Here is a 44,561-nt window from a genome sequence, read left to right as displayed (position 1 = left end):
AGCCGGTGCCCGACACCGCGGTGTCCTTTTCGCGGGCAAGCCCGCTCCCACAGGAGCTGGGCTGGTTTAAGACTTTGAACAAGACAGTGGCAGGTACAGCGCTGACTCTGGGCTCAACGCTGTACCTGTAGGAGCGGGCTTGCCCGCGAACACCGGCAAAGCCGGTGCCATATCCACTGATGTATCTGTGGGAGCGGGCTCGTCCCGCGATCACCGGCATAGCCGGTGCCATATCCACTGATGTATCTGTGGGAGCGGGCTCGTCCCGCGAACACCGGCAAAGCCGGTGCCATATCCACTGATGTATCTGTGGGAGCGGGCTCGTCCCGCGATCACCGGCATAGCCGGTGCCATCCCCCAGCCACCCAGGAGCGTTCACCCCAGCCAAACGCAGGCTTACACAAAAGCAGATTCTCGAAACACGCCCGATTGGGCCATCGTACCCTTGGCAACGCTTCCCTGCTGACCCCTTCCAACAACAATAAAAGGTGACACCGATGTTGAAGCTGACCCAGGCGCTGTTGTGCGCCGCCGCCGTGTCCATGGCCGGGCTCGCCCAGGCTGCCGATCCTGTGATCATCAAGTTCGCCCACGTGGTGGCCGACAGCACGCCCAAGGGCCAGGGCGCGCTGATGTTCCAGAAACTGGTCGAGGCCGACCCGCAGCTCAAGGGCAAGGTCAAGGTCGAGGTCTACCCCAACTCCTCGCTGTTCGGCGACGGCAAGGAGATGGAAGCCCTTCTGCTGGGTGACGTGCAGATGCTCGCGCCTTCGCTGGCCAAGTTCGAGCACTACAACAAGCAGGTGCAACTGTTCGACCTGCCGTTCCTGTTCAACGACCTCGCTGCCGTCGACCGCTTCCAGCAAGGCCCGCAGGGCAAGGCGCTGCTGACCTCGATGGAAGACAAGGGCATACGTGGCCTGGCCTACTGGCACAACGGCCTCAAGCAACTGTCGGCGAACAAGAAGGTGATCCTGCCCAAGGATGCCCGCGGCCTGAAGTTCCGCGTGCAGGCCTCCAGTGTGCTCGAAGAGCAGTTCAAGGCCATTCGCGCCAACCCGCGCAAGATGAGCTTCGCCGAGGTCTACCAAGGCCTGCAGACCGGCACCGTCAACGGCACCGAGAACACCTGGTCGAACTACGAAAGCCAGAAGGTCAACGAAGTCCAGCCGTTCTTCACCGAGACCAACCACGGCCTGATCGACTACATGGTGATCACCAACGCCAAGTTCTGGAACAGCCTGCCTGAAGATGTGCGCAGCGAGCTGCAGACGATCATGGACAAGGTCACCGTCGAGGTGAACAAGCAGGCCGAGGAGCTCAACCAGGCCTCGCGCCAGAAGATCATCGACGCCAAGACCAGCGAGATCGACCCGCTGACGCCCGAGCAGCGCGCCCAGTGGCGTGAAGCCATGCGCCCGGTGTGGGACAAGTTCTCCGACCAGATCGGCGCCGACCTGATCAAGGCTGCCGACGACGCCAACAAGCCGTCCTGATCGCTTCCATCGCCCATGGCCACCTGCAGCGCAGGTGGCCCGGCTTCCTTCTGTCCGGAGAATGCCCATGCACAGGATCAGACGCGTCTGGGAGCACTTCGAGGAGGGCATGATCGCCTTCCTCCTGGCGGCCATGACCTTGATCACCTTCATCTACGTGGCGCTGAACAACCTCTACACCCTGTTCTACACCCTCAGCGACCACTGGAGCTTCGCCAGCGAGCTGCTGCTCGACATCGGCGACCACTTGATGGGCTACGCCCAGGAAATGACCTGGAGCATCGCCCTGACCAAGGCGCTGTTCGGCTGGCTGATCTTCTTCGGCATCGCCTACGGCGTGCGTACCGCCGGCCACCTCGGCGTCGACGTGCTGGTGCGGCGCACACGCAAGCCGGTGCAACGCATCCTGGCGATGATCGCCTGCGCCTGCTGCCTGGCCTATGCCGGGTTGTTCCTGGTCGCCAGCATCAAGTGGGTGAATGCTGTGTTCGTCGCCGGCATCGGCGCCGAAGACCTCGACCGCTACGGCATCAAGATCGGTCACATCGCGCTGATCGTGCCGTTCGGCTTCGCCCTGATCATCGTGCGCTACCTGGAAATCCTCTACCGCATCTTCACCCACCGCCAGACCGGTCTAGGCCTGGCGGATGAAGCCGCAGAGGCGAGCAAACTGGCCAACCCGGGCGAGGAGTCACACTGATGACCGTTATCTGCCTGTTCCTGCTGCTGTTCGTGTTCATGTTCCTCGGCGTGCCGATCGCCATTTCCCTTGGCCTGTCGGGCGCGGTGTCGATCCTGCTGTTCAGCCAGGACTCGCTCAGCTCGCTGGCGATCAAGCTGTTCGAGACCTCCGACAGCTACACCTTCCTGGCGATCCCGTTCTTCCTGCTCTCGGGCGCGTTCATGACCACCGGCGGCGTTGCCCAGCGCCTGATCGATTTCGCCAACGCCTGCGTCGGCCACATTCGCGGCGGCCTGGCCATTGCCGCAGTGCTGGCGTGCATGCTGTTCGCCGCGCTGTCCGGCTCCTCGCCCGCGACCGTCGCCGCCGTCGGCTCCATCGCCGTGGCCGGCATGGTGCGCTCGGGCTATCCGAAGGAGTTCGGCGCCGGGATCATCTGCAACGCCGGCACCCTTGGCATCCTCATTCCGCCGTCTATCGTCATGGTGGTGTACTCGGCCGCCACCGAAACCTCGGTGGGCAAGCTGTTCATGGCCGGTGTGATACCCGGGATCCTGCTCGGCCTCGCCTTGATGGTGACCATCTACATCGTCGCCCGCGTCAAGAAACTCCCCGCCCAGCCGCGTGCCAGCTTCGCCGAATGGCTGCGCACCGCCCGCCGCGCGTTCTGGGGGCTGTTGCTGCTGGTGATCATCCTCGGTGGTATCTACAGCGGCATGTTCACCCCGACCGAAGCGGCCGCGGTGGCGGCGGTGTACTCGGCGTTCATCGCGCTGTTCGTCTACAAGGACATGCGCCTGCGCGACTGCCCCAAGGTGCTGCTCGAGTCCGGGCGCCTGACCATCATGCTGCTGTTCATCATCGCCAACGCCATGCTCTTCGCCCACGTGCTGACCACCGAGCAGATTCCCCAGCAGATCACCCAGTGGGTGCTCTCCGAAGGCCTGACGCCGATCGGCTTCCTGATCATGGTCAACGTGGTGCTGCTGGTGGCGGGGAGCTTCATGGAGCCTTCGGCGATCATCCTGATCCTGGCGCCGATCTTCTTCCCGATCGCGATGAAGCTGGGCATCGACCCGATCCACCTGGGGATCGTGATGGTGGTGAACATGGAGATCGGCCTGGTGCATCCGCCGGTGGGGCTGAACCTGTTCGTGACCAGTGCGGTGACTGGATTGACGCTGGGGCAGACGATTCGTGCGGCGCTGCCGTGGTTGTCGATTCTGTTGCTGTTCCTGGTGCTGGTGACCTATGTGCCGTTTATTTCGCTGGCGTTGCCGGAGTGGTTGGGGATGCCGTAGGGGCGGTTGGCATTTCGGACCAGAAGGCGCTGACGATGATCGTCAGCGCCTTCTGGTCGCAGCACTCAGGAGCCTTTGATCTTGGCGAATCCATGGGTGACGGAGGTCAAACGCATACTCACGTCGGATGCTTCCACGGAGCCTTCGTAGACCGCTCGATGGATACCGGCGCCGGAATACTTCACAAAGGTGTCGCCATCAGCACGGGCAGCGTGCAGCTCCTTGCCGTCTTTGTCATAGATACGCACGCAGCTGTAGCTCCGGGAAGGAGAGTAGCAATCCAGCTCTAGTTCGTTTGTGGGGTTGGCGAAGGTCAGTTCAATGGAAGCATGAGCCCCGAAACGTACGGCTGTTCCGCGGACAGAGATGATGTTCCCGTTGATGCCTGCGTGCACGCTGAATTCGACGCTGTCGTCGTTGGAACTCAGCTTGAGCGTGTATCCCTGCCTTTGCACTTCACCTTTGAGTCCACTATCGGGTTTCAGATCCTTAAAATAATCAGTTAAGTTGGATATTTGGGAGTCCTTATGAGGCTCATTCATCTTGGTCATCGTCTGCTCCTGAAGGGCGAACCCCTGAGTTTCGGTTGGGATAACGACGAACGCATGAGGGCTGGCTGTATTCCAGGCTAAACAAGAAGGAGACCTACCCGCCCATACAGGCTCGGGGTTCATGTTGGGTGAGGAATAACAGGGTCGGCAACTGGCAGACTTGTCAGTTGCCGGTTGCCTGTAGGGCTTCTATGTTCAGCGATTTTGTCTGCATTTGGCTTGAGTCGGCTGCGAGTACTCACAAAGCCAGCACCCTGTGCCGGCAGGGCAGGAGCATTCAGTCATACAGCCACGGCTTGAGCTCGGCCAGGTTGCTGATGACCACCTGTTGTACCAATTCACTCCGTGGCTGTCATCCTGCTGCTGTTGCTGGTGCTGATGACCTACGTGCCTTTCTTTTTGCCGGCGCGCCCTGCGCCGGGTCGGATAATCGACCGATATCGGTGCGGAATGCTGCGCAGCAGAATCTTGGGTTCCTACTGACACTCAGGCACTGAACGCATGCAGCAACTGACTGATCACACTTACGATTTCATCGTCTGTGGCGCCGGCACCTCGGGGTGCGTGGTCGCCGCCCGCCTTGCCGACCAGCCCGGCGCCCGGGTCCTGCTGATCGAAGCCGGCAGTGCCTACACCGGCCCGCAGGTCACCGACCCCGCGCAATGGCCGGCGAACCTCGGTTCCGAGCGCGACTGGGGTTTCGAGGCGCAACCCAACCCCGCCTTGAACGGCCGCCGCATGGCGTTGAACATGGGCAAGGGCCTCGGTGGCGGCTCCAGCATCAACGTGATGGTGTGGGCGCGCGGGCACCGCACCGACTGGGACCACTTCGCCGAGGAAAGCGGCGATCCTGGCTGGGGCTACGAATCGGTGCTCGGCTACTACCGCCGCATCGAAAACTGGCAAGGCCACCCCGATCCCCTGCGCCGCGGCTCGACCGGACCCGTGCACGTCGCCCAACCTCGCGCGCCCCAGGCCCTCGCCTTGGCCACCCTGGAGGCCGCCAGCCAACTGGGCATCCCCCATTTCGACAGCCCCAACGGCGAGATGATGGAAGGCCCCGGCGGCGTCGCCATCGCTGACCTGCGCATCAAGGAAGGCAAGCGTGACTCGGTGTACGACGCTTATATCGTGCCGCGGCTGCACAACCCGAACCTGCACATCCTCACGCAGGCGCTGGTGGCTCGCGTGTTGTTCGATGGCCGTAAGGCGAGAGGTGTCGAGGTCGTGGTCGAAGGCCAACTGCAGCGTTTCTACGTGACGGGTGAAGTGATCCTGTCGATGGGCGCGGTGAACACCCCCAAGGTGTTGATGCAGTCCGGCATCGGCCCGGAAGCCGAGTTACGTGCGCACGGCATCCCATTGCTCAACGTATTGCCAGGCGTGGGGCAGAACCACCAGGACCACGTCGCCTTCGGCTGCACTTGGGCGTACTCGCAGCCGCAGCCAGTCGGCGGCGGAGGCTGCGAGGCGACCCTGTACTGGAAGAGCGACTCCCGCCTGGACGCGCCGGACTTGCTGCACTGCCAACTGGAATTCGCCGTACCTTCCCCCCCCGAGGTCGGCATTGCCCCGCCGGCGCAGGGGTGGACGATGTTCGCCGGCTTGGCCAGGCCCGTCAGCCGCGGGCAGTTGCGGCTGTCGGGCGCTGGTGTGCTGGACAGGATGCTGATCGAGCCGAACACCTTGAGTGCGCCTGAGGACATGGCCGCCGCGTTGGCTTCGGTCGAGTTGTGCAGGGAGTTGGGGAACCATCGGGCGTTTGCCGGGTTGGTGAGCGGGGAGGTGGTGCCTGGGCCGCAGGATAGGCAGGGGATGGAGCGGTTCTTGCGCAACTCGGCGGTGAGTTTTTGGCATCAGTGCGGGACGGCGAAGATGGGCCAGGATGAGATGGCAGTGGTGGATCGCGCGTTGAGGGTTTATGGGGTGAGCGGGTTGCGAGTGGTGGATGCTTCGGTGATGCCGCGGATCACGGTGGGGAATACGATGGCGGCTTGTGTGGTGATTGGGGAGCGCGGGGCGGACCTTTTGGTGGGCAGTCGAGCGGTGTTGTAAGGGGGCTGCTGATACGCAGCTTTCGAGGGGACGGGGGGCGTGCGCTGTTGGCATTCTGTGTCGGCACGCGCGGACATTCAGTCTTCCAGCCACGTCTTGAACGCGGCCAGGTTGCTGATGGCCAACTGCCGTGGCAATTCAACCCGTGGCTGCCGGGACTGGATCTGTGAAGTTCACCGATCGTTGCGTAGCGACGGTGAATGAGCCGTCAGTTCCGCCAGAGACTGTGGCGCTACCGCATTCGTCAGAGCATGAGCCGCCGAGGGAACTGTCGGGATAATGCACCGATGGAGCGTGTACTTCGCAGTTTGAAATCAGAGTGGATACCGAGCACGGGCTACCTGACCGGGCAACAAGTTCAACGAGACATTGGCCAATACCTGATGAGCCACTACAACTGGATCCGACCTCATCAGTTCAACGATGGACTGGCTCCGGCGAAAGCTGAAGAAAAACTCAAAACCGTGTCCGGGATGAGTTGACCACTACATGGAGACCTCACAGATGAATAGACTGCTGCCATAAGGTCGCAAGGTTCACCAATGAGTTCTTCAACCATCAGATTTTTGGCGTCAATCTATTTTTGTCTGAGACTACCGAAAGGTGGCTCTACCCCACACAAAGCCGGGCTTTTTAGCAGCCCTAAGCCGCCCATTTCCGGCTGATGAGCAATGTTTTCATAGTTTCCTCCCTGCGTATTCACCTTGTACAAATAAGAGGAATGCGCAAGCATAGCTACAGCAGACCCCAATCAAAGGTTCACATGTGGTAAAATTTTTTTTTAGACTTGAGGCGGTAAGTTAAAATCTTACTTACAATATGATCTTGATCTCGACGGGCCCAGCTAATTCGCTGTAGACCCGCTTCTCGCATAAGTTTTCTTATTAGCAAGGATGCCTCAAGTACAGCACCATTAGGGAAGCAAAAGTCAATAACCCAGGGGCGATCACCTTCATTCCACTCAGAAGGATGAAGTAAGAAATTGGGATCTGTTAATAGGCGTTGTTCAGTGTCAGGAGCAAGGCATGCCCATAGGATATAACCTTTCGGGTTCGAGGAACTATCGAATAAAATAAACAACTGCTGATGTTCTATTGCTGGGGAAATCCAGAATCCAAGAGTACGGATCTGGAAGCTCGCTGACCGGCTGCAGTTAGACATAATCATGCATACGTAGCCCACCGCCTCGGCTCGGCTCTGGACGTAGATATTCTTACATCTAGGAAAAAGTTTATAACTATATTCCATGTAGCTCCCTCCTTGCATCGCCATAAAACTCCAGTGCCTCGCTAATCACGTCGCACCTTTGAGAGTTCTCTAATAGCTCTTTTGTCGAGAGCTCCGAAACGGAGCCCCCATCAAATATAAATTTACTCTTTGTAGGATTAAACCAAATGTTAAAGCGCGAGGAAAACCAGAACGGTATCAATAAGGAGTCTTCATTATTAAGGTTTAATTTTGCCGCAAGTACAGCATGCTTCGTCAATTGCTCGCAAGGCATTGGCAAAACATTAAGAGTATCAACGTTTAAATTTTTTATCAGGCTCTCAAGATCAATCAATACGCTAGATATTCGATTAAGCCTTATCACATTTATCTTAACAGAAAGCATGAAGCTCTCAAAGTCAATACCAAAGCCCTCAGCAACGCGAAAAGCAGCGCCCATTAACTCGCTGTAACTCAAAGTTAATTTTTCGATGAGCTCTACGTCTTTGCCGGTCGATGAGAGCTCCGAAAAACCTTCTTGCAAAGCATAAGCTCTGTATAGCGCACCGAAAACCATTGAGGAACAAAATTCATAACCTGACCATGTATTCCCATATTCGATGCGCACAAGTGAAAATTTCTCGAATTTTAGTATTTCTTGAAGCTTGGTAGAAAATAATTCAAGCTCTGGAGACCCTAATAACTGCAAAAGTAAAGAGAAGGGTATGCCCGTCCTTGCAACTTGGTATAGATTAAGGAATCTATTATAATCATAAAAAAATTTTTTAATTACGACATCATGCATTTGCCTAGCGTCCTCGCTGGCGATTACTCCATACCTCCCTAAGTAAAAGCAGATATCTAGCAGAGCTCGCAAGGCAGGGATGTATTCGTTTTCAAAGTTATCTATGCTTAGCTTGTCATCTTTTATTTCATTGGTAAAAAAACGGGTGCCGCTCAAATCCAGCCAAGAACCATCAAGAGAAATATTAGATGCGCTAACATTGTAATGCGCTATAAACTTCGCACGCGCCGCAGCAAATTGCCTAGCATAACGTTCGACCAGTTCGGATAGACCAAGATTCAGTAAACTTAATATGCTCTGCTCGCCATCTGGATCCGTAGGGATAGGAAGGAACTCATGGACTCTATGAATGGCTTTTTTTACACGCATGGCATCCTCACCAATTGGAGAGAATTTTTTTTGCTTGTAGTATAATGATCTAATAAAGTGCGCAGGGCGAACAGCAGGCAAGCGAACTAATAATCCTCTTTTTATTTCTTTCTGGTCGGCATTAAATCTCAATCCAGTATCCATAATCGCAACAGTGCGAATAGCTCCAAAGGGTAGTGCAGCGTTTATAATTTCTGCCCATATTGTTTCATGGATTGCAGTTTCTAAAGCGAGATTTCCATCCGAATGGCCAGAATCTAAGTCGCATCCAACTAAATGATTGGCGCCCAACCCTTTTAACTGCCATTCCCCATCAAATCCGCAACGCCCCCCGCCACCGTTACTCAATATTCCGTCGCCACCATACCTTTCCGCAAAAAAACACTTAACCTCATCACTCTCTTTATCTTCATCATGGCTTACTATGAAAGCATAGTTATTTACAATATGAGTCCACTCCCTCCCATTTGCCACCTCACGATTTAAGTAAACAACCGCACAACTCTCAATTTTTTTCGTTAAAAATCTTTCTAGCACCTCTGGGAGATCAGAAAGCTGTTTAGTCTTAACCTGGGATTTGGGATCTTTGTTAAGCATTACTGAGGTCAACCCAACTATAACCATTCAATTGAACTATAATGCTAAAAAATAACAAGTCCACCCTACAGATGTAGGGGTTACTTGATCATGCGTCTATGTAATAATATTCATGCTTCGCGGTGTTACAACATGCCACATAAAAATAATGCTCTCTTTATAATTTAATTCATCGCGCTGGGTTACATAGCTTTTACGAGGAAGAAAAGATGCGTGAACTAACACAGAAAGAAGCCGAAGAAATTTTCGGAGCTGCCGGAGTCCCCGGCGCAATTGCTGGTGGTATTTATGGTGGCGCCGGCTACATAGGAGGCGTCACAGGAGGCGGGAACTTTAAGACGACTGAGTTCATTGCGTCAGTAGGCAGTGGTGCACTTCTTGGTGCTATGGGGCCGGCTGCTAGTTTGTTACGCACGGGCGCTAACACAGTTGGATCATTTGGTACAGGAGTGATCCTGGGCAACACTGGGCGATTAGGCGGCGGCTCATAAGCTCGCTGCCAGCGGAGGTCGCTATAGGAATGTAGCGATCTCAAATTTAAAGACTCGCTGGCGAATACATCCCATTACAGGCATGTATTGGTGATAAGTGCCAGCCTCAAAAGGTACGGTAATGTAATGATAATTATCTTCTCATTGCTCATAGCATTGGTATTCATGGTAGTAATAGAATGCTCAATAAGAATTTTTGGAAGAAAATTTGAGGAACTTATTAAAGGGAAGTGGTTTCTGCCAATTGCAGTGGCGCCAATTACTCTAGCAAGCCTGTTCTTGGCGAAAAAATTGATTGAGACCTTAGGGCTAAACTGATTTTTTAATATTTATTTTTCGCTACGCGTTCCATTCCCCTTGATCATCTCAGGCAATGGCATACTGGTCGACCAATACATGCCCCATGCGGCTAGTTACATTAAGCTTCTGAAAACGGAGAGCAAATGATCTCTGGTAGTATGGACGCTGGTGCCGAGGAGGCGAGCACCTCACCCGGAGTCTGCTGTTGACACAACGACTCGTTGAGGTAAATAACTTCACAGCCCTCGATAAATACTACGTCAAAAGGAACGAATACTTCGTGCAGCTCATTGAGTTGAACCGCTTTATTTTCTAAGGCGTTCATTTTGGAAAGCGTAGATTCGACAGTGATGGGCAGGTGGTGCCGGGCTGGCCAGTTAGAATGTCGCGCTGGAGCGGCAGCCACTGTTTATACCCTGCAGCCATGCCGAATTGACACCCTACAGGTGTAGGGTAGCCTGAGCTTCAATGGCGTGGATAATCAAGCGTTGTGTGCATCCAGTTTCGATGTTTCGATAAGAATTGCTAGTTCAATACGACTGCTGACATTCAATTTCCTGAACACCGAAGATAAATGGTCTCTAACGGTGTGCTGGCTGATACCCAACTTTCGTGCGATTTCTTTGTTGGTCAATCCTTTTGATAAATAATGAATTACGTCATGTTCTCGTTCCGTGATGTTCAACGCATTTCCCCTGGTTTGCAGTTGCCGACTGGTAGTTGGCAGAAATCGAGTGGCCGTATGTGCTGCCCTGCTCATTGCCATGGTGAAACGAGGGGGCTGTGTCAAAAATTTAGCGCTAAGGCCATTTATTTTTTTACCGTTGATTTTAAGTTATTGATTTTAATTATAATTATTGATTTTTACGGGGTTGTGGCGCCCGACCAAACAAAGGATGACTAGGTGACAGGTAAGACCCCCTTGTTTCGACACGAAGCGCTGGCCGCGCGACAGCGCAACTGGCTGGGTGACATCGTATTGGTCAGGCCCGTTTCCTTCACCGTGATGGCACTCGTGGCCTTAGCGCTCGCGGCGGTGGTCGTGAGTTTTTTCTTCTACGGCAGCTATACCCGGCGCAGCACAGTCCCTGGCCAACTGGTGCCGTCATCCGGACAGTTGAAAATTCACGCACCGCAGTACGGTGTCGTTCTGGAGCGTTTCGTCGAAGAGGGGCAATTGGTAGAACGAGGTGCTCGGTTGTTGCTGATTTCCAGTGAGCGTTCGATTGACTCAGGGCCTGTCCAGGAAGAGGTCAGTGACCAGCTCCAGCGCCAGCGTCATTCCCTGGAGGACGAACTGCGCAAGCAGAAGCAACTGCAAGTCGAAGCGCGGCTGAGTCTCGATAGCAAGCTGCAAAGCTTGTCTGTGGAGCTGGACACGCTGGCCCAGCAAATCGCCAGTCAGCAGCGGCTTGTCCAACTGGCCAGTAATGCTGCGGAGCGTTACCAGGGGCTCATGGACAAGGGGTACATCTCCATGGACCAGTTGCAGCAGCGGCAGGCAGAGCTTCTTGGTCAGCGCCGGAGCCTTCAGGGGTTGATGCGCGAGTCCACAGCGCTCAAGCAGCAGTTGGTCGAGCGCCAGCACGAGCGGGCCGGGCTGGGCGCGTTGCATGGCAATCAATTGGCCAGCATTGGCCGCTCATTGTCGTCGGTGCAGCAGGCGCTGATCGAGAGCGAAGCTAAGCGCTCACTGGTCATCACGGCGCCGCAGCAAGGCGTGGCCACCTCAATTCTGGCCGAGCCAGGGCAGGTAGTGGACAGTTCGCGATCACTGATGAGCCTGGTGCCGGCGGATGCCAATCTGCAAGCAGAATTGTATGTCCCCAGCAAGGCCATCGGCTTTATCCGGGCGGGCGATGCCGTGTCGCTGCGCTACCAGGCTTATCCCTACCAGAAGTTCGGCCAGCACTATGGTCGGGTGATTTCAGTATCCAGAGCGACGCTTTCGGCTGCCGAGCTTGCCTACGTGGTAGGGACCGTGCCGGGCTTGGGAGGGGGAGGCGAACAGATCTATCGCATCCGCGTGAAGATACAGGAACAGGCGGTGCTGGCTTACGGTGAGTCCCGGCCCTTGCAGGCGGGGATGCTTCTCGAGGCGGATATCCTGCAGGAAACCCGGCATTTGTACGAGTGGGTGCTCGAACCGCTTTACAGCCTCACCGGCAAGCTTTAGGAATGCATGCATGAACTACATCGATGCCATTACGCCGACACTGGGGCGCCGTCTACCGCTGATCCTGCAGACCGAGGCCACCGAGTGCGGGCTTGCCTGCCTGGCCATGATCGCTGGACTGCACGGCCACCATACGACCCTGATGGAACTCCGCCGACAGTTCAGCGTCTCGCTCAAAGGCATCACTCTCAGGCAACTGATGCAGACTGCGCAGAGCCTTGATCTCGGTACCCGAGCGGTAAGGCTAGAGCTAACCGATCTTAACAAGCTCAAGTTGCCCTGTGTGCTGCACTGGAACTTCAACCACTTCGTGGTGCTCAAGGCGGTCAACGGGCAGCGCCTGACGTTACATGATCCCGCGCAGGGGGTGCGGCAACTAAGCCTGGCCCAGGCCAGCGATAGTTTTACCGGCGTCGCATTGGAGGTCTGGCCCGAGCAGGACTTCGAACAGCAGGCTGCCAAGCCTCAGCTCGGCTTGACGAAAATGCTGGGGCGCGTCAGCGGACTGTATCGTGGGCTCCTCCAGGTATTGCTGCTGGCGCTGGCGCTGGAAGTTTTCTCGCTAGTCAGCCCGTTCCTGTTGCAGTGGACTCTCGACAACGTGCTGGTTACCCAGGATCGCGACCTGCTGATCACGCTGATGATCGGCTTCGGCCTGTTGCTGCTGATGCAGCAATTGGTCAGCGCAATGCGGGCCTGGGTGATGATGCATATGAGTACCTTGCTGAGCGTGCAATGGCGGGCAAACGTCTTCGGCCACTTACTGCGCCTACCAATCCAGTACTTCGAGAAACGTCATCTGGGTGATGTGGTGTCGCGCTTCGGGGCTGTCGATGAAATTCAGGATACGCTGACCGCCGCCTTCTTTGCGGCGATTCTCGATGGCCTGATGACCATTGCGACCCTGGCACTCATGTTCCTCTACAGCCCAATGCTGGCGATGATCGCGGTACTGGCCATGATGGCCTATATCGGGGTGCGTTGTGTGTGGTACGGCCCTCTGCGCCGTGCCAGCGAAGAGCAGATCGTGCACGCGGCCCGCCAGCAGAGCCATTTTCTTGAAACCCTGCGCGGCATTCGCACGCTCAAGCTATTTCAGCGGCAAAGCGAAAGGCGTTCCACTTGGCTGGGGCTGCTGGTCGCGCAGATCAATGCGGGCTTGCGCACACAGAAACTGCAGTTGCTTTATACCCAGCTCAATGCGTTGATCTTCGGCTTGGAAAACCTTTGCACTATTGGCTTTGGCGCTGCGCTGGTGATGGATAACCACTTCACGATAGGCGTATTGATGGCGTTCGTGGCTTACAAGAGCCAGTTTGTCAGCCGTGTGGCGAGCCTGGTTGACCACTTGTTCGAACTGCATATGCTGCGGCTGCAGGGCGAGCGTCTGGCTGACATCGTCCTGCAGCCGCCCGAGGAGCAACGCGATGCTTCCCATTCGATGAACTGGCCAGCCGGACGGATGAGTATCGACATCCAGAACCTCTGCTACCGTTACTCCGAGCATGAGCCGCTGGTACTGAATGGCATCGACCTACGCATTACCCCCGGCGAGTTCGTGGCCATCACCGGGGCTTCCGGGTGTGGCAAGAGTACCCTGGTGAACGTGCTGCTAGGGATACTACCGCCCACCAGCGGGCAGATCCTCATGGCGGGGCATGATCTGCTCCAGCTGGATCTGGAGTCCTGGCGCAGGCGGATCGGCACGGTGATGCAGGAAGACTGCCTGTTTGCCGGCTCGCTTATGGATAACATCACGTTTTTCGAAACGAGTCCCGACCTGGAATGGGCCATGGAATGTGCGCGCATGGCGGCCATCGATGCCGACATCACGGCCATGGCGATGGGCTACAACACGCTGGTGGGCGACATGGGTACCGTACTGTCGGGCGGGCAGAAACAACGCGTGTTGCTTGCTAGGGCACTGTATCGGCGCCCGGATATTCTCATTCTCGATGAGGCCACGAGTCATCTCGATGTGGCCAGCGAGCAATGTGTCAATGCGGCGGTGCGTGGACTCGACGTGACGCGAATAATCGTTGCCCACCGTGCTGAGACGATCGCCTCAGCAGATCGGGTAGTGCATCTTGAGTCGGGGCGAGTGGTGCTTGATCAGCGGTTAGACGTATCGCCGGAGCAGGGCGAACCTGTCACGTCATGACTGTAAGTATTTTCAATCGTCGCCTGCTGGTTCTTCTCTGGACATGGACGTGCTGTGCCGCCGCACTAGACGTGTTCTCTACTACGGACGCCGTGGCGCCTGCGGCTCTGATTGAAGGCATAGGCCTGGGTACAGCCTGCTTGGATGGGACGCTACCGGAAGTGCTCAGTCTGGAAGCCATGGTCGAGCGGGTATTGTGCCATGACCCCAAGGCCCGACACGCTTGGGTGCAGGCCAAGGCCCAGGCGACGCAGATCGGGTTAGCGCGCTCGGCGTATCTGCCCAGGCTCGACGCCACGGCCACCTACAACCGGGGCCGCAATGACACCCATTATGATCAGGCCGACTTATCGGCTGAGGGAAGACTAAGTCGAGTGGAACATCGTCTGGGCCTGAGCTGGGTGCTGTTCGATTCCGGTCGGCGTGCAGCCGACCTGCGCAATGCTCGGCAGTTGCTGGTGGCGGCCAATGCCAATCAGGATGAGCGCTTGCAGGAGGCCTTTGTGCAGGCTGCCTGCCTGTACTACGACACCCTGGCCGCCCAGGAAAGGCAAAGGGCCGCCGAGCAAGTTGCCGCGCTGGCCGCTGAAAACCTTAAGGACGCCAGCGCCAAGTACGAGGCTGGCGCCGCCGCGCTAAGCGACCGCCTTCAGGCGCAGACAGCCTACTCGCAGGCCAGCCTGAACCTGGTCCGCGACCAGGGGGCGGTGCGCGATGCCAAAGGCCAGATTGCCTTACGCATGGGGCTGGCGCCGCAGACGCGACTGATTCTGGCGCAGACGCTAACGCGACGGCCGGATACCGCCTTCGTCAAAGGCCTGGATGCACTACTTGAGCAGGCCAGCAGCGACCATCCTGCGTTGATCGCTGCGAGGGCGAAACTGGAAGCGGCAAAGGCAGCCGTCGCCGAGCGCGAGGCTGCCGGCCTCCCATCGCTGTCGTTGATCGCCTCGCTATCGGATATAGAGACCCATCAAAGCATGGCGCACGGCGATAGCCATATCCGGGACAACAGCATTGGGCTTCAGGTTAGCATCCCACTGTTTGAAGGGTTCGGGCGCACTTATCAGGTTCGAGGTGCTCGTGCCAGGGTTCAGGCCCAGGAAGCAGAACTGGCCGATGCTCGGCAGCGTGTGGCATTGGAGCTGTGGGCCAGCTACCAGGCCCTGGGTATCGAAACCCAGGCGCTGGAGAGAACCGCTGAGTGGGTCGAGCAGGCAATGCTCGCTCTGACCGTGGTCCGGGGCCGTTATCGCTCTGGAGTGGGTAGCATGATCGAGCTACTCAATGCTTCTTCCGCTTACGCAATGGCGGAGCAGGAGCATATCGCTGCATTGAATGGCTGGCACCGGGCGCGATTGCGACTGGCCGCGAGCTTGGGACGTTTGGGGTTCTGGGCGATATGATCTCTGCTGTACGACAAGTGATTTTGCGCTCGTAGCCAAGGGATAAAGCCAAAAGTTTCCGATAGAACCAGAGGGATTTGTAATTATGCGAGATATCACAGTAGTGGAGCACGAGATAGCGGCAGTTGTAGTAGCCACTTATCTCTCTAGTCAGAGCGGTGGCGGAAGTATCAATGTAGCTGATCTGGCGCTGGGGGTGGCAGCCAGTTCTGTTAGATGTTATTACCCGCCCTGCAGGCAACGGCAGGATTGCTGCGGCGAAGACCGCAGGTTTTAGCGGCGGGTGTGACTTCAGGTAATGGGTCGCGTATGTGGGGTAAAGATTCGACGGATACTCGGGCGTTTATACCAGCGGGGATGATTTTAAGGTAAGAATTTTTCTCATAATGGAAAATTACATCAATCAAACAAATTGGAGCTATAGGTTGATATACATTATGGATTTGCTATCAGCATTCCTGCTGGCATTGCTGTTCAAAAACGTAGCTGGCTTGCTAAAGCGCAGATTTAACTGGAGCGCTGGCGGAATGATAGGTCTGATATCGGCACCCGCAATCTGGCTCTTGATTTATTATGTTGTGCACCCATCGTTATCCATGTGGCTCTCTGTCCACGCTGCTGCTCCCAGTTAATTAAAGCTAAATAACCTTGCAAGTGGCAGTAGCAGGGTGTCTGCAAAGCACTTGCGATGGTGTGTCATCAAGGCCCGGAGCGGTAAGCTTTGATCTATTCAGTGCTTTCAAGCTTGGAAGAGGCTTAAGCATCCCGAAGTGGTCGGGTGTTTATAATCTATCTTCAAATGCCTCCGGCGCACTACATTGACGCCTTTTTAACACTGGCCAGTATTTTAACTAGGTTTGCGACATCGGCATAAGGGCCTTTGAGTGTCAGTGTTGAGTCCTGGGCAGTCATTATGATTTTTTCGCTATTGCAGCGAAAGAATAAGCTGAACATTTTTTTTGGAGGCAAATATTCGCTTTTCTCGTTTTTCGTATAACCAGCTTCTTGAAGAGTATTGTCAATGACTATGCTTAAGTCCTGTTTTTTTAGGCTGACCTGGGAGAGTGCCTGATCGTAATACATGGTTTTTAGAGTGATGATGCAAAATGTCACTATGCCACTACAGGCTGCCCCAATCAAAAACGCAGATGTTATACCGAATACTCTTAGCGTACAGAACACAAGAAGTGTTAAGGCGGCATTCAGTAGAACCTTTTCAAGAAGTGCCAGCGCTTTCAGCAGGTCTTGTGATAGTTGATCGCTCAGCTTTACGCGCTTCACATTATCTGGCATTGTTTGGTGTCAACCTGGCTGTCGTGATTAAAGTATATGTATTGATGAGCACGTATAGTGCGCAGTGATCAAAAACTTTGATTAGGCCCCACCTGTTTGCGGGAAGAAGGATGTCCCTCCGAATGGCGCAGGATTCCAAGCTTTTGCGGCATTTCTGACTTTGTTGTAAGCTGCTTCGCCTGCCACAGCCCCTACACCACTGCCAATCGCAGCACCACCCACAGCGCCTATACCAATTCTCGAGCCCACAGCTGCGCCCAATGCCCCACCCAGACTGCTACCTACGTTTCCCACGAAAGTAGAACCAGCGTCAGCACCGGAAATCACAGAGGCTTCGTAGTCCGTCAGATCTCTCATTGACCTATATCCTTAAGTGTAACTAGATGATTTTTACTAGAGGGTACATGGCTGAAATACAAAAAAGCAGTCATGAAAATTGATTCTATCAGTAATGACGCCTTGAGGAACCCCTACATCTGTAGGGTGCAACCATAATGAGCCCGACTGAGAAATTGGTGTCTGAACGCCCCAGAGGGGCGCTCCCAGGTGACATTGACGGAACCAGAAAGATTGTAAAGAATATAATAACCAACGGTGCGTTGGTGCAGCAGATTTTCTATTGCGATGAAAGTGTATACTCGTTGCGGTGGCCAGATTAGCAGCGGCTTAATTATTGAAAAATCTGCACACTGTTCAAGCACCTACTAATGGCGATCACAATAGTAACCTCCCTGCACCCCTTGAATGGAAAGACAAATAAAACTGAGCGCGTCTATTTTTTTTTTTTTTTTTTTTGGGGGGGGGATACTAGTCTCGCACTAGGTAGCGCATCGCCAGGGTCTGCTTTCGAATTTTTTAGACTCAGACCAAATGAGGCGAAATTGCCGATGAGTGGCCGACGCCACGCCCGACTGCGCCGGAATACATGAGCAATACGACAAATTCTCCGCGCAACGCAAACAACTATCAAGTTTCCCATGCTGCCTCTGAATGCACCCCTACACTTGTAGGGTATTTGTCGTGGTGGGACGCGAATATACTCGCATCCAATAAGCGGTAAAACGCCCTTTCCTGTACACCCTGAGTAATGCGCAATAATCAGGGGTGTACCTCCAAAAAATGACAATTTAAATCGTGACGCGAAATGGACTCAAAAACCAGCAAAGGAAACTGTGAAGGCTTTGGCGGGGTTTCGTTTCTTCATAAGGCATATAAAATTGTGTCATTGTACTGGCGAGGCGAGGAAAAGATTTTTGCTTGCTGCTCATTGGTTGCGCTGGTCGTTTTATCTCTTCTGGCTGTGACCACTGCATTAGCAATCAATGAATGGTACAAGCACTTCTACAATGCCATTCAGAACTATGACCCCTATACCTTCTACAAAATGGTGCTAGTGTTTATGGGGGTCATGTTGTTTTCGGTGCTGCGCTCGGTGCTAATCACCTATTGGGTCGACGTCTTCGCATTAAGATGGCGGCGCTGGTTGACCAATCATTATCTGTGCGCATGGGTCGTCGAGTCGAGTCACCCCGATCAAATCGAGCAGCAAGTCGACAACCCCGATCAGCGCATCGCCGAGGACATCAACAAATTCACGTTCGAGACTATTGATCTGGCCTGCGGCCTGCTCTATACCCTAGCCAGCGTGGTCTCGTTCAGCGTGGTGCTGATCAGCATTTCAGGCAATGCGCAACTGTGGGGCTTGAGTATCCCAGCCTACATGTTCTGGGCTGCCATTTTATACGCTCTGCTGGGCACCTTCATCAGCCAGAAAATCGGCTTCAAACTGGTCTCTTTGAGCAACAATCAGCAGCGTTCCGAGGCGGATCTTCGATATTTCCTCATCCGTTTCCGCGACCACTCCTACAAGCAGGGGGACCAGTCAGGCCGTAGTGACGAAAAAGACCGCATCAGCGAAAAGCTCGATGCCAGCCTGGCCAATATGCGCCGTACTATCCGCGTGAAAATGCGCCTTTCGTTGTTCACGGAGAGTTATAGCCAGCTCTCGCTGGTGTTCAGCAGCTTGCTAGCGGTTCCGCGTTTCTTTTCCGGTTCTATCCAGTTTGGTGACGTCATGCAGATCAACTCCGCGTTCGGCAACCTTTGCGAGAACCTCAGCTGGTTCATCAATGCCTACCACCGCCTGGCCGACTGGAAAGCAACGACGGACCGGTTGATCTCGTTCGATGGCGCATTGGCAGACCGCTGTGCAATCAAGGGTGTGGTGCGTGGGCACGGAGCTGTATTCGCAAAATAGCCTGAGGCGATTTGATCGGAGGTCGAGATGTTAGTGCAATCCGCGCTGTCTTCATTATTTGCGCGAGCCAATGAAGTGGGGGTTGCCGGCACATTCCAGTTCGTGTTTTCCGACAAGGAACGCTTCTGGATCTGTCCGCCAACCATGCGTCAAGCACAACCGGGTGTGCATCCCAATGCGGATGTGACAATCGAACTAGAGCAAAGTGCATTCATCGCGATCATGCAAGGGCTGGCCGACGTAGAAGCGCTGTTTGCACAAGGCCGTCTGAGGATCAAGGGGCGTATGGGACTGGCCACCCTGCTTCCTCAATTGCTAGAGGCAGCGCTGCATCCCGGGGTCAGTCGGCCTGGGGTGGAAATGAACACACGGTATCCAGCAGTACCACGCTTTAGCGAGAAACTTTCGGCTGCTGTAACGATGCGTGGACCAGTCGAACGACGACCTGCGCGGCAAGTATCGCTGGAGGCCTTCACCCTGGAATACCGAGCCAACGGAATACCGTTGGTGCTAACTGAGGCGCTTGAAGAGTGGCCCTTGTTCAAGATGCCAAGGCACACCGCGATTGAGTACCTTTCCGACGTTCAAGGCATCACCCGCCATGGACACTATGCACAAAAGGCGTTTTCATCCGAACGCGAGTTTAGGACTACCGCACTGCGAGACTTCGCCGCTCACATAGCTCAATCGAGCGAACATGGTAGCGAGGAGCCACCAGCCTATATGGGAAACAATCAGGTTCCCGAACAATGGTTGCAGTTGATTCGCTTCCCTCCTTATTTCCACCATTCGTTGTACATTTCCCCACGTTTCTGGCTGGGTCCGAAGGGGACGCTGACGCCCCTTCATCGGGACGATACCGACAACCTCTTCGCCCAGGTCTGGGGGGAGAAATCCATGTTGCTGGCTGCTCCGCACCACCGCGAAGCGTTGGGCTGTTGGGCGACATCTCCCCTTGGTGGCCTTGAAGGTTGCGACTTCGACCCGGACAACCCCGATTTCGAAGGATTTCCGGCTGCCCGTGACGTGGAATTCCTACATGTCCATCTGGGGCCTGGCGACCTGCTTTTCCTGCCAGAAGGCTGGTTTCACCAGGTGACCTCGCTGAGCACATCGCTCTCGATCAATTTCTGGGTGAATTCGCACCGCAACCGGGCCAAGAGCGCTTGAGCTACTTTTATCGCCATTAGCTCGCCTGCACGATGATCTGCCCCAGCAGGTCCTTGACGATCTCATTGATGGTAGGGCGCATTGCCTTGATCTCTTCGGGTGTGGATACCGTGCTCGTATGGTCGAACTCCAGTCGGTGCTCAATGACGACCGCGTTGCCACTGCGAATATATTCGCGCGGTTATTGTGAAATGCCACCGATCAGGCTGCTGAGCTCGGGCACGCCAACAGGGCTTGGCAAATTGACGAGGTTCTCCGTGCGGCCTTCCATGGTGCTCTGGAAGAGCGCGGGGGCTACCGACTGCTGGATCGCGAGTGTTCCACTGCCGCGTTGTACATAGGCACCGAGCACTCGTTGCACCATCAGATTGCGGTCGCTGGGCTTGATTTCGTTGGCGCCGTAGCGGTTAACCTCACTGGCCGAGCTTTCGACGTTCGACACGTACTTGAAGTCCGCGCCACGGGCCGAGGTCGCGCCCGACTGTACTGGAGTACATGAGCATTCCGCGCCCCGTTTCAACGCAGTATGGGCGAGCGCAGATACATTTCAGACAGAGCCTAGCCCTGCTGCAGGGCATCGACAATCACCTGCCGCAGCCAGCGATGCCCTGGGTCCCGATGTACCCGTTCCGGCCACAGCATCAGCATCTCGAACCCCGGCACTGCCAGGGGCGCTTCCACCACCTTGAGCCTGGGGTCGCTGACCACCAGCCGCTGCGGGAGCATGGCTACCAGGTCCGAGCCGGCCAGCACCGCCGCCAGCAGCATGAAATGCGGCACCGACAGCACCACGTTGCGCGCGAGCCCTTGTGCGGCCAACGCTGCGTCTGTCGGGCCATGGAAGCCGCCGCCGTCGGGTGAGACGATCACCTGCTCCAGCGCACAGAACTGCTTGAGTGTCGGCTTGCGCCTGAGCCCTGGATGGTCGACCCGGCCGACCAGCACGTAGCGCTCGACGAACAGGCTGCGCTGGCGCAGCTCTGCCGGCGCCTGCAGGGCAATGTGAAAGGCCATGTCGATCTCGCCGAGCTCGGCCTGGCGGACCAGGGCCGAAGGCTGCAGGTCGAGCACCGCCAGGCGTGTGCCCGGGGCTGCGCTGCGTAATCTGGCCAGGGCGGGCAGCAGGATGGTCGAGGCACTGTAGTCGGTGGCGGCCACGCGCCAGGTCCGGCGGGCGGCGGCCGGGTCGAAGGGTTGCGGCGCAGCGATGGCAAGCTGCAACGCCTCCAGCGCCTGGCGCAGCGGTGCGCGCAAGGCGTCTGCCCGCGCGGTCGGGCGCATGCCCCTTGGGCCGGGTAGCAGCAGAGGGTCCTCGAGCAGCTCGCGCAGGCGTGCCAACTGCACGCTGACGGTCGGTTGTGCCAGATGCAGGCGCTGCGCCGCGCGCGTCACATTGTGCTCGCTGAGCAAGGCGTCGAGGGTCACCAGCAGGTTGAGGTCGAGGCGGCGCAAGGAATCGTGCAAGGCAATACCTGGAATAGTGGATATTCATTTCAACTATATCGTGTGGCCGCCCATCATGGCTCGCATCCCTTTACGGAGTGCCACCATGAATGTGCTGATCGTCTACGCCCACCCTGAACCCCGCTCGCTCAACGGTTCGCTCAAGGACCATGCGGTTGCCCACCTGCAGCGCCAGGGCCACAACGTGCAGGTATCGGATCTTTACGCTATGGCCTTCAAGCCGCTGATCGATGCCAGCGACAATACAGCCGGCCAACCCGGCGTGCGTTTTCGGGTCTCGGAAGACTCACGCCAGGCCTTCGCCGATGGCACGCAGAGTGCCGACATTGCCCTGGAGCAAGAAAAACTGCTCTGGGCCGACGCCGTGATCCTGCAGTTCCCGCTGTGGTGGTTCGGCCTGCCGGCAATCCTCAAGGGCTGGGTCGAGCGGGTCTATGCCTATGGCTTCGCCTACGGCGTGGGCGAGCATTCCGACCAGCACTGGGGCGACCGCTATGGTGAAGGCAGCATGGCCGGCAAGCGCGCCATGCTGGTGGTCACAACCGGTGGCTGGGCCTCCCACTACGCGCCGCGGGGCATCAATGGCCCACTGGAGGCGATCCTGTTCCCCATCCAGCACGGCATCCTGTTCTATCCGGGGTTCGAGGTGCTGCCGCCGTTCGTGCTCCATCGCACCAGCCGCATCGACGATGCGGCATTCGCCGATGCCTGCCTGCAACTGGAGCGGCGCCTCGATGGTTTGTGGGGCGATACTCCGATCCCGTATCGGCGTCAGAATGGCGGGGATTATCTGATTCCCGAGTTGACCTTGCGGCCGGAGCTGGCACCGGGGGAGGAGGGGCTTGGGGTTCATCTGCTCGAGGTGTAAGCGGCTCGATTGCGAACTCCGGTGCGTCGGTTGTGCTTCGTCAGCCAGTTCGGGGGCTGGACGGCAGGCATGCACGGGTCATGGTGAAGCCGCCGATTTGCCACCCCCCCTTTTCTCCGATCGCCTGCGAACAGGTTGGTGGGGGAGTCAGCACGAGGCCGAGCGCTGCCGCTTGACCCGGTACATCTCGCCGTCAGCATGGCTGAGCAGGGCATCGGCATCGCGCCCGTCGGCGGGGTAGCAGGCGACGCCGATGCTGCAGGTCGGCATGGCGAGGCCGCCGAAGTCGGCATCCAGCGGCTCGACCATGACGGCCAGGATCTGTGTGACCTTGTCGAATACGGCGCTGTGCGACGGCAGGTCGGTGAGCAGGATGGCGAACTCGTCGCCGCCCACCCGTGCTACCGTGGCATGCGCGCCGGCACAGCGCTCCAGGCGCTGGGCCACCAGGCGCAGCACGCGGTCGCCGGCACTGTGGCCGTGGGTGTCGTTGATCTCCTTGAAGTCGTCGATGTCGACGAATAGCAGCGCCAGGGTATCGCCGTGCTGCTGCGCTGCCTTCAACGCAGCGTCCAGGCGGCTGTTGAACAGGGCGCGATTGGCCAGCCGGGTCAGCGGGTCGTGGTGGGCGAGAAAGCGCAGCTCTTCTTCGGCCTGGGTGAGGGCGGTGACGTTGCGCGCCACGCCGATGCGTGCGCCCACTTCTTCGGACCAGAAGGCCGCCCAGAGGATATGGACGACACCGCCGTCCTTGCGGATGTAGCGGTTGCGAAAGTCCAAATGCGCTTGGCCGGACATGACCCGGACGATCGAGGCGCGGGTGGCGGGCAGGTCGTCGGGGTGCATGTAATGCGTGATCGGCGTGCCGATGAGTTCCTCGGCGCGGTAGCCCAGCAGCGCTTCGCAGGCATCGCTGACGAATACGATCTGGTCGCCCTGGTCGACCACGAAGACGGTGTCGAGCATCAGGTGGATCAACTTGGGGTAGAGCGCTTGCAGGTCGACGGGCATGGGGCAGGTGTCCGGGTCGTGAGACTCGATCAGGGCCAGATCGCAGAAGGGCCGACGAGTCATCCTGCGCGCGCCCGGCACCCTGGCGGTACCGGCCGATCGTTCGCGGCCACTGCACAGCCTACAGGGTCTGGCCGTTATGGCCAGCAGGGGGGTGAAAAATAGTGGCAGGCGCAGCCGAACGTGGGCAGTGATGGCATCATGCGCCGACGAATGGCATCGTGCAGCGATCATTGCTGGCACCTGTCGGTTTCTGGTCCAGACTGTCTGAACCCTGTCGCCCTTCTTGCCGCCTACCGAGACGAGGGTCACCCATGATCGAGCCCCACTTCTGCCGGACCCTGCTGCTGTCGCTCACCTGGTGCTTGCTGTCCCAGGGCGCGCTGGCGGTGGAGGCGTGCGCGGGCCTGACCGCCACGGGCAACCCCGAGTATCCGCCTTACCTCTGGCGCGACCCGCAAGATCCTCAGCGGCTGATCGGCGCCAATGCCGACCTGCTCAAGCACGTGGCAGGCGAGCTTGGACTGGACGTGGAGTTGAAGTATGTCGGGCCCTGGGGGCGGGCCCAGGAAGAGGTGCGCACCGGGCGCGTCGACCTGCTGGCCGGCTACTTCCTGACCCGGGCGCGGCAGAACGAGGTGGACTTCATCGAACCGCCGTTCCTGTACACCCCCAGTGTCGTCTGGGTGCGCAGCGACAGCGCCTTCCCCTATAAGGGCTGGGACGATCTGCGCGGGCTCAAGGGTGGGGTGCTGGTCAACAACAGCCATGGCGAGCAGTTCGACGAGTTCGCCCGCACCAATCTCAACCTGGAGGCAGTGCCAGGCGCCAAGCAAGCCTTCGAGAAGCTGCTGCACAAACGCAGTGACTACGTGATCTTCGAGCAGTTTCCAGGCATGGCCCTGGCGCGTGTGCTGAACGTGGACCAGCAGGTGCAGGTGCTCGAGCCGCCGGTGTCCAGCGAGGGGCTGTACCTGGCAATGTCCCATGACTCGCCGTGCAACCGGCCGCAGTTACGTGAGCAACTGGCCGCGAAGATGAAGCAGATCGTGTCCAGCGATCTGCCGGAACGCCTGGTGGCACGAAACCTTGAGCTTTGGCGTCAGCAGCAGGAGGGCGCGGCGGCGCCTTGATCCGGGCCTTGCTGGCGCGGCAAGACTTCCCGGTGAAAAACCCGGATAATGGCGCCCATTTCGTTTTACGCGCTGGTGTGCCCGCATGGAAATCAAGGTCAATTTTCTCGACAATCTCCGACTTGAAGCCAAGTTCGACGACTTCACGGTGATCGCCGATCAGCCCATTCGCTACAAGGGTGATGGCTCGGCGCCAGGTCCTTTCGACTATTTCCTGGCCTCTTCGGCCCTGTGCGCGGCGTATTTCGTCAAGCTCTACTGCCAGACTCGCGACATTCCCACCGAAAACATCCGCCTGTCGCAGAACAACATCGTCGACCCGGAAAACCGCTACAACCAGATCTTCAAGATCCAGGTCGAGCTGCCTGAAGATATCAGCGAGAAGGACCGCCAGGGCATCCTGCGCTCCATCGACCGCTGCACCGTGAAGAAAGTGGTGCAGACCGGCCCCGAGTTCATCATCGAAGAGGTCGACAACCTCGACGCCGACGCCCAGGCGCTGCTGATGCCGGTGTCCGACACCACCACCTACATTCCTGGCAAGGACCTGCCGCTGGAGCAGACCATCGCCAACATGTCGGCGATCCTGGCCGATCTGGGGATGAAGATCGAGATCGCCTCCTGGCGCAACATCGTGCCCAACGTCTGGTCGCTGCACGTGCGCGACGCGCAGTCGCCGATGTGCTTCACCAACGGCAAGGGCGCGACCAAGGAAGCTGCGCTGGCTTCGGCACTGGGCGAGTTCATCGAGCGCTTGAACTGCAACTTCTTCTACAACGACCAGTTCTGGGGCGAGGACATCGCCAACGCACCGTTCGTGCACTATCCGAACGAGCAGTGGTTCATGCCAGGCCCGAAGGACGCGCTGCCGCAGGAGATTCTCGACGAGTACTGCCTGGCGATCTTCAACCCGGATGGCGAGCTGCGTGGCTCGCACCTGTACGACACCAACTCGGGCAACAAGGCCCGGGGCATCTGCTCGCTGCCGTTCGTGCGCCAGTCCGACGGGCAGACGGTGTACTTCCCGTCCAACCTGATCGAAAACCTCTACCTGAGCAACGGCATGAGCGCTGGCAACACCCTGGCCGAAGCCCAGGTGCAGTGCCTGTCGGAAATCTTCGAGCGGGCGGTCAAGCGCGAAATCCTCAAAGGCGAACTGTGCCTGCCGGACGTGCCACAGGACGTGCTGGCCAAGTACCCAGGCATCGTCGCCGGTATCCAGGGGCTGGAGGAGCAGGGCTTCCCGGTGCTGGTCAAGGATGCCTCGCTGGGCGGTGAATTCCCGGTGATGTGCGTGACCCTGATGAACCCGCGCACCGGCGGTGTGTTCGCCTCGTTCGGCGCGCATCCAAGCTTTGAAGTGGCGCTGGAACGCAGCCTCACCGAGTTGCTCCAGGGGCGCAGCTTCGAGGGCTTGAACGATCTGCCGCAACCAACCTTTGAAAGCCACGCGTTGACCGAGCCGAACAACTTCGTCGAGCATTTCATCGACTCCAGCGGCGTAGTGTCGTGGCGCTTCTTCAGTGCCAAGGCCGACTTCGAGTTCGTCGAGTGGGACTTCTCGGGCCAGGGTGAGGACTCCAACGAGCAGGAGGCGCAGACGCTGTTCGGCATCCTGGAAGGGCTGGGCAAGGAAGCGTACATGGCGGTGTACGACGACCTCGGTGCCACCGCCTGCCGCATCCTGGTGCCGGGTTACTCGGAAATCTACCCGGTCGAGGACCTGATCTGGGACAACACCAACCGTGCGCTGGGTTTCCGTGCCGACATCCTCAACCTGCACAGCCTCGACAGCCGCTCGCTGAAGTTGCTGTACAAGCGCCTGGAGCAGGTCGAGGTGGACGAATACACCACCATCACCACGCTGATCGGCGTCGAGTTCGACGACAACACGGTGTGGGGCCAGTTGACCATCCTCGAGCTCAAGCTGCTGATCCAACTGGCGCTGCAGCGTTTCGAGGAGGCCAAGGAACTGGTGGAGATGTTCCTGCAGTTCAACGACAACACCGTCGAGCGCGGGCTGTTCTACCAGGCGCTGAACGTGGTGCTGGAAGTGGTGCTGGACGACGAGCTGGAGATGGACGACTACGCGCCCAACTTCCGGCGCATGTTCGGCAATGAGCGTATGGACGCGGCACTCGGCTCGGTGGACGGTAGCGTGCGCTTCTACGGGCTGACCCCAACCAGCCTGAAGCTCGAAGGCCTGGACCGCCACCTGCGTCTAATCGAGAGCTACAAGAAACTGCATGCGGCGCGTGCCCGGGCAGCCGGCTGACGCGTTAGCTCTGCCCCGGGAGGTCTGTTCAGCGGGCCTCCCACCCTTCCTGACATCCCTCCCCGCAGCCATGTGTCTCCTGGGCTGAACTTGGCGTCATACTTGCCTGTCAATGATGTAACAAAACTGTCATATATGGCTGACACAGGTTCCCACCCGATCCGATGCCTCACGCAAACCTACCCGCCAAGCACAGAGCGACGATCATCTGCTTCCATGAGCGGCGGGTTTTGCTCGTGCGCAAGAAAGGCGGTAAATGGAATTTCCCGGGTGGCCTGATAGAGCAGGGCGAGCAGCCGCATGAAGCGGCCGCGCGCGAGTTGCATGAGGAAACCGGCCTGAGCGGCCATGGCCTGCTGCACTTGTGCACCCTGGAAGTGGCAGGGATTCTCCATCACATCTTCACCACCCACCTGCACCCCGGCGATCGGCCGTGTGCGCGCAGAGAAATTGCGGCATGCACATGGATAGAGCGCCGTGGGCTGGGGCGTGCGCCGCTGACCCCCGCGGCCGAGGCGTTGCTGGCCTGCCAGATTCCGGCGCTGTCGACCTGGGCGGCCTGAAAATACAAGCCTTGCCGATCGCGGTGGGCAAGATTTGACGGCTCAGGCCTGCGCAGGCTGATCCTGGGTTGGGGCATCCAGCATCGCCTCGACCTCCAGCTTCAACCGGTCGGCCTTGCTGATGTACTTGGGCTTGTTGCTCCTGGGCGCCAGCTTGGCGTTGGCTTTCTTGGCGTGGGCCTTCAACAGCTGCTTGATCTTTTTCTGACGATTCATGTTCTCCACGCCCCTTGAGCGCATCCGCTAGCGAAACGCCGCGAGCTTAGCCTTGTGGGCATCGATGGACAAGGCAGATGCGCGCTGCTGGGTACGTTCATCTCTTTCTGCTAGCGTAGGCGGCCCTCTCAAATGGAGCGCTGGCCACCATGATCACCTACCGCCCGATGACCCTCGATGATTACGATGCCATCTTGGGGCTGATGCGCCAGACCCCTGGCGTTTCGGTACGTGAGGCCGACTCGTTCGAGGCTACACAACGCTACCTGCAGCGAAATCCGCAGTTGAGCTTCGTCGCTGCGGCGGGATCGGTGTTGGTCGGTTGCGCGATGTCAGGGCACGATGGCCGCCGGGGTTACCTGCAACATGTGCTGGTGCTGCCGGAGTTTCGTCGTCAGGGCATCGCCAGGCAGCTCGTGGAGCTGTGTTTGCAGGGCCTGGCCGAGCAGGGTATTCGCAAGTGCCACCTGGATGTGCTCAAGACCAACCCGCAAGCGGCCGACTACTGGGCCCGGCATGGCTGGCAATTGCGCACGGACATCGAGCGTTTCTCCTTCACGCGGGCGGGCGACGAGAACGCCTGAGTCAGCACTTGGCCGCCTGGCGGTGTGTTGCAACCAGGGCAGGGCCGGACGTTCGTGCGGACTGGCCTGGATTATTTCCCACGTCTGGTAAGGCCATGCAGAAGTGTGGCGAAGGGTGTTTCCTCGTTTTTATCGTACTCATGCTCCAGGTGGTGCTTCTCCAGAATCGGCATCTTCTTGATCGTGTATTCGACGGCCGCAACTTCATGCACGTCCGCGCTGTCGTCCACCCGTTCGAACGCGCCCGGCGTGAAGCAGGTCAGGTTTTCCCCCTTGGACACAGTGCTTGGAAACAGAATGCCGTCGTACCCCTGTGTTCGGATGACGTCGGCAAAAAGCTGGGTCACGCTGTAGAGGTAGCGGTGCTCGGGTTGCACCGGCACGTTCAATACCGCGGCGATGGAGAGGATATCCCTGAGTCGCTCGAGCCGTTCGTCACTCAGAAAGTTTCTGATATCGAAGTTTGAGAAGTCGGCGACCTCCAGGGGACGCGTCGAGCGGAACTTCGAGGTCGAGATCAGGTGCCCCGGATGAGGGCGTATCTCCGCCACGGCAGTCAGTACATCGGAGGCCAGGTACAGGATGGAGACCCGGGCGCGGTTGAACCTGCCTTCGGTTGCAAGGTGCAGCGGGGGCGCGCCGATTTTCGCCTCAGCGTAGGGTTGGTAGACGAAGCCATTGTCGGTAGGTGAAAGGCTGGCCAGTTCCGTCAAGCGTGACTGGACACCTACCCGTGCGCGATAGAATTCACTCCCGCATGTCAGCTTGCGGCTGATGTCGCCGCGCAGGCTCTCCAGTAGCCTGGCGACATCCGACTCCACTTCAAAGTGATTGTTCTCCAGTGCGCGCTTGACCAGCAAGCGCACCCGATCGCTGTCGTAATCGCGTAGGCCCCACAGCACATTTCCATCGTAGTAACCGCCCCCCAGCGAGATGTCTTCGCCGGATTCGGGGTACCAGCCGTAATCTTCCACCGGGAGCCAGATTTCGTCGGGAATGTAATCGCTGTAGCGCTTGGAGAGATTGAAGATGGTGTCATCCCTGGCCATCAATGCTTGCAGGCTGTCGCCACCGATGTGGTGGTTGTAGTCCCACTCTGAATAGTTGAGGCGCACGAGTGCACGCAGGATGCGCGTGATCCTGTAGTCCTCGACGCTGAGCCCTTTGCCATTGCTGCTTTTGCACGTGGGGCAATGCCTCAGGCGCTTGCCGCGCTCCTGCAGTTCTGCACGAAGGCTCGGGTCGCTGACGCAGAATTCGCAGATGAAAGATCGGTATGGCATGTGCCTCTCCAGCAGCCCACCCATCCGTGGGCATGTCGGTGTTCTAGGCTTCGGTGGTCGCTTTGTGTTCGTTCTTTCGTGGTTCTACGGGTGTCTGCTTGCGCAGATTGTGCAGGACGACTTCCTTGAACCGTGATGAGAGCCGGCTCAGTCGGTTATGCATGATGCTGGAGTACATGAAGGTGATCGCACAGACCAGGAAGATGACCAACTTGTGCTGCTGCGGGGCATAAAACAACGCAGTGAGCCCCCCGGCAAAGGCATTGAACGCCACCCCTCGGGCAATGCGATCCCTGCTGACGTAGGTTTCCATCGCCCTGACAGCGTCTGGGGCGGAGCGGGCAATGATCTCAGCGGTTTTTCCGTAGGGCTGCTGCTTGGGGCTACCCACGAGGCGTTGCCACAGCGACAGCACGCGGTCGCGCAGGCCCGAAAAGCGATTCAGCCGCGTATCGATCCACTCGTCCACCTGGGCGCCCCTTCTTATCAGGTACGAGGAGGTTGCATCGACGTAGATCCCCAGCACGTAGACGATCGGCAGGTAGATCAGAACGATGATCTCCTTGTAGTCCTTGAGCGTGCTCCAGGGAACCTCGGCAAAATAAGCGGGGTAATGTTCTCGGAGGATGGCGAGCATCCAGGCCGACGCGGCAATGCCGGAAATCAGGTATTCGATAAGCGCTACTGCGAACTGCATGGTGCCCTCGGTCAGGCTCGGGTGGGGGGGAGGGGTGGGGTGGCCGCGATGTGCAGGATTCTCCCATCGGGATGATCCGGGTTTAGCCAACAGCCGTCATGCTGTAGCCATTTGCTGGGGGTGAGGTCGACATCCTCGTATTGATTGAGCTGGATGCGCTTTTGGGTTTGCTTGCGCAATTGACGGACGTGCTTCATGGCCTGAGCGTGTGCAGCGACGAAGCCGGACTCGTTACCGTGATATTTGACCACGACGAGCCGTTTTCTCCCATCGGCTGGTGCCGTGAACTGTCTGAAGTAGCGTGGACGGTAGCGTTCGTCGCACTGTGCAAGCCAACCGACGACAAGGCGAGCAGCAGGCATCGCGCTCTCTGAAACCACCAGATTGGTGATCGAGTCAATGTTGTCCCAGTCGTTATCGCTGGAGGCTTTCTTGACCTTCACCGAGTCGTAGGCAATGCCATGGTGGCTATCAAAGTCAAGATAACGCTTGGCCGTGTCGTTGATGACGGCATAAAAGCCCTTGTCATTGCTTTTGAACAGGTCACTGAGCAGCTTTGCAAAATGACCGCTGTCGGGGTCGGCGTAGACGAAGTGGGTATCGTTCTGCAGGGTGAAGTAGCTGAACAGGAAGTAATCGCCTGGCTCGATTCCGCATTCCTTCAAGGCCACATAAGGATGGTCCGCCAGGTACAGCTTGCGCTCGCCATGGTCATTGAAGCGACCCATGCGAGTCTTTGCGGCCGGCGGGAAGAATTCATCGATATCGACCGTTCCACTCATGAAGGTATGTACACGTGCAGCCTTGATCCTGCGCACCCTTGAAAATACCGAGCCCTTGCAGTAAGTGCGAGAATCAAGAGGTACAGCACCCAGGCTGTAGGCGAACGGGTTCGATTGAGGCAACAGGTATTGGCGGATAGCTTCGCGGTAGCCTTGTACCCCGAAGATGGGATTGTAAGTATCGAAGCTGACAGTCAGCGGCGGAATGAATCGAAGCTGGAAGTTCATGCGTAGAGCCTTGGGACGTCCTTGCAGATATTGACCGAGGCACTCAGCGCGTTAGGCCAAGTTTTTTCTCGAAGTACACCCGGTTGAAGCCGTCCTCGCTGCGTCGGGCGATCTCGACATAGCCGAGCCTGGGGTAGAGGCAGAGGTTCTCGGTCATTCGTTCGTTGGTATAGAGCTGCACTGCATTCAGCCCGAGCTGGCGCGCGCGGCTTTCGCACAGGTTGATCAGCGCCTTGCCGACACCACGTCCGGCGGCACTGGGCAGTACGGCTACGTTTTCCAGCAGCATGTGGTTGTCGTCGGGGTAGAACACGATGAAACCTTGCAGGCTGGCCTGCTCGTCCAAGGCCACGTGTACCCAGCCCGCCGCGATCTGGCTGGCGTAGTCGGCCTGCATGGGGGCAGGCTTGCGGCCGATCAAAGGGATGTAGCGGGCATAAGCCTGCTCGGCGCAGGCCTGGATGGCGGGTTGGTCGGCGGGGGTGGCAGGTCGAATCATCGTGCGCTCTCCTGGGGGCGGATGCGGGCTGAACCCGCGGGCGCGATCAGACGCCCGCAGGCTTGCAACCTAGTGAAGATCCTTGAGCAAGGCAACCAGGCTGCGCATGTGCTCGACAGCTTCGGTTGCTGCCTTGGCCGGTGGCAGGCTTTCGCTGCGACGGATAGTGAAATAGCCGTCGTCCTGTGACGTTTTGCGAATGCCGCGCCGTGCCCGTTCGGCGTTGGCGATTTCGATCAGTGGCTCACGGTACTGCGCGTGCACGGAGTTGAGGTAGATGTAGGAGTTGATACGGAAGTGGTCGCCTTCCTGGCGGATCAGGAGCGCCGCCGCAAACAGTGTGCCCAGATCCGGGTCAAGGAAGCGTTCGAACTCTTCCAGGCTGAAGTAGGTGATGACCCGACGAGGATCGGTGGTGAGGCCGTCGAAAGCTTCGTTTAACGCTCTGTGGAACCGAGCGAACTTGCGTTCTTTCAGGCACCTGTCCCACACCTGCGGTCTACGCGCATAGAGCTGGAACAAGCGCACATTGGCCTTTGCATCATTGCCCGTCGGCCCGTTGACCAGTGCTGCCAGATCCTTGGCGCGCGAACTCGGCGCATTGGGGGTGAGGATCTTGTGCAGGGCGTCGAGTGCCTCCTGATGCTTGCTTGCCACCGTGGTGACCAGCTTGCCCAGGCCGTCGCCTTCGGCGATCTCCTCTTCTTCCTGGATGGCCTTGCGAAACTGCGCCAGGGTGGATTTCACGTGAGGCGCGGTCCACTGCAGTTGTTCGATCTGGGTGAGGAACTCGGTCAGCCAGGTGTACCCAACCGGAATCCACTGGTCGTGCTCCGGGTCGTTCTCGTGGCCGTCGAGGAAGATATGGATGCCGCGATAGTTCGGGTAGAGACTGGTCAGGGCTTCGTAGTAGGTCTTGGTCTGGTCTTCCCCCTCGTGATGACCAAACTTGTTTTCGATGGCGATGTAAATCTTGGCCGCCGGGTCCAGCGCGAGTACGTCGATATAGCGCTTCTGGTTGCGCAGGCCCAGTTCGGCCTCCGTCATCACCATGAGCGAGGAGAAGGCCAGGGTCTGTACGTTCGAGGCGGCCAGGAAGCGGCGGTCATTGAGGCTCAGGTTTTCGATATGGCCGGATTGTCCTGCCCGGGTCAGCAGCGACTTGATCGCCTGGTCACCCAGCCCGTGCCCCTGGGTCGGATCGATCAGCCAGGCGAGGAAGCGGGATACGTTCACTTCCTTGGGGAAGCAGATCTGAAGAGCGTCGCTGTGGGTCGACAGCGCGAGCATCCGTTGCACATCCGGGTCGCCGTACAGGGCGTCCACCAGAGATTCCAAAGTCATACGAGTCCTGCAATGAAGGTGGGAGGTTGGGAGGGTTTACGATCAGCAGGCCTCGATCGGGCTGCGCTGTTGCTTGAGGAAGTCCAGGCAGTTCTTGCCTGCCTGCACGTCGATGTCACCGCGTTCGATATCAACGCACACGTGGTAGACGAACGGCTCATGTTTGGCGGCATAGCGCGCAGGGCGGGCGTCGGCATTGAACATCAGGATGCGATAGCGTGCGGGTGTCGACGCCTTGCGCAGTTTCTGCAGCGCAGTGGCTTTCTTGCCCTGGAAGAAGGATGGCGCCACATTGAAGGCCTCACCGATCAACGTCTCGGTCGGGGAACTGGCACGAATGTCATAGCCGTTCTTGTCCTCATTGCCAAATTCAACGGTGTATTCGGTGAACGGGAAAGTGGCTTCGCGCAGAAGGCCGGCGACGCCATTGAGAATGACCAGATCGGACATGATCCTGTTGGCCGCTTCGAACAGCGTGACGTCGGGGTAGGGGCCTGTACCGACCTTTACCCGCTTTATCGAAGTCAGCAACTGCACGCCGCTTTGGCCCTGTATCGAGGCGCCGATGCAAGCGAGGCTGTTTTCGAACTCCTGCTTGAGCGCTTGGATGTTGGCGGCGTTGAGTGTTCTGACCGGTTGTTGCATCGGCGGGTCCTGTATCCGATTGTGGAGAGCTGAATCAGGCGGTAGAGGCATTGTGCCACTAATTCTGTGTGGCGTGCCATTTGGGCGGTTGCGCTGCCAGGACCTACGGCTGCATCGATGATTGCGTGATACGTATCGCGGTACGTTATCTGGCTCGTGGGAGCGCTGGTTTGCGGCTGCGACTTGCCCGCGAAGTAGACACCGCGGTGTACTTTTCGCGGGCGAGCCCGCTCCCACAAGGTGGCAGCTGTTCACGGGGTGGAAAGCCGGGTACACGGAAAACCCCGGTAGGTCCGAAGACCTCCCGCGCACAGCTGCCATAAAGGGCTGCCGCTTTCCATGTATCCGGGTTTCCACACCCGGTCGCTGAACACCAGCGACCGGGGAAGCCTATTGGCCAGGCTTCCCCAGGACAATCAGACGGGAGTCGACAGGTTGCGTAGGGTATTTCTCTGTGGTCATGGCTCTCTGTCGGACGTGGAGTAGTCCGCTGTAGGAATTAGCTCTTTATCGCGGCGCTTGCGGCAAGCCCAGGCTGTGCTCAGCGACCACGCCCCAGCGCATCCGGATTGGCCACATTCATCGGCGCACCCTCGAAAAACGCCCGCACATTGTCGAAAGCATCACCGAAGTACAGCTCGTAGCCCGCCTTCTCCACATACCCCAGGTGCGGCGTGCACAGCACGCGCGGGTGCTGGAGCAAGGGGTGGGCAGGGTCGAGCAGCGGTTCGCTCTCGTACACATCCAGGGCAGCGAAGCCCGGGCGTCCATTGTCCAGCGCCGCGAGCAGGGCACCCGGGGCGATCAGCTCGGCGCGGCTGACGTTCACCAGCAAGGCGTCGGGCTTCATGCGTGCCAGGTCATCGCCGGTCACGAGGTGGCGAGTGCTGTCGGACAGGCGCAGGTTGAGGCTGACAATGTCGGCGTCGGCAAAGAACGCCTCGCGCGAGGCTGCAGCCCGGTGGCCATCGGCCTGGGCGGCAGTGCGGCTGCCCTCGCTGCCCCATACCAGCACCGGCATGTCGAAGGCCTGGGCGTAGCGCGCCAGGCGTTGGCCGATCTTGCCGTATCCCCAGATCCCCAAGGTCTGCCCCGCCAGGGCCTGGCCCAGGTTGACCTGCCAGCGCCCTTGCCTGAAGGCATCGATCGCCGGGACCAATTGACGGCGAGCGTTGAGGATCAGCGTCCATGCCAGCTCCGCCGGCGCCACCGGCGAGCCGCGGCCTTCGGTCACGACAACGCCACGGGCGGTGCAGGCTGCCAGGTCCAGATGGCTGGATACCTTGCCGGTCTGGCTGATCAGCTTGAGCTTGGGCAACCGGTCGAGCAGCGCCGCGTCGATGCGCGTGCGTTCGCGGGTGAGCACCAGCGCGTCGGCATCGGCAAAGCGCTCGACGAGCTGGTCCTCGGTGGCCGGTTGCAGTTGGTGGAGCACAGTGACCTGGTGGTTGCCCAGGCGGGCGAAGCAGTCGAGCGTGCGGATCACATTCTGGTAGTCGTCGGGGATGACAATGTGCATGTGCGGCGGTCCGAGCGGGTCTGGGGGAGGTCAGACGATAGCCGAATTCGCCAGCGCTGCACGAGCCCTCTTCAGTGTGTATCGCCACCGCGCGACAGCGCCTGGAGTACGGCCATCGCCCGTGCGGCGTCGCTGCTGGCGACAAAGATATGGTCGTGATAATAGGCGGCGATCACGTTGCAACTGATGCCCGCTTCCCCAAGTGCGCTGGCGAAGGCGGCAGTGAGGCCGACGGCATCGAGCGCGGAGTGGATGGTCAGGGTGATCCAGGCCGCGACGAAGCTGTACTCCAGGCCCAGCGCATCGGCGCGTGAACGGTCGAGGATCGCGGTCAAGCCTTCCTGCTCGCGGAAGCTGCCTAGCACTTCGCTGCCCTGCAAAGCTGCGCTGTCGGCCACGGTGCAGAACACGTATTCGCCGGGGTTGAGTTTGGGGCTCATGCCGCGCAGCAGCGCGGTGAGGGATTTTTCGCCTGACATGGGGGAGCTCTGCGTCTGAAAAGTTCGCCAGTGTGCCTTGCCGGTACTGATCAGTAGAGCGAATGTTGCTGATGGCCGATTAGCCTGGCTTATGTAAACAACGATGGACGCGGGGTTGAGGCCCGTGGAAGATTGATTGCCCTTTCCCGCCAGACTGTTCCCCCGCAAAGCGAGTGAAGCAATGGATCTGAAATTCAGTCATGTCGATGTACTGGTCAGCGACCTCGAGGCCGCGTGTGCGTATTACGCACGGGTACTCGGTGCGCGGATCTCGAAAACCCAGGTCTGGGAGCGCGGCGGTCTGCATGTGCGCTACGCCGTGGTGCTGATGGGGGCGGAGCGTTTCATGCTGGTCCAGCCGCTGGCAGGCAATCTCAAGACGCTGCTCGAGACCCAGGGCGAGGGCACCATCTACCGCCATTGCTATTCCACTCCGGACATCGAGGTGGTGTACGACCAGCTGATTGCGCAAGGTGTTCAGCCCGAGGACGAAAATGGCAACCCGCTGGCCCGGAATGACCTGCAAGCGCCGGGAGGCGGGCGGATCATCTGGTTGCCCAAGCAGTTCGGGCACTTTTCGATCGAGATCCTCGAGGCCGAGGGGCTGGAGCGCTTTATCGAAGAGGTGTTTGCCTGAGGCACTGTCGAACTCGGTCGCTCACCGCAAGATCAGTGGGCTATAGGCGAAGCGTCCCGTAACCTTGACGGCGTTACCAGGGCTGTGTGCCCTTGGCCGAGGGGTGATTTGCCGGTATCGATCGATACCGGCACAGGTCGGTCACCAAAGCACGATATCGTAGGTCAGGTAGAGCCGATTGCTATCGCGGCCACGGGCGAAATCCGAGCGGTACACGTAGTTGCGCAGCTTGGCGCCCAGCCCCTTGAACGGTCCGGATTGCACAACGTAGGCCAGTTCCGCGTCGCGTTCCCATTCGCGCAACCCGTCTTCGCCTGAGCGGTGGTTGTCGCCACTAAGGTAGCGGGTCATGAAGGTCAGTCCGGGAACCCCTGCGGCAGCGAAGTTGTAGGCATAGCTGGCCATCCAGGTCTTTTCGTCTTCCTCGATGAATTTTCCGATACCGACGTTGCTGAACGAATACACGGTCGCGCCGCTGATGTAGGGCAGGCCGGCGTCGCCGCGCAGCACCTGGTAGCCGGTGCCGAAGGCATGGCCGCTGTGGCTGTAGGTCAGTTGCCCGCTGAGCATGTGGTTGTCGATGCGTCCGGCCTGGGCCGCGCCGTCGTCGCGGCTCCTGAAATAGCGCAGGTCGCTGGCAAGCGTGCCCCCGCCCAGCGGCAGGTCATGTTGAATGCCGGCGAAGTCCTGGCGGTAGAAGTCGCTCAACTCGCCGTGGAAATAACTCAGGCGCAATTGCTTGCTGACCGCGTAGTCGGCGCCGCCGTAGCTGAAATCGCCGGATTCGCGACCGCTGTAGCCGTCCAGAAACAGCCCGGTGCTGTTCGATGAGTCGCGTAGCTTGAAGCGATCCAGATGTCCGAATGTGAGGGTGAGGTTGTCGAGGTCGTTGCTGACCAGTTGGCTGCCCTGGTAGGTCTGCGGCAGCAGGCGGGCGTCGTTGTAGACCAGCACGGGGGTCTTGGGCAGCAGTGTTCCGTGCTTGACGACTGTCTTGCCCAGGCGTGCCTTGGCAGTGACGCCGGCGCTGGCGAATTCTTCAGCGGCGTGGCCGTCGTCGTGCACCGGCAGCAGGCCTGTGCCACTGCGTCCACGACCAGAGTCCAGGCGTACGCCAAGCAGGCCCGACGCATCGATGCCAAGCCCCAGGACACCCGGGGTATAGCCGGATTGATAATCGAGCAGAAAGCCTTGGGCCCATTCCACTCGTTCGCTCTTGGCGTTGGCGGCAGCACGGCTGCTCATGCCGTGTTCGTCACGGAAATTCTCGTTGAAATAGACGTTGCGCAGTTGCAGCTTCAGTGTGCTGTCATCGATGAAACCGGCAGCGCCAGCAACTGGCATGCAGCCGCAGAGCAGGGCACAGCCGGCCCCTCGCAGAACGATTCGAGACATGATCGGTACTCTAATGTGGGTCGCACAGAGGGCGGGCGCCAGTTGGCGCCGCGCAGTGGTTCAGACGAAGAAGGACAGGGCGCCGGTGAGCAGCGCCAACGCGGTGATCACCAGCGAGGTCAGCACCGCCCATTTCACCGTGGCCTTCTGGAAGTCACCGATGTCGCGGTCGACCATGCCCACAAGCAGCAGGGTCGAGGCCACCAGCGGGCTCATCAGGTGCACCGGTTGGCCGAGCACCGAAGCCCGGGCAATCTCCACAGGATCGATGCCGTAGGCTGCCGCAGCGTTGGCCAGGATCGGCACCACGCCGAAGTAGTAGGCATCGTTGGAGAGCACGAAGGTCAGCGGCATGCTGGTCAGCGCCACCACCAGCGGGAACCAGTGGCTCCAGGCCTCTGGGATCCAGTCCACCAGCGTCTGGGCCAGCGCATCGACCATCTTGGTGCCGGAGAAGATGCCGGCGAAGATGCCCGCTGCGAACACCAGCAGCACCACGGTCATGGCGTTGCCGGAATGGGCGAGGATGCGTTCTTTCTGCACCTCGAGCTGCGGGTAGTTGATCATCAGTGCCGCCACGAAGCCGATCATGAACAGGATCGCAGCGTGCATCAGGCCCATGACCAGGGCACTCATCACGATGATCACCAGCACCAGGTTGACGTAGGCCAGGCGTGGGCGTTTGTGCGGGTTATCGCCGAGGATCTCCTTGATGTAGCAGTTGCCGCCCCCGGACTCCAGCGCCACGTTGCCGATGCGTCGGCGTTCGGCACGACCGAGCAGGAACGCGGTGAACACCACCCAGGCGGCACCTCCGATCACCGTCGGCAGCATCGGGATGAAGTACTCGGTCGCATCCAGGCCAAGCGCGGCGATAGCGCGGGTCGCCGGGCCACCCCAAGGGCTCATGCCGCTCATGATGCTCAGCGACAGCATGGAAATCGTGGCCAGAATCATCGGGTTCATGCCGATGCGCTTGTACAGCGGCAGCATCGCCGCACAGGTGATCATGTAGGTGGTGGTACCGTCGCCGTCGAGGGCCACCAGCAGTGACAGCAGCGCGGTGCCGATGGCGATCTTGATCGGGTCGCCATTGACCCGCTTGAGGATCTTGCGAATCAGCGGGTCGAACAGGCCGGCATCGATCATCAGGCCGAAGAACAGGATGGCGAACAGCAGCAGGGCGGCTGAAGGCGCAACCATCTTCAGGCCGTCGAGCATCATTTTGCCCAGGTCCGGGGCGAAGCCGCCGATGAGGGCAAAGACGATCGGCACCACAGTGAGCGCGACGATCGGGGACAGGCGTTTGCTCATGATCAGGTAGGTGAAGGTCACCACCATGACCAGGCCTAGGAGTGCAAGCATGGGTCGTTTCTCTTGTTTTTATTGTCGTCATGGTCGCCTGGCGCGCAGGCGTCCGCCAGCCCCCGCCCGAGGCGGGGGATCAAGTGAGGTGAATGTCAGTGAGTACGATGGGGTGGGGTTGCAGCCTGGGTAGGCTGCCAGGCCTGCTCGGCCGGGGTGTCGGCTTTGCCGTTGGCCAGGGTGCGCATGAGCGTTTCACGGTCGCAGGCGTTCTCCGACAACGAAATGACCACGGTGGCTACCGCATTGCTCGCCAGACTGGTGAGGGCCCGCGCCTCGGACATGAAGCGGTCGATACCGATCAGCAATGCAAGGCCGGCCAGCGGGATGTCGTGGATGACCGTAAGGGTCGAAGCCAAGGCGACGAAGCCGCTGCCGGTCACACCTGCAGCCCCTTTGGACGACAGCAGCATGATCGCCAGCATGGTCAGGATCTGGCCGAGGCTCAGATCGATGTTGCAGGCCTGGGCGATGAACACCGCGGCCAGCGACAGGTAGATCGCGGTGCCGTCGAGGTTGAACGAGTAGCCGGTCGGTAGCACCAGGCCCACCACGCCTTTCTTGCAGCCAAGAGCCTGGAGCTTTTCCAGCATGCGTGGCAGCACCGGCTCTGTGGACGATGTCCCCAACACCACCAGGAACTCTTCGCGCAGGTAGCGCAGCAGCTTCCACAGGCTGAAGCCATGTGCCCGGCAGATGCCGCCCAGCACCACTATCACGAAGAAGGCGCAGGCAATGTACAAGGTGCCGATCAGCTTGGCCAAGGCGCCGAGCGAGGTGATCCCGTACTGGCCGACGGTGAAGGCCAGCGCGCCAAAGGCACCGATCGGGGCGAAGCGCATCAGGTAACCGAAGATGCGGAACACCATCTGCGAGGCTGACTCCAGCACCTCCAGCACCGGCCTTGCGGATTCGCCCATGGCTGAGAGGGCAAAACCGCAGAGCACGGCGATGAACAGCACCGGCAGCACTTCGCCTTTGTCGAAGGCACCGATGAAGGTCTCGGGGATGATATGCATGAAGAAGTCCACCACGCCCAGTTTGGCGGCGGAGGTGGTGTATTGGCTCAGGCCCGCAGTGCTGAGGGTCGCTGGGTCGATGTTCATGCCCACGCCTGGACGGAACAGGTACACCGCGACCAGGCCGATGATCAGGCTGACCACGGTCAACACCAGGAACAGCAACAAGGTCTTGCTCATCAGCCGACCCAGCGAACGGCGGTCGGTCATGCCGGCGATGCCGGTGACGATGGTGCAGAACACCACGGGTGCGATCATCATCTTGATCAGCTTGATGAAGGCATCGCCCAGGGGCTTGAGCGCAACGGCCTGTTGCCCCCAGAAGTGTCCGACCATCACGCCTAGCAGGACGGCGCAGAGGATCTGGAAGTACAGCGATTTCATGAGTTTCATAAGGCATCACCCATTATTGAAGTTGTGCGGATGCGCTGGATGGAGCTAAATCGGGCTTAGCCTGCGAGTCGCCGCGTGGACGGTGCGTAGACGAACCCCGAGAACAATCGGCGTGCGGTCCGTACCACCGAGGCTTGCAAGGTCTGGCCATCGGCACCGGAGCGCGACAGGGCGATGTCGATGACCCCGCTTGGATGCTCCAGACGTACCTCACGCAGGGCCTGGGCCTGTTCGCCGAGCAGGTCGCCGATCACTGTGCCCGGGCTGACACAGGCAGTGGCCAGGCCGATAGCGCCGGTGATCGCCAGCGCCCGGTGGCAGTTGTGCGGCATGAAGTAACGAACCTGCAGCGTGCCGTCGAAGCGTGGGGCAGACACGACCACCGGCTTTGGGATCACCATGTTGCTCACATCTCCCAGGCCCATGGCCCGGCCGGCTTTCAGCCGCAGGGCTTCGAGGCGTTTGAGCAGCTTTGCATCGGCGTCCAGTTGAGCCGGGCTCTCGCTGCCCTCAAGCCCCAGGTGCCGGGCGTCGACGATCATCATCGGCATGGCCATGTCGATGCAGGTGACTGGTACGCCATCGATCACCTGCTGGGACTGGCCAGTGGGGAACAGGCTGCCGGTCTTGCTGCCGACGGCATCGAGGAATGTCAGGTGCACGGGGGCGGCTGTACCTGGAACGCCGTCGATGGCGGTACGACCCTCGTAGCGCACGATGCCGCCAGGCGTCTGTACCAGCGAATTGACGAATGTGCCGGTATTGAGGTTGCGGATGCGCACCAGCGTCTGGCCGTCGTCACCTTTGACCAACCCTTGTTCGATGGCGAAGGGCCCGACCGCGCACAGCATATTGCCGCAGTTGGGCGCAGTATCGACACGGCGCTCGGCGACCATCACCTGCACGAACAGATAATCGACATCGGCATCGGGGTGCAGTGAAGGGCTGATGATCGCAACTTTGCTCGTCTGTGGGCTGCCACCGCCAATGCCGTCGATTTCCAGTTCATGGCCAGAGCCCATCAGGGATATCAGCATCTCGTCGCGCTCGACGATATTGGACGGCAAGTCCCAGGCATGGAAGAAGGGGCCTTTGGAGGTCCCGCCGCGCATGAGCACACAAGGAATTCGTTGCATGAAATCTAACTCTTGTTGATCAATGGGCATCATTGATGTGTCTGGGACAAGAGTGACAGGGGTGGATAAATCAATCCAATGCAAATATCGTCGCTATTATTGCGTTTTATAAATAAATTGACGGCCAGTGTCTGAAAGAGAATCAGCATGGAATATGAACTTCAGGACATACGATCTTTCGTGAAAATCGCCGAACTGGGTAGTTTTCACGAGGCAGCGGAGGTTTTGCATTTATCGCAGCCCGCCTTGAGCCGACGCATCAAGAAGCTCGAGGATGGCCTTGGGACACCCTTGCTCGAACGCACCACGCGGCGGGTCGGGCTGACCAGTGTCGGGCGTGACTTTCTACCCAAGGCCCGGCGCCTGCTGGACGATTTCGAGGATTCGATCCTGAGCATTCGCGAGCTGGCCGAGCGCCAGACCGGGCAGGTGACTCTGGCCTGCATCCCCACGGCAGCGTTTTATTTCCTGCCCTCGGTGATTCGCCTCTACAACGAGCAGTACCCCAAGATTCGCATCCGCCTGCTCGACCTCAGTGCCAACGATGGGCTTGAGGCGGTGCTGCGTGGCGAGGCCGATTTCGGGATCAACATGATGAGCGGGCAGCATCCGGACATCGAGTTCGTCCCACTGGTGCAGGAGCAGTTCGTGCTGGCCTGTCGGCGTGACCATGTGCTGGCCGGGCGCGTGTCTGTGAGCTGGACGGAGCTGGCAGAGCACCGGCTGATCGGGGTAGGGCGGCTGAGCGGCAACCGCATGCTGCTCGACCACGCGCTGTCGGGATTGGGGCTGCGGCCCAAATGGTTCTACGAGGTGCAGCACCTGTCGACCTCGCTAGGTATGGTCGAGGCTGGGTTGGGGGTGTCGGCGATGCCGAGCCTGGCGATGCCGGCGGCCGATCACCCGACCCTGGTCAGCGTGCCGCTGATCGAGCCTGAGGTGACTCGCACGCTGGGTCTTGTGTATCGCCGCGGCGCCTCATTGTCGCCAGCGGCGGAGAAGTTCGTCTCGATCCTGCTGGAACAGTGGCCGAACGTGTGATCCGCCCTGTAGACAGGGCGGGCCGCAGCGCCTCGATCAGCGAATCGCCACCGGGTTGATGTTCACCTGGGTCGAGCCTTTGTAGAGCGGCTGGCCAAGCACGAACATGAACTCGAAGGCCTTGTCCTTGACCAGCTCCCGGGTATCGATCAGCTCGAGGTTGTAGATGCCGCGCTTGGCCAGCATGAACTGGTTGACCGGGAACTCTTCGCCCCTGGGGTTCGGATACACCTCCGAGGCCCAGGTGTCACCGCCGAAGGCGACGATGCCCTGGTCGGCCAGCCATTGCGCAGCCGGCAGGTCGATGCCGGGCTCGGTGGCGAGGAACTGCGCGTTATCCTTGCCGATCAACTCCAGCCAGCCGGTGTTGAACAGCACCACATCGCCTTTGCGCAGGGTGATGTGCTGCTTTTTCAGCACGGCCTGGATGTCGGCGACGGTAAACGCGGTGCCGCCGGGAACGATGGCCTTGCCGTAGTGTGCGGTCATGTCCAGCACCACGCCGCGCGTCACCATCGGCGGCACCTTTTCGATGCCCAGCCTGGTCACGCCTTCGACCGTGACAAAATCGGCAGCCTTGTTGCCGTTGTAGTAGACGTTGTCGATGCCGATATGGCCGATGCCGTTGAGCTGGGTACCGACGCCGGTCCAGCCGTTGACCAGTTCATCGTTGAAGGTGAACTTGTTGCGACCGAGGGTCTGGCCGGCCTGTTCGCCGGGCTGGATGTTGTAGAGGTGGAAGCTGCGGTGGCGGAAGGCCGGCAGGTCCTTGCTCACCGGCACGGCGAGGGGGTAGGTCTTGCCGGTCTTGATCAACTCGGCGGCCTGCTTGACCACCTCGGGGGTGAGCAGGTTGGCGGCGCCGATTTCATCCTGTGCGCCATAGGGCGACGCTTGCCAGTCGGCGGCCAGTGCACTGTGCGCGGTTGCGGCCAGTGCGGTGGCCAGGAGCAGGGGTTTGAACACTTTCATGGAATCTCCGAGGTGTGAAATGAAGTCGGGAGATTCTCGGCAGCAGGTGGCTTGGGAAAAAGTAGCGGTCGGGACAATCACTTTTGCCTGCAGGTCAACAGGGCTGCCCACCTGTGCGAAGGCTCCGGCGTCGCCCTGCAACGTCGGAGCCGATGACACTCAGCCCAGGGTCTTGGCCAGCGCCTCCAGGCCGCCTTCATAGATGCCCTTGAACAGGGCTTGAACCTCAGCTTCGCTGACGCCGTTGGGTGTGAGCTCGCCGAACCACTCCACCAGGCTGCCATCACCGTCGGCCTTGATCCGCAGGGTCGCCAGGTAGTCGCCGATCGGGAAGGGGCTCTGCAGGATCGAGTAGCTGTAGCTGCGCGCCGCTTCATCGAAATGCTGCAGGCGCTCGACTTCGTCTACTTCACCGCGCCTGACATTTTTACTAGGGTCTGTATGAAAAGCCTTGAGACGAAGGTCAGGCAAGGCGAAAACAGCCGAAGAACGGCCGGGGTCGCGCTCGACTTTACGGGTTGTAAATGAGCATTCCGAGGCTGTTTTCAACGCAGCATCACCGAGTATCAAGGTTTTTCATACAGAGCCTAGGCCGCAGTCGCGGCGGCCTGACAACCAAAATCCGTATGCTCTGCGACGCCAACGGGATACCGTTGCGCTTCCTTCTCTCTGGCGGCCAAGCCAGCGACATCAGCTA

General features: G+C 59.0%; 38 protein-coding genes and 3 pseudogenes. 18 read left to right on the top strand and 23 right to left on the bottom strand.

Annotated features, from left to right (window positions below):
- The first annotated feature begins 497 nt into the window (after positions 1 to 497).
- The 3 genes from ACPZMI_RS04415 (at position 498) to dctM (ending at position 3,479) form a co-directional block, all read left to right on the top strand.
- Positions 498 to 1,496, top strand: coding sequence for a TRAP transporter substrate-binding protein (locus ACPZMI_RS04415; RefSeq protein WP_426351759.1), 999 nt, complete (start codon positions 498 to 500; stop codon positions 1,494 to 1,496).
- Between the two features lie 67 nt (positions 1,497 to 1,563).
- Positions 1,564 to 2,196, top strand: a complete 633-nt coding sequence (locus tag ACPZMI_RS04410; RefSeq protein ID WP_426351758.1) for a TRAP transporter small permease — start codon at positions 1,564 to 1,566, stop codon at positions 2,194 to 2,196.
- Positions 2,196 to 3,479, top strand: coding sequence for a C4-dicarboxylate TRAP transporter large permease protein DctM (gene dctM / locus ACPZMI_RS04405; RefSeq protein ID WP_186670429.1), 1,284 nt, complete (start codon positions 2,196 to 2,198; stop codon positions 3,477 to 3,479). Before ACPZMI_RS04410 ends, dctM begins: the two co-directional genes overlap by 1 nt.
- Before the next feature lie 65 nt (positions 3,480 to 3,544).
- Here the strand turns inward: dctM and ACPZMI_RS04400 are convergent, their stop codons facing one another.
- Complete coding sequence (locus ACPZMI_RS04400; protein WP_426351757.1) at positions 3,545 to 4,030, bottom strand: hypothetical protein; 486 nt, start codon at positions 4,028 to 4,030, stop codon at positions 3,545 to 3,547.
- Between the two features lie 501 nt (positions 4,031 to 4,531).
- Here ACPZMI_RS04400 and ACPZMI_RS04395 point away from each other — a divergent pair.
- Complete coding sequence (locus tag ACPZMI_RS04395) at positions 4,532 to 6,085, top strand: GMC family oxidoreductase (protein ID WP_426351756.1); 1,554 nt, start codon at positions 4,532 to 4,534, stop codon at positions 6,083 to 6,085.
- 203 nt (positions 6,086 to 6,288) lie between these two features.
- Positions 6,289 to 6,567 (top strand): annotated as a pseudogene (locus ACPZMI_RS04390) (integrase core domain-containing protein); the annotation flags it as partial.
- A gap of 277 nt (positions 6,568 to 6,844) precedes the next feature.
- Here the strand turns inward: ACPZMI_RS04390 and ACPZMI_RS04385 are convergent.
- The 3 genes from ACPZMI_RS04385 to ACPZMI_RS04375 all read right to left on the bottom strand — a co-directional run bounded on the left by ACPZMI_RS04385 (position 6,845) and on the right by ACPZMI_RS04375 (position 10,613).
- Positions 6,845 to 7,333 carry a toxin-activating lysine-acyltransferase gene (locus tag ACPZMI_RS04385; RefSeq protein WP_426351755.1) on the bottom strand — a complete coding sequence of 163 codons (489 nt, stop codon included), beginning with the start codon at positions 7,331 to 7,333 and terminating at the stop codon, positions 6,845 to 6,847.
- The gene (locus ACPZMI_RS04380) at positions 7,323 to 9,062 is read right to left on the bottom strand and encodes a hypothetical protein (protein ID WP_426351754.1); all 1,740 of its coding nucleotides are present in this window, start codon (positions 9,060 to 9,062) and stop codon (positions 7,323 to 7,325) included. Before ACPZMI_RS04380 ends, ACPZMI_RS04385 begins: the two co-directional genes overlap by 11 nt.
- 1,272 nt (positions 9,063 to 10,334) lie before the next feature.
- Entirely contained in the window at positions 10,335 to 10,613 is a 279-nt protein-coding gene (locus ACPZMI_RS04375; RefSeq protein ID WP_426351762.1) for a response regulator transcription factor, read from the bottom strand.
- Between the two features lie 162 nt (positions 10,614 to 10,775).
- Between ACPZMI_RS04375 and ACPZMI_RS04370 the strand changes: the two genes are divergently transcribed.
- Genes ACPZMI_RS04370 through ACPZMI_RS04360 form a run of 3 tightly spaced genes read left to right on the top strand, consistent with a single transcriptional unit; the run spans position 10,776 to position 15,596 of the window.
- Positions 10,776 to 12,029, top strand: coding sequence for an HlyD family secretion protein (locus ACPZMI_RS04370; RefSeq protein ID WP_426351761.1), 1,254 nt, complete (start codon positions 10,776 to 10,778; stop codon positions 12,027 to 12,029).
- A gap of 10 nt (positions 12,030 to 12,039) precedes the next feature.
- The gene (locus ACPZMI_RS04365) at positions 12,040 to 14,190 is read left to right on the top strand and encodes a peptidase domain-containing ABC transporter (RefSeq protein ID WP_426351753.1); all 2,151 of its coding nucleotides are present in this window, start codon (positions 12,040 to 12,042) and stop codon (positions 14,188 to 14,190) included.
- Complete coding sequence (locus ACPZMI_RS04360; protein ID WP_426351752.1) at positions 14,187 to 15,596, top strand: TolC family protein; 1,410 nt, start codon at positions 14,187 to 14,189, stop codon at positions 15,594 to 15,596. Before ACPZMI_RS04365 ends, ACPZMI_RS04360 begins: the two co-directional genes overlap by 4 nt.
- Before the next feature lie 813 nt (positions 15,597 to 16,409).
- Here ACPZMI_RS04360 and ACPZMI_RS04355 read toward each other — a convergent pair.
- Complete coding sequence (locus tag ACPZMI_RS04355; RefSeq protein WP_426351751.1) at positions 16,410 to 16,889, bottom strand: hypothetical protein; 480 nt, start codon at positions 16,887 to 16,889, stop codon at positions 16,410 to 16,412.
- A 1,144-nt stretch (positions 16,890 to 18,033) separates the two neighbouring features.
- Here ACPZMI_RS04355 and ACPZMI_RS04350 point away from each other — a divergent pair.
- Both ACPZMI_RS04350 and ACPZMI_RS04345 read left to right on the top strand, forming a co-directional pair.
- On the top strand, positions 18,034 to 19,146 hold the full coding sequence (locus ACPZMI_RS04350; protein ID WP_426351750.1) for an SbmA/BacA-like family transporter: 1,113 nt from the start codon (positions 18,034 to 18,036) through the stop codon (positions 19,144 to 19,146).
- Between the two features lie 27 nt (positions 19,147 to 19,173).
- Positions 19,174 to 20,316 (top strand): cupin-like domain-containing protein, encoded by a 1,143-nt coding sequence (locus ACPZMI_RS04345; RefSeq protein WP_426351749.1) that lies wholly within the window; start codon positions 19,174 to 19,176, stop codon positions 20,314 to 20,316.
- A gap of 181 nt (positions 20,317 to 20,497) precedes the next feature.
- Here the strand turns inward: ACPZMI_RS04345 and ACPZMI_RS04340 are convergent, their stop codons facing one another.
- Positions 20,498 to 20,758, bottom strand: coding sequence for a hypothetical protein (locus ACPZMI_RS04340; protein WP_426351748.1), 261 nt, complete (start codon positions 20,756 to 20,758; stop codon positions 20,498 to 20,500).
- A gap of 116 nt (positions 20,759 to 20,874) precedes the next feature.
- Positions 20,875 to 21,780, bottom strand: coding sequence for a LysR family transcriptional regulator (locus tag ACPZMI_RS04335; RefSeq protein ID WP_426351747.1), 906 nt, complete (start codon positions 21,778 to 21,780; stop codon positions 20,875 to 20,877).
- 85 nt (positions 21,781 to 21,865) lie between these two features.
- Here ACPZMI_RS04335 and ACPZMI_RS04330 point away from each other — a divergent pair, with 85 nt between their 5' ends.
- Positions 21,866 to 22,648 (top strand): NAD(P)H-dependent oxidoreductase, encoded by a 783-nt coding sequence (locus ACPZMI_RS04330; RefSeq protein WP_426351746.1) that lies wholly within the window; start codon positions 21,866 to 21,868, stop codon positions 22,646 to 22,648.
- Positions 22,649 to 22,795: 147 nt separating this feature from the next.
- Here ACPZMI_RS04330 and ACPZMI_RS04325 read toward each other — a convergent pair whose 3' ends face one another.
- Entirely contained in the window at positions 22,796 to 23,659 is an 864-nt protein-coding gene (locus ACPZMI_RS04325; protein WP_426351760.1) for a diguanylate cyclase domain-containing protein, read from the bottom strand.
- 314 nt (positions 23,660 to 23,973) lie between these two features.
- On the opposite strand from ACPZMI_RS04325, the gene ACPZMI_RS04320 reads away from it, so the two are divergent.
- The 3 genes from ACPZMI_RS04320 (at position 23,974) to ACPZMI_RS04310 (ending at position 27,630) form a co-directional block, all read left to right on the top strand.
- The gene (locus ACPZMI_RS04320) at positions 23,974 to 24,792 is read left to right on the top strand and encodes a substrate-binding periplasmic protein (RefSeq protein WP_426351745.1); all 819 of its coding nucleotides are present in this window, start codon (positions 23,974 to 23,976) and stop codon (positions 24,790 to 24,792) included.
- Positions 24,793 to 24,877: 85 nt separating this feature from the next.
- Positions 24,878 to 27,067: an OsmC domain/YcaO domain-containing protein gene (locus tag ACPZMI_RS04315; protein ID WP_426351744.1), complete on the top strand. Its 2,190-nt coding sequence runs from the start codon at positions 24,878 to 24,880 to the stop codon at positions 27,065 to 27,067.
- Between the two features lie 164 nt (positions 27,068 to 27,231).
- Positions 27,232 to 27,630 carry an NUDIX domain-containing protein gene (locus ACPZMI_RS04310; RefSeq protein WP_186664088.1) on the top strand — a complete coding sequence of 133 codons (399 nt, stop codon included), beginning with the start codon at positions 27,232 to 27,234 and terminating at the stop codon, positions 27,628 to 27,630.
- 42 nt (positions 27,631 to 27,672) lie between these two features.
- On the opposite strand, the gene ACPZMI_RS04305 is transcribed toward ACPZMI_RS04310, so the two are convergent.
- On the bottom strand, positions 27,673 to 27,846 hold the full coding sequence (locus tag ACPZMI_RS04305; RefSeq protein WP_288374990.1) for a DUF2986 domain-containing protein: 174 nt from the start codon (positions 27,844 to 27,846) through the stop codon (positions 27,673 to 27,675).
- A 149-nt stretch (positions 27,847 to 27,995) separates the two neighbouring features.
- Here ACPZMI_RS04305 and ACPZMI_RS04300 point away from each other — a divergent pair, with 149 nt between their 5' ends.
- Positions 27,996 to 28,430: a GNAT family N-acetyltransferase gene (locus ACPZMI_RS04300; RefSeq protein WP_186720535.1), complete on the top strand. Its 435-nt coding sequence runs from the start codon at positions 27,996 to 27,998 to the stop codon at positions 28,428 to 28,430.
- A 71-nt stretch (positions 28,431 to 28,501) separates the two neighbouring features.
- Here the strand turns inward: ACPZMI_RS04300 and ACPZMI_RS04295 are convergent, their stop codons facing one another.
- The 8 genes from ACPZMI_RS04295 to ACPZMI_RS04260 all read right to left on the bottom strand — a co-directional run bounded on the left by ACPZMI_RS04295 (position 28,502) and on the right by ACPZMI_RS04260 (position 35,906).
- Positions 28,502 to 29,713 (bottom strand): RES family NAD+ phosphorylase, encoded by a 1,212-nt coding sequence (locus ACPZMI_RS04295; RefSeq protein WP_411382681.1) that lies wholly within the window; start codon positions 29,711 to 29,713, stop codon positions 28,502 to 28,504.
- A gap of 43 nt (positions 29,714 to 29,756) precedes the next feature.
- Positions 29,757 to 30,410 carry a hypothetical protein gene (locus ACPZMI_RS04290; protein ID WP_426351743.1) on the bottom strand — a complete coding sequence of 218 codons (654 nt, stop codon included), beginning with the start codon at positions 30,408 to 30,410 and terminating at the stop codon, positions 29,757 to 29,759.
- Between the two features lie 11 nt (positions 30,411 to 30,421).
- On the bottom strand, positions 30,422 to 31,420 hold the full coding sequence (locus tag ACPZMI_RS04285) for a hypothetical protein (protein ID WP_411382679.1): 999 nt from the start codon (positions 31,418 to 31,420) through the stop codon (positions 30,422 to 30,424).
- A 43-nt stretch (positions 31,421 to 31,463) separates the two neighbouring features.
- Positions 31,464 to 31,919 carry a GNAT family N-acetyltransferase gene (locus ACPZMI_RS04280; RefSeq protein ID WP_411382678.1) on the bottom strand — a complete coding sequence of 152 codons (456 nt, stop codon included), beginning with the start codon at positions 31,917 to 31,919 and terminating at the stop codon, positions 31,464 to 31,466.
- 69 nt (positions 31,920 to 31,988) lie between these two features.
- Entirely contained in the window at positions 31,989 to 33,263 is a 1,275-nt protein-coding gene (locus ACPZMI_RS04275) for a PDDEXK-like family protein (RefSeq protein WP_186707752.1), read from the bottom strand.
- A gap of 42 nt (positions 33,264 to 33,305) precedes the next feature.
- Positions 33,306 to 33,908, bottom strand: coding sequence for a hypothetical protein (locus tag ACPZMI_RS04270; protein ID WP_426351742.1), 603 nt, complete (start codon positions 33,906 to 33,908; stop codon positions 33,306 to 33,308).
- A gap of 541 nt (positions 33,909 to 34,449) precedes the next feature.
- Entirely contained in the window at positions 34,450 to 35,427 is a 978-nt protein-coding gene (locus ACPZMI_RS04265; protein WP_426351741.1) for a D-2-hydroxyacid dehydrogenase family protein, read from the bottom strand.
- A 71-nt stretch (positions 35,428 to 35,498) separates the two neighbouring features.
- The gene (locus ACPZMI_RS04260; RefSeq protein WP_426351740.1) at positions 35,499 to 35,906 is read right to left on the bottom strand and encodes an ACT domain-containing protein; all 408 of its coding nucleotides are present in this window, start codon (positions 35,904 to 35,906) and stop codon (positions 35,499 to 35,501) included.
- Between the two features lie 181 nt (positions 35,907 to 36,087).
- Between ACPZMI_RS04260 and ACPZMI_RS04255 the strand changes: the two genes are divergently transcribed.
- Positions 36,088 to 36,543, top strand: a complete 456-nt coding sequence (locus tag ACPZMI_RS04255) for a VOC family protein (protein ID WP_426351739.1) — start codon at positions 36,088 to 36,090, stop codon at positions 36,541 to 36,543.
- Between the two features lie 141 nt (positions 36,544 to 36,684).
- On the opposite strand, the gene ACPZMI_RS04250 is transcribed toward ACPZMI_RS04255, so the two are convergent.
- The 4 genes from ACPZMI_RS04250 to ACPZMI_RS04235 form a co-directional block, all read right to left on the bottom strand.
- Positions 36,685 to 37,938, bottom strand: coding sequence for an OprD family porin (locus ACPZMI_RS04250; protein ID WP_288374981.1), 1,254 nt, complete (start codon positions 37,936 to 37,938; stop codon positions 36,685 to 36,687).
- 60 nt (positions 37,939 to 37,998) lie between these two features.
- A complete protein-coding gene (locus tag ACPZMI_RS04245; protein ID WP_186664122.1) occupies positions 37,999 to 39,303 on the bottom strand; it encodes a CitMHS family transporter in 1,305 nt (434 codons plus the stop codon).
- 95 nt (positions 39,304 to 39,398) lie between these two features.
- A complete protein-coding gene (gene dctA / locus ACPZMI_RS04240; RefSeq protein WP_426351738.1) occupies positions 39,399 to 40,715 on the bottom strand; it encodes a C4-dicarboxylate transporter DctA in 1,317 nt (438 codons plus the stop codon).
- A 56-nt stretch (positions 40,716 to 40,771) separates the two neighbouring features.
- Complete coding sequence (locus ACPZMI_RS04235; RefSeq protein ID WP_186707739.1) at positions 40,772 to 41,851, bottom strand: 4-oxalomesaconate tautomerase; 1,080 nt, start codon at positions 41,849 to 41,851, stop codon at positions 40,772 to 40,774.
- A gap of 147 nt (positions 41,852 to 41,998) precedes the next feature.
- Between ACPZMI_RS04235 and ACPZMI_RS04230 the strand changes: the two genes are divergently transcribed.
- Positions 41,999 to 42,892: a LysR family transcriptional regulator gene (locus ACPZMI_RS04230; RefSeq protein WP_054891435.1), complete on the top strand. Its 894-nt coding sequence runs from the start codon at positions 41,999 to 42,001 to the stop codon at positions 42,890 to 42,892.
- A gap of 36 nt (positions 42,893 to 42,928) precedes the next feature.
- Here the strand turns inward: ACPZMI_RS04230 and ACPZMI_RS04225 are convergent, their stop codons facing one another.
- A complete protein-coding gene (locus ACPZMI_RS04225; protein WP_426351737.1) occupies positions 42,929 to 43,864 on the bottom strand; it encodes a cyclase family protein in 936 nt (311 codons plus the stop codon).
- Positions 43,865 to 44,023: 159 nt separating this feature from the next.
- Positions 44,024 to 44,263 (bottom strand): annotated as a pseudogene (locus tag ACPZMI_RS04220) (SRPBCC family protein); the annotation flags it as partial.
- Between the two features lie 185 nt (positions 44,264 to 44,448).
- Between ACPZMI_RS04220 and ACPZMI_RS04215 the strand changes: the two are divergent.
- A pseudogene (locus ACPZMI_RS04215) lies at positions 44,449 to 44,561 on the top strand (IS5/IS1182 family transposase); the annotation flags it as partial.

It is taken from the genome of Pseudomonas wayambapalatensis (genome assembly GCF_049942315.1).
In the GTDB taxonomy this organism is placed as follows: Bacteria; Pseudomonadota; Gammaproteobacteria; order Pseudomonadales; family Pseudomonadaceae; genus Aquipseudomonas; species Aquipseudomonas wayambapalatensis.
The sequence above is the reverse complement of the archived record's forward strand: the minus strand, read 5'-3'. Positions and strand labels throughout refer to the sequence as shown.

Bases quoted from the DNA above. Each gene is read 5' to 3' on its own strand.
- ACPZMI_RS04415 (WP_426351759.1), top strand. From the start codon at position 498: ATGTTGAAGCTGACCCAGGCGCTGTTGTGCGCCGCCGCCGTGTCCATG.
- ACPZMI_RS04410 (WP_426351758.1), top strand. From the start codon at position 1,564: ATGCACAGGATCAGACGCGTCTGGGAGCACTTCGAGGAGGGCATGATC.
- dctM (WP_186670429.1), top strand. From the start codon at position 2,196: ATGACCGTTATCTGCCTGTTCCTGCTGCTGTTCGTGTTCATGTTCCTC.
- ACPZMI_RS04400 (WP_426351757.1), bottom strand. From the start codon at position 4,030: ATGACCAAGATGAATGAGCCTCATAAGGACTCCCAAATATCCAACTTA.
- ACPZMI_RS04395 (WP_426351756.1), top strand. From the start codon at position 4,532: ATGCAGCAACTGACTGATCACACTTACGATTTCATCGTCTGTGGCGCC.
- ACPZMI_RS04385 (WP_426351755.1), bottom strand. From the start codon at position 7,333: ATGGAATATAGTTATAAACTTTTTCCTAGATGTAAGAATATCTACGTC.
- ACPZMI_RS04380 (WP_426351754.1), bottom strand. From the start codon at position 9,062: ATGCTTAACAAAGATCCCAAATCCCAGGTTAAGACTAAACAGCTTTCT.
- ACPZMI_RS04375 (WP_426351762.1), bottom strand. From the start codon at position 10,613: ATGAGCAGGGCAGCACATACGGCCACTCGATTTCTGCCAACTACCAGT.
- ACPZMI_RS04365 (WP_426351753.1), top strand. From the start codon at position 12,040: ATGAACTACATCGATGCCATTACGCCGACACTGGGGCGCCGTCTACCG.
- ACPZMI_RS04360 (WP_426351752.1), top strand. From the start codon at position 14,187: ATGACTGTAAGTATTTTCAATCGTCGCCTGCTGGTTCTTCTCTGGACA.
- ACPZMI_RS04355 (WP_426351751.1), bottom strand. From the start codon at position 16,889: ATGCCAGATAATGTGAAGCGCGTAAAGCTGAGCGATCAACTATCACAA.
- ACPZMI_RS04350 (WP_426351750.1), top strand. From the start codon at position 18,034: ATGGACTCAAAAACCAGCAAAGGAAACTGTGAAGGCTTTGGCGGGGTT.
- ACPZMI_RS04345 (WP_426351749.1), top strand. From the start codon at position 19,174: ATGTTAGTGCAATCCGCGCTGTCTTCATTATTTGCGCGAGCCAATGAA.
- ACPZMI_RS04330 (WP_426351746.1), top strand. From the start codon at position 21,866: ATGAATGTGCTGATCGTCTACGCCCACCCTGAACCCCGCTCGCTCAAC.
- ACPZMI_RS04325 (WP_426351760.1), bottom strand. From the start codon at position 23,659: ATGCCCGTCGACCTGCAAGCGCTCTACCCCAAGTTGATCCACCTGATG.
- ACPZMI_RS04320 (WP_426351745.1), top strand. From the start codon at position 23,974: ATGATCGAGCCCCACTTCTGCCGGACCCTGCTGCTGTCGCTCACCTGG.
- ACPZMI_RS04315 (WP_426351744.1), top strand. From the start codon at position 24,878: ATGGAAATCAAGGTCAATTTTCTCGACAATCTCCGACTTGAAGCCAAG.
- ACPZMI_RS04310 (WP_186664088.1), top strand. From the start codon at position 27,232: ATGCCTCACGCAAACCTACCCGCCAAGCACAGAGCGACGATCATCTGC.
- ACPZMI_RS04305 (WP_288374990.1), bottom strand. From the start codon at position 27,846: ATGAATCGTCAGAAAAAGATCAAGCAGCTGTTGAAGGCCCACGCCAAG.
- ACPZMI_RS04300 (WP_186720535.1), top strand. From the start codon at position 27,996: ATGATCACCTACCGCCCGATGACCCTCGATGATTACGATGCCATCTTG.
- ACPZMI_RS04295 (WP_411382681.1), bottom strand. From the start codon at position 29,713: ATGCCATACCGATCTTTCATCTGCGAATTCTGCGTCAGCGACCCGAGC.
- ACPZMI_RS04290 (WP_426351743.1), bottom strand. From the start codon at position 30,410: ATGCAGTTCGCAGTAGCGCTTATCGAATACCTGATTTCCGGCATTGCC.
- ACPZMI_RS04285 (WP_411382679.1), bottom strand. From the start codon at position 31,420: ATGAACTTCCAGCTTCGATTCATTCCGCCGCTGACTGTCAGCTTCGAT.
- ACPZMI_RS04280 (WP_411382678.1), bottom strand. From the start codon at position 31,919: ATGATTCGACCTGCCACCCCCGCCGACCAACCCGCCATCCAGGCCTGC.
- ACPZMI_RS04275 (WP_186707752.1), bottom strand. From the start codon at position 33,263: ATGACTTTGGAATCTCTGGTGGACGCCCTGTACGGCGACCCGGATGTG.
- ACPZMI_RS04270 (WP_426351742.1), bottom strand. From the start codon at position 33,908: ATGCAACAACCGGTCAGAACACTCAACGCCGCCAACATCCAAGCGCTC.
- ACPZMI_RS04265 (WP_426351741.1), bottom strand. From the start codon at position 35,427: ATGCACATTGTCATCCCCGACGACTACCAGAATGTGATCCGCACGCTC.
- ACPZMI_RS04260 (WP_426351740.1), bottom strand. From the start codon at position 35,906: ATGTCAGGCGAAAAATCCCTCACCGCGCTGCTGCGCGGCATGAGCCCC.
- ACPZMI_RS04255 (WP_426351739.1), top strand. From the start codon at position 36,088: ATGGATCTGAAATTCAGTCATGTCGATGTACTGGTCAGCGACCTCGAG.
- ACPZMI_RS04250 (WP_288374981.1), bottom strand. From the start codon at position 37,938: ATGTCTCGAATCGTTCTGCGAGGGGCCGGCTGTGCCCTGCTCTGCGGC.
- ACPZMI_RS04245 (WP_186664122.1), bottom strand. From the start codon at position 39,303: ATGCTTGCACTCCTAGGCCTGGTCATGGTGGTGACCTTCACCTACCTG.
- dctA (WP_426351738.1), bottom strand. From the start codon at position 40,715: ATGAAACTCATGAAATCGCTGTACTTCCAGATCCTCTGCGCCGTCCTG.
- ACPZMI_RS04235 (WP_186707739.1), bottom strand. From the start codon at position 41,851: ATGCAACGAATTCCTTGTGTGCTCATGCGCGGCGGGACCTCCAAAGGC.
- ACPZMI_RS04230 (WP_054891435.1), top strand. From the start codon at position 41,999: ATGGAATATGAACTTCAGGACATACGATCTTTCGTGAAAATCGCCGAA.
- ACPZMI_RS04225 (WP_426351737.1), bottom strand. From the start codon at position 43,864: ATGAAAGTGTTCAAACCCCTGCTCCTGGCCACCGCACTGGCCGCAACC.